The sequence below is a fragment of the Variovorax sp. 05L425 genome (assembly GCF_056397705.1).
In genome coordinates, this window is the sequence record NZ_JBFTNY010000006.1 from 57,020 (window position 1) to 112,509 (window position 55,490).

At 63.2% G+C, this 55,490-nt stretch carries 55 protein-coding genes and 1 other RNA gene (2 of these 56 running past the window's edge); 33 read left to right on the plus strand and 23 right to left on the minus strand.

Annotated features, from left to right (window positions below; translation table 11 throughout):
- Nucleotides 1-335, plus strand: the final stretch of a protein-coding gene (locus AC1DN9_RS09010; protein WP_478099263.1) for a thymidylate synthase. It extends 496 nt beyond the left edge of the window; 335 of the gene's 831 nt are visible here — the last part of the coding sequence; its start codon lies off the left edge, out of view; its stop codon occupies nt 333-335.
- On the plus strand, nt 336-836 hold the full coding sequence (locus AC1DN9_RS09015; RefSeq protein WP_478099581.1) for a dihydrofolate reductase: 501 nt from the start codon (nt 336-338) through the stop codon (nt 834-836).
- A 74-nt stretch (nt 837-910) separates the two neighbouring features.
- On the opposite strand, the gene AC1DN9_RS09020 is transcribed toward AC1DN9_RS09015, so the two are convergent.
- The 4 genes from AC1DN9_RS09020 to AC1DN9_RS09035 form a co-directional block, all read right to left on the minus strand.
- A complete protein-coding gene (locus AC1DN9_RS09020; protein WP_478099265.1) occupies nt 911-3,142 on the minus strand; it encodes a hypothetical protein in 2,232 nt (743 codons plus the stop codon).
- 248 nt (nt 3,143-3,390) lie between these two features.
- Nucleotides 3,391-4,104, minus strand: coding sequence for a MotA/TolQ/ExbB proton channel family protein (locus AC1DN9_RS09025; RefSeq protein ID WP_478099267.1), 714 nt, complete (start codon nt 4,102-4,104; stop codon nt 3,391-3,393).
- A 69-nt stretch (nt 4,105-4,173) separates the two neighbouring features.
- A complete protein-coding gene (locus AC1DN9_RS09030; protein WP_478099269.1) occupies nt 4,174-6,369 on the minus strand; it encodes a TonB-dependent receptor in 2,196 nt (731 codons plus the stop codon).
- A 78-nt stretch (nt 6,370-6,447) separates the two neighbouring features.
- Entirely contained in the window at nt 6,448-6,852 is a 405-nt protein-coding gene (locus tag AC1DN9_RS09035) for a hypothetical protein (protein ID WP_478099270.1), read from the minus strand.
- A gap of 80 nt (nt 6,853-6,932) precedes the next feature.
- Here AC1DN9_RS09035 and AC1DN9_RS09040 point away from each other — a divergent pair, with 80 nt between their 5' ends.
- The 4 genes from AC1DN9_RS09040 to AC1DN9_RS09055 all read left to right on the plus strand — a co-directional run bounded on the left by AC1DN9_RS09040 (nt 6,933) and on the right by AC1DN9_RS09055 (nt 8,211).
- On the plus strand, nt 6,933-7,343 hold the full coding sequence (locus AC1DN9_RS09040; protein WP_478099271.1) for a hypothetical protein: 411 nt from the start codon (nt 6,933-6,935) through the stop codon (nt 7,341-7,343).
- Complete coding sequence (locus AC1DN9_RS09045; protein ID WP_478099273.1) at nt 7,343-7,705, plus strand: hypothetical protein; 363 nt, start codon at nt 7,343-7,345, stop codon at nt 7,703-7,705. Before AC1DN9_RS09040 ends, AC1DN9_RS09045 begins: the two co-directional genes overlap by 1 nt.
- Before the next feature lie 57 nt (nt 7,706-7,762).
- A complete protein-coding gene (locus AC1DN9_RS09050) occupies nt 7,763-7,900 on the plus strand; it encodes a hypothetical protein (RefSeq protein WP_478099274.1) in 138 nt (45 codons plus the stop codon).
- Between the two features lie 131 nt (nt 7,901-8,031).
- Nucleotides 8,032-8,211, plus strand: a complete 180-nt coding sequence (locus tag AC1DN9_RS09055) for a hypothetical protein (protein WP_478099276.1) — start codon at nt 8,032-8,034, stop codon at nt 8,209-8,211.
- Between the two features lie 131 nt (nt 8,212-8,342).
- Here AC1DN9_RS09055 and AC1DN9_RS09060 read toward each other — a convergent pair whose 3' ends face one another.
- Nucleotides 8,343-9,887, minus strand: a complete 1,545-nt coding sequence (locus tag AC1DN9_RS09060; RefSeq protein WP_478099278.1) for an ATP-dependent nuclease — start codon at nt 9,885-9,887, stop codon at nt 8,343-8,345.
- 382 nt (nt 9,888-10,269) lie between these two features.
- Between AC1DN9_RS09060 and xth the strand changes: the two genes are divergently transcribed.
- Together xth and AC1DN9_RS09070 are read left to right on the plus strand one after the other, a co-directional pair.
- Nucleotides 10,270-11,049: an exodeoxyribonuclease III gene (gene xth / locus AC1DN9_RS09065; protein ID WP_478099280.1), complete on the plus strand. Its 780-nt coding sequence runs from the start codon at nt 10,270-10,272 to the stop codon at nt 11,047-11,049.
- Nucleotides 11,046-11,549: a hypothetical protein gene (locus AC1DN9_RS09070; protein WP_478099281.1), complete on the plus strand. Its 504-nt coding sequence runs from the start codon at nt 11,046-11,048 to the stop codon at nt 11,547-11,549. Before xth ends, AC1DN9_RS09070 begins: the two co-directional genes overlap by 4 nt.
- A gap of 18 nt (nt 11,550-11,567) precedes the next feature.
- Here AC1DN9_RS09070 and ntrC read toward each other — a convergent pair whose 3' ends face one another.
- The 15 genes from ntrC to ompA all read right to left on the minus strand — a co-directional run bounded on the left by ntrC (nt 11,568) and on the right by ompA (nt 26,178).
- Entirely contained in the window at nt 11,568-13,091 is a 1,524-nt protein-coding gene (gene ntrC, locus AC1DN9_RS09075; RefSeq protein ID WP_478099282.1) for a nitrogen regulation protein NR(I), read from the minus strand.
- Nucleotides 13,092-13,113: 22 nt separating this feature from the next.
- Nucleotides 13,114-14,190 carry a nitrogen regulation protein NR(II) gene (gene glnL, locus AC1DN9_RS09080; RefSeq protein WP_478099284.1) on the minus strand — a complete coding sequence of 359 codons (1,077 nt, stop codon included), beginning with the start codon at nt 14,188-14,190 and terminating at the stop codon, nt 13,114-13,116.
- 114 nt (nt 14,191-14,304) lie between these two features.
- A complete protein-coding gene (locus AC1DN9_RS09085) occupies nt 14,305-14,796 on the minus strand; it encodes a hypothetical protein (protein ID WP_478099285.1) in 492 nt (163 codons plus the stop codon).
- A gap of 133 nt (nt 14,797-14,929) precedes the next feature.
- The gene (gene glnA, locus AC1DN9_RS09090) at nt 14,930-16,345 is read right to left on the minus strand and encodes a type I glutamate--ammonia ligase (RefSeq protein ID WP_478099286.1); all 1,416 of its coding nucleotides are present in this window, start codon (nt 16,343-16,345) and stop codon (nt 14,930-14,932) included.
- A gap of 147 nt (nt 16,346-16,492) precedes the next feature.
- Nucleotides 16,493-17,293, minus strand: coding sequence for a competence/damage-inducible protein A (locus tag AC1DN9_RS09095; RefSeq protein WP_478099288.1), 801 nt, complete (start codon nt 17,291-17,293; stop codon nt 16,493-16,495).
- The gene (locus AC1DN9_RS09100) at nt 17,290-18,165 is read right to left on the minus strand and encodes an EI24 domain-containing protein (RefSeq protein ID WP_478099290.1); all 876 of its coding nucleotides are present in this window, start codon (nt 18,163-18,165) and stop codon (nt 17,290-17,292) included. The genes AC1DN9_RS09095 and AC1DN9_RS09100 overlap by 4 nt, the downstream gene beginning before the upstream one ends.
- A 60-nt stretch (nt 18,166-18,225) precedes the next feature.
- Complete coding sequence (locus AC1DN9_RS09105; protein WP_478099292.1) at nt 18,226-19,197, minus strand: sterol desaturase family protein; 972 nt, start codon at nt 19,195-19,197, stop codon at nt 18,226-18,228.
- A 31-nt stretch (nt 19,198-19,228) separates the two neighbouring features.
- Nucleotides 19,229-20,026 (minus strand): polysaccharide deacetylase family protein, encoded by a 798-nt coding sequence (locus AC1DN9_RS09110; RefSeq protein ID WP_478099294.1) that lies wholly within the window; start codon nt 20,024-20,026, stop codon nt 19,229-19,231.
- A complete protein-coding gene (locus AC1DN9_RS09115; protein ID WP_478099582.1) occupies nt 20,013-20,981 on the minus strand; it encodes a YVTN family beta-propeller repeat protein in 969 nt (322 codons plus the stop codon). The genes AC1DN9_RS09110 and AC1DN9_RS09115 overlap by 14 nt, the downstream gene beginning before the upstream one ends.
- A 78-nt stretch (nt 20,982-21,059) precedes the next feature.
- Nucleotides 21,060-21,785: a 16S rRNA pseudouridine(516) synthase gene (locus tag AC1DN9_RS09120; protein WP_478099296.1), complete on the minus strand. Its 726-nt coding sequence runs from the start codon at nt 21,783-21,785 to the stop codon at nt 21,060-21,062.
- Nucleotides 21,785-23,473, minus strand: coding sequence for a gamma-glutamyltransferase (ggt, locus tag AC1DN9_RS09125; RefSeq protein WP_478099583.1), 1,689 nt, complete (start codon nt 23,471-23,473; stop codon nt 21,785-21,787). The genes AC1DN9_RS09120 and ggt overlap by 1 nt, the downstream gene beginning before the upstream one ends.
- A gap of 130 nt (nt 23,474-23,603) precedes the next feature.
- Nucleotides 23,604-23,990, minus strand: a transfer-messenger RNA (tmRNA) gene (gene ssrA, locus AC1DN9_RS09130).
- A 12-nt stretch (nt 23,991-24,002) separates the two neighbouring features.
- Nucleotides 24,003-24,674 carry a phosphoglycolate phosphatase gene (gene gph / locus AC1DN9_RS09135; RefSeq protein ID WP_478099298.1) on the minus strand — a complete coding sequence of 224 codons (672 nt, stop codon included), beginning with the start codon at nt 24,672-24,674 and terminating at the stop codon, nt 24,003-24,005.
- Nucleotides 24,671-25,390, minus strand: coding sequence for a bifunctional 2-polyprenyl-6-hydroxyphenol methylase/3-demethylubiquinol 3-O-methyltransferase UbiG (gene ubiG, locus AC1DN9_RS09140; RefSeq protein ID WP_478099300.1), 720 nt, complete (start codon nt 25,388-25,390; stop codon nt 24,671-24,673). Before ubiG ends, gph begins: the two co-directional genes overlap by 4 nt.
- Before the next feature lie 143 nt (nt 25,391-25,533).
- Nucleotides 25,534-26,178 (minus strand): outer membrane protein OmpA, encoded by a 645-nt coding sequence (gene ompA / locus AC1DN9_RS09145; protein ID WP_478099302.1) that lies wholly within the window; start codon nt 26,176-26,178, stop codon nt 25,534-25,536.
- 224 nt (nt 26,179-26,402) lie between these two features.
- On the opposite strand from ompA, the gene gyrA reads away from it, so the two are divergent.
- The 18 genes from gyrA (at nt 26,403) to AC1DN9_RS09235 (ending at nt 45,813) form a co-directional block, all read left to right on the plus strand.
- The gene (gene gyrA / locus AC1DN9_RS09150; RefSeq protein ID WP_478099304.1) at nt 26,403-29,051 is read left to right on the plus strand and encodes a DNA gyrase subunit A; all 2,649 of its coding nucleotides are present in this window, start codon (nt 26,403-26,405) and stop codon (nt 29,049-29,051) included.
- Entirely contained in the window at nt 29,048-29,644 is a 597-nt protein-coding gene (locus AC1DN9_RS09155; RefSeq protein WP_478099305.1) for a DUF2059 domain-containing protein, read from the plus strand. Before gyrA ends, AC1DN9_RS09155 begins: the two co-directional genes overlap by 4 nt.
- Nucleotides 29,641-30,762, plus strand: a complete 1,122-nt coding sequence (gene serC, locus AC1DN9_RS09160; protein ID WP_478099307.1) for a 3-phosphoserine/phosphohydroxythreonine transaminase — start codon at nt 29,641-29,643, stop codon at nt 30,760-30,762. Before AC1DN9_RS09155 ends, serC begins: the two co-directional genes overlap by 4 nt.
- Nucleotides 30,763-30,781: 19 nt before the next feature.
- Nucleotides 30,782-31,900 (plus strand): prephenate dehydratase, encoded by a 1,119-nt coding sequence (gene pheA / locus AC1DN9_RS09165; protein ID WP_478099309.1) that lies wholly within the window; start codon nt 30,782-30,784, stop codon nt 31,898-31,900.
- Nucleotides 31,901-31,910: 10 nt separating this feature from the next.
- Nucleotides 31,911-32,774, plus strand: a complete 864-nt coding sequence (locus tag AC1DN9_RS09170) for a prephenate dehydrogenase (RefSeq protein WP_478099311.1) — start codon at nt 31,911-31,913, stop codon at nt 32,772-32,774.
- A 66-nt stretch (nt 32,775-32,840) separates the two neighbouring features.
- Nucleotides 32,841-34,835: a bifunctional 3-phosphoshikimate 1-carboxyvinyltransferase/cytidylate kinase gene (locus AC1DN9_RS09175; protein ID WP_478099312.1), complete on the plus strand. Its 1,995-nt coding sequence runs from the start codon at nt 32,841-32,843 to the stop codon at nt 34,833-34,835.
- A 167-nt stretch (nt 34,836-35,002) separates the two neighbouring features.
- Nucleotides 35,003-36,691, plus strand: a complete 1,689-nt coding sequence (rpsA, locus tag AC1DN9_RS09180) for a 30S ribosomal protein S1 (RefSeq protein ID WP_478099314.1) — start codon at nt 35,003-35,005, stop codon at nt 36,689-36,691.
- 68 nt (nt 36,692-36,759) lie between these two features.
- On the plus strand, nt 36,760-37,077 hold the full coding sequence (locus tag AC1DN9_RS09185; RefSeq protein ID WP_478099316.1) for an integration host factor subunit beta: 318 nt from the start codon (nt 36,760-36,762) through the stop codon (nt 37,075-37,077).
- A gap of 32 nt (nt 37,078-37,109) precedes the next feature.
- Entirely contained in the window at nt 37,110-37,430 is a 321-nt protein-coding gene (locus tag AC1DN9_RS09190; protein ID WP_478099318.1) for a LapA family protein, read from the plus strand.
- Nucleotides 37,420-38,604, plus strand: a complete 1,185-nt coding sequence (gene lapB, locus AC1DN9_RS09195; RefSeq protein ID WP_478099320.1) for a lipopolysaccharide assembly protein LapB — start codon at nt 37,420-37,422, stop codon at nt 38,602-38,604. Before AC1DN9_RS09190 ends, lapB begins: the two co-directional genes overlap by 11 nt.
- A 106-nt stretch (nt 38,605-38,710) precedes the next feature.
- Nucleotides 38,711-39,052, plus strand: coding sequence for a ComEA family DNA-binding protein (locus tag AC1DN9_RS09200; protein WP_478099322.1), 342 nt, complete (start codon nt 38,711-38,713; stop codon nt 39,050-39,052).
- Between the two features lie 157 nt (nt 39,053-39,209).
- Nucleotides 39,210-42,155, plus strand: coding sequence for a monovalent cation/H+ antiporter subunit A (locus tag AC1DN9_RS09205; protein ID WP_478099324.1), 2,946 nt, complete (start codon nt 39,210-39,212; stop codon nt 42,153-42,155).
- Entirely contained in the window at nt 42,155-42,508 is a 354-nt protein-coding gene (locus tag AC1DN9_RS09210; RefSeq protein WP_478099326.1) for a Na+/H+ antiporter subunit C, read from the plus strand. Before AC1DN9_RS09205 ends, AC1DN9_RS09210 begins: the two co-directional genes overlap by 1 nt.
- Nucleotides 42,505-44,205 carry a monovalent cation/H+ antiporter subunit D gene (locus AC1DN9_RS09215; RefSeq protein WP_478099328.1) on the plus strand — a complete coding sequence of 567 codons (1,701 nt, stop codon included), beginning with the start codon at nt 42,505-42,507 and terminating at the stop codon, nt 44,203-44,205. The genes AC1DN9_RS09210 and AC1DN9_RS09215 overlap by 4 nt, the downstream gene beginning before the upstream one ends.
- Complete coding sequence (locus tag AC1DN9_RS09220; RefSeq protein ID WP_478099584.1) at nt 44,205-44,696, plus strand: Na+/H+ antiporter subunit E; 492 nt, start codon at nt 44,205-44,207, stop codon at nt 44,694-44,696. The genes AC1DN9_RS09215 and AC1DN9_RS09220 overlap by 1 nt, the downstream gene beginning before the upstream one ends.
- A complete protein-coding gene (locus tag AC1DN9_RS09225; RefSeq protein WP_478099330.1) occupies nt 44,693-44,971 on the plus strand; it encodes a K+/H+ antiporter subunit F in 279 nt (92 codons plus the stop codon). Before AC1DN9_RS09220 ends, AC1DN9_RS09225 begins: the two co-directional genes overlap by 4 nt.
- A gap of 16 nt (nt 44,972-44,987) precedes the next feature.
- On the plus strand, nt 44,988-45,347 hold the full coding sequence (gene mnhG, locus AC1DN9_RS09230) for a monovalent cation/H(+) antiporter subunit G (RefSeq protein WP_478099332.1): 360 nt from the start codon (nt 44,988-44,990) through the stop codon (nt 45,345-45,347).
- A gap of 61 nt (nt 45,348-45,408) precedes the next feature.
- Nucleotides 45,409-45,813, plus strand: coding sequence for a hypothetical protein (locus AC1DN9_RS09235; RefSeq protein ID WP_478099334.1), 405 nt, complete (start codon nt 45,409-45,411; stop codon nt 45,811-45,813).
- On the opposite strand, the gene AC1DN9_RS09240 is transcribed toward AC1DN9_RS09235, so the two are convergent.
- Both AC1DN9_RS09240 and AC1DN9_RS09245 read right to left on the minus strand, forming a co-directional pair.
- On the minus strand, nt 45,807-46,127 hold the full coding sequence (locus AC1DN9_RS09240) for a hypothetical protein (protein WP_478099336.1): 321 nt from the start codon (nt 46,125-46,127) through the stop codon (nt 45,807-45,809). The two genes, AC1DN9_RS09235 and AC1DN9_RS09240, sit on opposite strands and share 7 nt — an antisense overlap.
- Nucleotides 46,128-46,367: 240 nt before the next feature.
- Nucleotides 46,368-47,420, minus strand: coding sequence for an FUSC family protein (locus AC1DN9_RS09245; protein WP_478099338.1), 1,053 nt, complete (start codon nt 47,418-47,420; stop codon nt 46,368-46,370).
- Nucleotides 47,421-47,532: 112 nt separating this feature from the next.
- Here AC1DN9_RS09245 and AC1DN9_RS09250 point away from each other — a divergent pair, with 112 nt between their 5' ends.
- The gene (locus AC1DN9_RS09250; RefSeq protein WP_478099340.1) at nt 47,533-48,087 is read left to right on the plus strand and encodes a DedA family protein; all 555 of its coding nucleotides are present in this window, start codon (nt 47,533-47,535) and stop codon (nt 48,085-48,087) included.
- On the opposite strand, the gene AC1DN9_RS09255 is transcribed toward AC1DN9_RS09250, so the two are convergent.
- The gene (locus AC1DN9_RS09255; RefSeq protein ID WP_478099342.1) at nt 48,088-49,422 is read right to left on the minus strand and encodes an MFS transporter; all 1,335 of its coding nucleotides are present in this window, start codon (nt 49,420-49,422) and stop codon (nt 48,088-48,090) included.
- A gap of 146 nt (nt 49,423-49,568) precedes the next feature.
- On the opposite strand from AC1DN9_RS09255, the gene cyoA reads away from it, so the two are divergent.
- The 6 genes in view from cyoA to AC1DN9_RS09285 are tightly spaced (at most 2 nt apart) and all read left to right on the plus strand, a layout consistent with a single transcriptional unit that may run on beyond the window.
- Nucleotides 49,569-50,633, plus strand: a complete 1,065-nt coding sequence (gene cyoA / locus AC1DN9_RS09260; protein WP_478099344.1) for a ubiquinol oxidase subunit II — start codon at nt 49,569-49,571, stop codon at nt 50,631-50,633.
- Between the two features lie 2 nt (nt 50,634-50,635).
- On the plus strand, nt 50,636-52,639 hold the full coding sequence (cyoB, locus tag AC1DN9_RS09265) for a cytochrome o ubiquinol oxidase subunit I (RefSeq protein WP_478099346.1): 2,004 nt from the start codon (nt 50,636-50,638) through the stop codon (nt 52,637-52,639).
- Nucleotides 52,632-53,273 carry a cytochrome o ubiquinol oxidase subunit III gene (cyoC, locus tag AC1DN9_RS09270; protein ID WP_478099348.1) on the plus strand — a complete coding sequence of 214 codons (642 nt, stop codon included), beginning with the start codon at nt 52,632-52,634 and terminating at the stop codon, nt 53,271-53,273. Before cyoB ends, cyoC begins: the two co-directional genes overlap by 8 nt.
- Nucleotides 53,270-53,656 carry a cytochrome o ubiquinol oxidase subunit IV gene (gene cyoD / locus AC1DN9_RS09275; RefSeq protein WP_478099349.1) on the plus strand — a complete coding sequence of 129 codons (387 nt, stop codon included), beginning with the start codon at nt 53,270-53,272 and terminating at the stop codon, nt 53,654-53,656. Before cyoC ends, cyoD begins: the two co-directional genes overlap by 4 nt.
- Complete coding sequence (locus AC1DN9_RS09280; RefSeq protein ID WP_478099351.1) at nt 53,653-54,426, plus strand: SURF1 family protein; 774 nt, start codon at nt 53,653-53,655, stop codon at nt 54,424-54,426. The genes cyoD and AC1DN9_RS09280 overlap by 4 nt, the downstream gene beginning before the upstream one ends.
- Nucleotides 54,410-55,490, plus strand: partial view of an ATP-binding protein gene (locus AC1DN9_RS09285; RefSeq protein ID WP_478099353.1) — the 5' portion only. It continues 287 nt past the right edge of the window; the window shows 1,081 of its 1,368 coding nt (coding positions 1-1,081); the start codon lies at nt 54,410-54,412; its stop codon lies beyond the right edge, outside the window. The genes AC1DN9_RS09280 and AC1DN9_RS09285 overlap by 17 nt, the downstream gene beginning before the upstream one ends.

Consider the following 55,490-nt stretch of genomic DNA (forward strand, 5'->3'; position numbering starts at 1 on the left):
GCGAACGCGGCAAGCTCAGCTGCCAGCTCTATCAGCGCAGCGCCGACATCTTCCTGGGCGTGCCTTTCAACATTGCGAGCTATGCGCTGCTCACGCACATGATCGCGCAGCAGTGCGATCTCGACGTCGGGGATTTCATCTGGACCGGCGGCGACTGCCATATCTACAGCAACCATGCGGAGCAGGTCGCGCTGCAACTCAGCCGCGCGCCCTACCCCTATCCCACGCTGGTCATCAAGCGCAAGCCGCCGTCGATCTTCGACTACGAATACGAAGACTTCGAGGTCGTCGACTACCAGCATCACCCCGCCATCAAGGCGCCGGTCGCGGTCTGAATCGTGGGCACTCGTATCAACTTGATCCTCGCGCGCGCCGCCAATGGCGTGATCGGTCTCAACGGCGACATGCCCTGGCATCTGCCGGAGGACTTGGCGCATTTCAAGAAGGTGACCTCGGGGGCGCCCGTGATCATGGGGCGCAAGACCTGGGACTCCCTGCCGCCGCGCTTTCGGCCGCTGCCGGGACGACGCAACATCGTCGTCACGCGCCAGCCGGACTGGCAAAGCGCCGGTGCCGAACGCGTGTCGAGCCTGTATGAAGCCTTGGCGCTTTGCGAGCGTGACGGGTCGCCCGAAGCCTGGGTGATCGGCGGCGCACAAATCTACGCCGAAGCCGAGCCGCTCGCACGGCGAGCCGTCATCACCGAGATCGCGCGCGACTACGAAGGCGACGCGTGGGCGCCCACCTTCGGCGCCGGTTGGCATGAGACCGCGCGCGAATCGCATGTGGCGGCGAACGGGCTGCCCTTCAGCTTCGTCACGCTGGAACGGCGCTGAGCGCACCGGCAAGAAAAAAAGCCGCTCACCCGTTTCGAGTGAGCGGCAGAGGCTGGCAATCTCTATCTAGCTGATCAGTTCAAGCCCGCGTACTTCAGCGTCCACGTGAAGGAACGGTTGGTGCTCGAGGTCAACGCAAACGGATTCGTCGTGCAGGCGAACTTCGAATGCAGCTGGCCGATCGGCGTGGTCGACAGCGGATTGGTGACCCCGGCCGCCATGTCGAAATTCGACAAGGCGCAGGTGTCGAAGCCCGCCGTGCCGTAGCCCGTCGCATCGCTGTTCGCGTAGGTCACCGAGACACCATCGGCGTTGGCCGTCGTGTTCTGGTAGTCGGCGAAGGACGTGAAGTCCGTCTCGACCGCCATGCTTCCGGTCAAGGTTGCCGAGCTCAGCGTATCGGTGCGCGTCACCGTGCCCTGCCCGAACGTCAGCACCGTGTGCGCCTGCAGATCGATATCGGTCGTGTAGAGCGCATTCTTCGCCGCCTGCCTGAACTTGGTCGTGTCGAACGAGACGACGACCTGGCCGTTGGTCTCCTGCACATTCAGGTTCTTGTAATACGTGACCGGGAGGTAGGTCTTGCCGCCGTAGGTGACTTGGGGCACCAGCAGCGCATAGGCCAGGTCGGTCGTGCCGTAGATCAGCTTGTCGGCAAAAGGCACCGGGTAGTAGGGCGTGAACGAGTTGTAGTCGGGGGCCTGGCTCAGGTTCAGGTTGATTACGCGTTTGCCGTCGCGCACCGTGATCAATGCGGCGCTGTAGGGATGCGCGGCATCGGTGGGCTGGTTGTACCAGGTGAGCGTGTAGTGCGGCTTCGTCGTGTCGAGCCAGGACTGGAAGGCCGCATCGTCCGTCGGCGCCTTGCCGCCGAAGCCGAGCTTGTTCCACCAGTTGTTCACGTACATGAACTGATGCAGCAGGCTGAAGTTCTCGCCCATGACACGCGGCTTGCCGCGATAGCCGTCCGTTCCGCGGCCCTTGATCCACATGTTCACCGACGGCGTGGGCAATGTCGGGTCATACCAGAAGGTCTCGTAGCGATAGGCTGCCTTGTAGATGAACGAGTAGGCGATCTTCATTTCCTCGTCGGTCAGGACGCCCGCATTGGCCGCGGCCGTCAGGATCTCCATGAATGCCGTGTCGCCATATGGGCCGATGGAACGGCCGTAGTTGAAGCCTTGGCCGCTGGTGTTGAGTTGCGGCAGGATCAGGTCGACGGACTTCCGCAGGTAGCCCTTGAGTTCGTCCGTCAGGTTGGCCTCGTTCCCCATCTCGAAGGTGCGCTCGGTCACTTCGGCTATCAACAAGGTGCTGTAGCGGTCAAAGCGCGCCTGGTCGTAGTAGGTGGTGTGGGTGTTCGAGGCTTCGTCGGAGAACCCGCCCGACGAGTCATTCCGGATGTGGTTGGCGAGCGTGTACAGAAGCGCATCGCGCGCGCCCATGGTCGCCACGGTCGGATCGGTGGTTGACGAGAAACTGGGGTTGCTCCAACCGAGCTTTTGCCGCAGCCCGGCGATGCCGTACGAAACGGCGTAGTAGTTCTGCGCGGTGTTGAGCGTCGCGACATCGATCGGCGTTCCGGCGGCCGGGCAGGTGTCCGTCTTGCCGCTGGCATCCGCCCCGAACATGTCGCAGAAGGTGAGGCGCTTCTGCAGCGTCGCGAGCACTGCATCGCTGAACACCTCGTTGAGCATGCCCCGCGCCTTCAGGTTGTTGAGCGCGACGAGGTAGTAGTACTCGCCCCACGACGTGTTCGCGTAGAGGTAGTTGGCGCCGCTCATCTGCGTGATCATCGCCGTCGTGATGCTCTGGTAGGTCGCCAGATAGTCCGCATACTGCGGATCGCTCTTCGCCTTCATGTCCATCAGGATGTACGACAGGCCGAGCGCGAGCTTGCCGGGCAGGAATTTGTCGCCGGTGTTCGTGTCCAGCACGTGCACCGGGCTCCCATCGCCGAGGTCCATCGCCACCTGCGTGAAATCGGGCGCCTTCTTGATGAGATCGAAGAGGGCTCGCATCTGGCCCATCATGGTGATGGGAATGCCGGCGCCGTCAGGGACGGTCGTGTCCGGTGCGCCGTAGACGATGGCCTGCAGGGACTTCGCGTTCATCGTGGGCGTGATCGGGTCCGTCGGTGAGGTCGTCGGAGGCGTGGTCGTCCCGCCGCCGCCTGTAGCGCTACTGCCGCCACCACTGGTTGGCGGAATCCACCCGCCAGAGTTGCCGCCGCCTCCGCAGGCAGCCAGAAGCAGGGTGAGTGTGCTGAGTGCGGTCGCAATGGGTCGCTTGCTTGGCGAAAACATTTTTGTCTCCTGATCGGGATTTGTTTGAAGGAATCGCCTTAACACTTACGTTATCAGTCATCGTATAAGTTGGCGACCCATTATGTTCAGGCGAAATTGCAAGCGTCAACGCAGGGAAGGTCCCTAATTCAAAAGCACTCGGGAGGGGCGCCTCTGTGACCCTTCAAGGTGCTGATGGGTAGACGTTCGACCTCATAAGATGTCGTACTTCTAGAAACACCTCAAGGTCTCGCCGAATGCGGCGAAGCTCAGCCTTTTCTGAGCGGAAGGACGTTGCCTTCGACGGCGCCTTGCACGCGGGCCCCGGTCACGAAGTACGCGTGCAGGTCATGCGCAAAGCTGTTGAGCTTGGTCAGCACGAACTTGTTGCCGCGCACCAGCGCGTTGTAGCCCAGCACTGCCGGAATGGCCACCGCGAGACCCAGCGCCGTCATGATCAGCGCCTCGCCGATCGGGCCGGCCACCTTGTCGATCGTCGCCTGGCCGGCCAGGCCTATGCTCATCAACGCGTGATAGATGCCCCACACGGTGCCGAACAGTCCAATGAAGGGAGCGGTCGAACCGACCGAAGCCAGAACGGCGAGCCCGGTCTGCAGGCGCGCCGTGAACTCGTCGATGCCATTGCGCAGTGCGCGCGTCATCCAGTCGCTCAGGTCGAGCGCGTCGTGCAGATGAGCCTTGGCGTCGCGATGATGCGCCGCCGCCTCGCGGCCCTCCAGGGCCAGCGCGCGGAACGGATTGCCATCGCCCTTGCCGAGCTTGTCGAGCGCGGTGGCGAAGTCCTCGCTGTGCCAGAAGTCATTCGAACGCTTCGCCATGCGCTGGTACCTGATGACATCGAGTGCCTTGATCAGGATCACCATCCACGACGCGAGCGACATTCCGATCAACAACAAGGCGACGCCCCTGGTGACGAAATCGCCTTGGTGCCATATGTTCATCAGGCCGAGTTGGGAATCCATACGAAGCTGCTCCAGGGTGTTGGCTGCACGGCGCTTCAGGTGCCTGCGGGATATTCTAGAAATGCGTCGTCATCCCCACAAAGAGCGTTCGCCGAGTTCCATACTGGGGCGCGCCGACGCCGATGCCGGTCCGTCGCGCAGCAGGTAGACCTTGTCGAACAGATTCAGGATCGCGACCCGGCCCTCGATGTCGCTGGTCGAGGACGCTTTCCACGTGTGACTCAGCGAGAGATTGACCACCGTGTAGCTCGGCAGCGCGGCACCATTGGGCGGACCGCCGTCCGGTGTGCGACGCACCCCGCTGCCGAAGATGAGGTCGCCGCTCAGCTTGCTCGCGCCAAAGCTGTAGCTGGCGCCTGCGGAGGCTGTGTAAGTCTGGTCATGGTCCAGATAGACATAGTTGTTCGCGATGTAGGCCAACTCGTCCGCGCCGAAGAGCGACTGCCCCGAGACGATGTTCTTGCCCTGCGCCTTCTGGTAGGCGAAGTTCGCGTAACCCGACCAGTTGTCCTGGTTGTAGCGGGCTGAAAGCTCGATGCCGCGCGCGTAGCCCTTCTCATAGTTGAAGGGCGAAAGAATCAGCGCCTGGCCGAACTGGCCTTCGTCGAGGAGGTTCTTGATCGACTTGTAGTAGACGTCTGCCGACAGGCTCAGGGCTGAATTCACCTTGTGCGACGCGCCGATGTCGTAGTAGGTGGTCCGCTCGGCCTTGACCGGGTCTGAAATCGGTACTTCGGGCTGGTTGGTCGTGCCCGTGTACAGGTTGATGCTCTGCTGCGACGCCAATTCCTGCGGCGGCGGCGTGAAGTAGCGCGCGACGCCGGCGTGGAACGCGGTCGCCTCCGTCGCCGCGTAGGCCAGATTGAGGCGCGGACTCCATTGATGCTCGTCGGTGAAGGCGTCGACACTGTCGTAGCGCAGGCCGTAGTTGAGCGTGAGCTTCGGATCGATGCGCCACTCGTCCTGGGCGTACAGACTGCCCAGGTGTCCGACCTTGTCCGAGTTGTCGGTGATGAGCACCGGATAGTTGCTGGTCTGCGCACCCGACTCGTCCACGGTGAATGCCCCGACGCCATTGATGCTCTGCGTGTACTGACGCGTATAGGCGCCCCCGAAGCGCAGCGTGTGCGAGTCGCTGGCCTTGTAGGAAGCGTCCAGCTGCAGCCCGTTCGCCGAGTTCGTGCGGCGCGTATTCGATGCCACGCCGTTGTAGATCAGGTCCCCGGCGTTGTCGGGCTCGAAGTGCACGCTCGAGTACTGGCGCAGCAGCGAAACCTGGAAGTCCAGCGCGCCCAGCGTCTTTTGGTAGGACAGTGCGACGAATCGGGTTCGCTCCGTCTGGTTCTCGTCGAGGAGGGAAGACGGCAACGCGTTGAAGCCGGTGGCCAGGTCGCTGAAGCCTGCCAGCGAGAAGGCCGGAACCTGGCCCGGATTGTTCGGGATCTGGAACTTGCCGTCGTAGGTTCCGAACATCAGGCCGACGCGTGTGTCGTCGTCGAGGTAGTAGGACAGGTTGCCGAAGCTGCTGCCCTGGGTCGTCTTGTCGTGCAGCGCGTTCGTGGTGGGCTGCGGATTCTCGATGCCCTGGTCGCTCGTCAGCGCACTGCCCGACAGGTAGTAGCTCAGGTTGCCCTTGGTGCCGTACACCGCGCCGTTGAGCTGCAGCATGTTGTGGCTCCCGATGCCGATCCCGAGCGAGCCCCCGGGTTGCCCGAAGCCTGACTTGGTCTGGATGTCGATGACGCCGGCCGTCCGAAGGCCGAACTGCGCCGGCAGCGCGCCGGTCAGGAAATCGAGCGACTGGATGTAGCGCGTGTCCAGCGCCTGTCCGAAGCCCGCGATGGCCTCAGGCAACTGGACGCCGTTGATGCGGTACTGCACATTCGCGTGGTCGTCGCGAATGTGCAGAGATCCGGAGGCCTTCGAGTCCTTGGAGACGCCTGGCAGCGTCAGCAGGACTTCGTCGAAGGAGGTCGCATCGCCTTTGGCGAGCGAGTCGATGAAGGTGCTGTCGATGTGATAGACGGTCGTTCCGACCTGCGGCGAAAGCACCATGCGCGCGCTGGTCGCTCGTTGCTCCCTGACTTCCACAGTCGACAGCGTTCCTTCGGCGGCAGGAACTGAATCTGCTGGCGGCGCGGGCGTCGCATTGTCGGCAGGAGTGGTTGCGAGTGTTGCTGGAAGCGCAGATTGCGCGGAAGCCGCAACCGACAGCAAAGCGAGAACCGCAACGCCGATGGCGTTGCGCTTGAAAAAGGGTGACATGTGATGATGAACTCATTGAATCAAAGGGAAGCAGGCCGACGCGCTGTAGCGCGCTTCGGCCGGCAACGAAATGACGATTCAATGGTTCGACGGGGGGCCGCGCGCCTCGAACAGCGCGGGCGGCCAGGCAGGCGCCTGGCCCATGAAATAAGGAAGGGTTGCCGTCGGCAATGCAATTGCCACTGCGACCATCGGCACGCCGAGCGGCGCACAGCCACCGCTCAGTTGGTCGTAGAGCCGGCACTGCTGGCCTTCCTGGTGGTCGAAGAGCTTCAGCAGCCAGCCATGCGACGGACCGGTTGGGTCGGCAGATGCCGCGGAACCGTCAGCAGGGGCGGCCCCGCCGCTGGAATGTTGCTCCAGCGCCGTCTCGAAGTGCTGCAAGCCCGGCGCATGCAGGCTGCCATGCATCATCCCCAACGTCGACGCGAGCAGCAATGCCAGCGTCAGGACGAAGTTGATGGGGCGTCGGAATCGGTGCATGCGCACGGGCATGATTGTTACAGAAGCTGCCTATCTCACGAGCTGTTCGAGGCGACCCTTGCTCGATGCGCTGTTCCAGCATGGAGTCGGCACAATGCATCGTGGCGCGCGCGCTCGCTCTTGGCGTTGCCAGGGTCTGCGATGCCACTCTGCTTTCAGCCATCGTGGCGAACACCCCCGCACCTTTCAGTCTCGCAGCTGCTGCGGCACGCGGCCTTCGCTTCGGTGAACTGAGCGCAATGTCCGGCACCACCGCGCACGGCGCTGCAATCGGCGCCGATGGCGTTCTTCGTGTGGCTGGCGTGAACGCTGAAATGACGGATGTTGTCGCCCCCAGCGTCATCGGCGCGTTTGGCCGTGCCGCAGTCGCCGTGCGTGATGACATTCGCGTGGTCATCAAGCGCATGTCCACGCAAGGCGACTTGGAAATCTCGTTGTTCGTGACCATCGAGCCGCTGATTCCGACGCCCGATTTTTGGGTGGCCGCGTGATGCTCAAGATGCGCAAGTGCGCATACGGCAGGACGCCCGAAGCGGACAAAGCACCGACCCCGGCACCAGCTGAGGATGCCGCCGAATTGCCGCCGTGGCTCATGTCGGACCTTGACGCGGCGGTCGTGCACGAGCGGGCCGCCGATCCGAAGCAGCCTCCGCGCGTGATAGTCCAACTGCCCGAAAGCCAGGGATGGTTCGATGGTCCCGACGAGACGCCAAAAGCCATCGCGGCGCGCTACCCGGAACTGTCGCCCAGCCAGGTCGATGTCGCAACTCGCTGGCTTCGGCGCGTGGTGCGCGAGCGCGTGCGCCAACGGCAACGGCAGGCGCGAGGCAAGGGCTGGGTCCATTCTTGGTGAGAGGAAATCGTGAACACAACTCCCCATCGAACGCCCTGCGATCAAAAGGTGTCCGTCATGCTTGATCGCCCTACTGCCGAAGCCCTGAAGCAGCACCAGCGCACTGTCGAACAGCGCACTGGCGCGCGGCTGACCCTTAGCAGCACCGCCGCCGCGCTGCTCAGGCTGGTGATCCAGCAGCAATCGACCAGTTGAAATGATTTCAGCGGTGCCGGCGCTTCATCCGGTGGGACATCAGTGTGTGGTTAGACCGATCCCTGGCACGGCAGGGTTACGCGAAAGTCCCTCGCGACCGTGCATCCCCTGCCGCAACCTCGAAAATAGAAATGCAAACTGAAAGAATCAAGCTGACCGCGACGGTCGCGATTGACGGCATCGTCCGCTTCGCCGGGACCATTGTCGAAGTCGATCCGGATGTAACCGACAACCTCTATCTGCGCGACAAGGCCGTGCCGGCCTCCAAGGCGGTGGCTGACGCTTACGACAAGGCGGCGAACGCAGCGTAGTGACGCTAAGTCCCAGACCAACTCACATCGAGCTCACGATGCCGGCGCGACATCCAGCGAGACATGGTTAGTAGGGTTTGACCCTGGCAGGCTGGGCAGCGCGGAAGTCCCCCGCGCCCATGCACGACGTCCTAGTTGCCCTCCGCCGGTGACAACTGCGCTTCAGCCTGCACAAGTATTGCCGGCTCAGCGACCAGCGCAGCCGTGTCGCTGGTACTCAGCAAGCTTGAAATCGTTTCAGGCAGCAGGTTATTAAGTCGATCCATTTTGGACGCCGCCTCGATGTACTTTGGCAAGAAATCTTCCATCGAGCCTGCACCCAGTTTCTTCAATAGCTCGGGCACCACAACCGAACCATCTAGGCTTGTGAGCCTATCGAACGTGAGGTGTTCGCCGACCAGGCTATCAACCAAGAATGCGAAGAATTTATTCTGCTTAAAAAGCAAGCTTCTTTTCGCCTTAATGACTTCAAGCAGCGAGTTTTGAACCACCTCCGGCGTCATACTCAAGGCCGAAGCAAGAACCTCGATATCCAAGAGAAAATTCTCGATGCAATAGTAGGGCAAATGAATGAACTGACCACTATTAGGGAAAGGGTTACCTTGATTGTCACCGTCGATGATAAAGTACGAATTCGGCCAAGAATTTTGTCCTAATTGAAATTTAAAAAGAGAAATAACATTGTTGGAATTTCCGCACGGAGAGACCGTGATTGACTTCTGAAAATGCTGCGCCAGTTTTTCAAGCACCAGAGCGTGGCTTGAATCTTCGACGAAGAATGTGAGCTTTGAGAAATCACCCAACGCAATAATTTCAACCGCATCACCAGCCAACCTACGCCTCTTCTCGGCGCTAAGGCTCTTACTCCACTCAACTTTGCCGGCTTGGCCCCAGCTAAGAAACTGCGCTTTTTCGAAGAATCTTGGCTTAAAAATCGTCCGACTATGCGTGACCACAATAGCCTGTTTGGCGTGGTTTTCGCACAAATCGTCCAAAAAACTAAAAAGCCTTTCCTCCAGATGCCAGTTGAGATGAACCTCTGGTTCGTCGATCAGATAAACGTCGAACGCACTCATGCCAGTACTAATGTTGAGAATGAGCGAGAGGACTTCTTGCTCCCCCATCGAAAGCGCCTCTACCGGGAACTCGACATTTCCCGCCTTTTGCATTTTTATGCGAGGTGATCCCAGCACCGAATCCCACTGAACCAGCAAGCGGTAATTTGGAAAAACTGCGCCGATAACCTCGTTAAACTCCTGAGCAACGGCCGTCATATGCGCATGCCGATCCAAACCATCCTTAGCTCGGTACTCAAAGAGAAGATAATAGAGATCGGCCAACGAATTATAGGTATCGAAACCTGTGGTATTTATTTGCGCATTGATGCGCTCATTGATACTGGTATCCCAGGTTCGGTTGTTCTGCCGGAAGAATTGAACAATATTATCGACGGCTCGCCGCTCTGAATTTCGCTTCGGACTGAACACCTGCATCCGGAGTGCTTGACTCGGGTCCGACGCGACAGCCTGACCACCGCCTCTGAGCGCCTGAAGCATTTGAGTTTTCAATGTGCCGTTCTCGCCGCTTACGATATTTAGCCCAGGCCCAAACTCCATCCGCCCCTCTAGCACGCCTCCGAAGATATTGAAGTTTGCGAACGCAATGTGATTTGCCATGGTTCCTCTTTGTTGCTTGTTCAGTCGCGGCCCGCATGGTCTCACGACCTAGCAGTATCGGGAGAACAAACTGAAACGCCCTGCGCCGGGCTCGCTCGCGGTTGGACGGAACGTCCTCCATAACCGCAACGCGTCGCCTGACGAAGGAGCCACGCTGTTCGCGTCCAGCCTGTTGATGCGCGCGGGATGTGAAAGCGTCAATTGTCGGTCGCCTTGCTTACGAGCGAGGGCATGGTTCAAGCCCTCGGCTACCATGCCGTATGGGTGCAGGCCGATGAGGCCCGCCCGGCCCGATGCACCAACCAGATTTTTGGGTATTGGATTGGGTATGCATTGGGAACAGAAGAGAAATATTGTTTAAAATCAATAGCTTACGATATTTATGCGCATAGCCACCTGGAACGTCAACTCCCTCACCGCGCGTCTTCAACACGTGCTCGACTGGCTCATCGCCAACCCGGTGGACGTGCTCTGCCTGCAAGAGCTCAAGATGAGCGACGACAAGTTTCCCCTGGAGGTCCTGAAGTCGGCCGGCTATGAGGCCGCGGTCTTCGGACAGAAGACCTACAACGGCGTGGCCGTGCTGAGCCTCGCTCCGGTCCGGGACGTGCTGAAGAACATCGGCGGCTTCACCGATGAACACTCGCGCGTGATCAGCGCCAGCATCGACACACCGTCCGGCGAACTCCGCATCGTCAACGGCTACTTCGTCAACGGCCAGGCGCCGGGCACCGACAAGTTCGCCTACAAGATGAAATGGCTGGAGGCACTGCGTGACTGGCTGCGCGCGGAACTCGTCGCGCATCCGAACCTGGTGCTCCTCGGCGACTTCAACATCACGCCGGAAGACCGAGACAGCTTCGACCCCGTGGGCCTCGCCGAAACGATCCATCACACGACCGAGGAGCGCAACCACTTCAAGGACCTGCTGAAGCTGGGCCTGACGGACAGCTTCCGCCTCTTCGAGCAACCCGAGAAGAGCTATTCGTGGTGGGACTACCGCATGCTGGGCTACCAGAAGAACCGCGGCTTGCGCATCGATCACATCCTGGTGAGCGATCCGCTGCTTCCACGCGTCAAGGGTTGCGTGATCGACCGGGTGCCGCGCAAATGGGAAAAGCCCAGCGACCACGCGCCTGTGATCCTCGACCTCGAACCATGAGAATCGCGCTTGCCCTGACTGCCCTTGTCGCCGCACTCGGCCTTGCGGGTTGCTCGGCGCTGAATCCTGAAAAGAAGAGCGAAGGCGCTTCGCCAACCGCGCCAGGGGCTCAGGAAGGGCCGTCGGACCAAGTGGCCAACGTGCGGCTGATTACGCCGCAGACGCCGGCCGTGCGTGCCTATCGCAAGATCGGCGCGTCCTACATCTACAAGACCTATCCGAAGCGCATTTTCAAAGGCAAGATCCCGCCGCTGGTGTATGCGGTCGTTGTCACCGAAACCGAAGTCGACGCCACAGGGCGCGTGACGGCGGTGAATTTCAGCCGCACGCCAAGCCATGCGCCCGAGGTGCCTCCGAAGATCGCCGAGCTGATCAAGGGTGCGTCGCCCCTGCCGAACCCCGGCAAACTGGGCGCACACACCTATGTCGAGACTTGGCTCTGGGACCGGAGCGGGCAGTTCCAGCTCGACACGCTGACACTCGGCCAGCGCAGCCGCTGATTTCCGCCCTCCCCTGGCTTACTCCAGGCCCAACTCCTGAATCTTGCGCGTGATGGTGTTGCGGCCGATGCCGAGCTTTTGCGCGGCCTCGATGCGGCGGCCGCGCGTGCTGGCCAGGGCCGTGAGGATCAGGCGCGATTCGAAACGGCGCGACAGGGCATCCCACACGTCGGTGCGACCGGCAGCCAGCATGCTCTGCGCTTCCATTTCGAGCCCGCTTTCCCATGTGGCTGCGGCTGCGCCGGCGAGCGGCGCGGGCGCGGCGGCGACCGGCAACGGCAGCGCAATCGCCGCCGGCTCGTGCTCCGCCACTGCTGCCGGTACCGCCACAGGTGGCGCTGCAACAACCGCAGGAGGCGCCTCGCCGGCTGCAATCGCCATCACTTCAGGCGGCAGATCCTTGGCCTCGATCAGCTGCGCGGGTGCCATCACGGTCAGCCAATGGCAGATGTTTTCGAGTTGACGAACGTTGCCCGGGAAATTGAAAGCCGCCAGGCGGGCAAGTGCCGCATCGGAAATGCGCTTGGGCTCGACGCCCAGTTGCTTCGCACTTTGCTGCAGGAAGTGACGCGTGAGCGCCGGCACATCCTCGCCACGTTCACGCAACGCGGGCAGCCGCAGGCGGATCACGTTGAGTCGATGGAACAAGTCTTCGCGGAAGCCGCCCAGCTTGACGCGCTGCTCCAGATCCTGATGGGTCGCGGCAATCACACGCACGTTGGCCTTGACCGAGTTGTGGCCACCGACACGATAGAAATGCCCGTCGCTCAGCACACGCAGCAAGCGCGTCTGCAAATCGAAGGGCATGTCGCCGATCTCGTCGAGGAACAGGGTTCCGCCCTCGGCTTGCTCGAAGCGGCCGCGGCGCATGGTCTGCGCGCCGGTGAACGCACCGCGCTCATGGCCGAAGAGTTCGCTCTCGAGCAGATCCTTCGGAATCGCCGCCGTGTTGATCGCGACAAAGGGACCGTTCGCACGCGGCGAATGCTTGTGCAGCGCACGCGCGACGAGTTCCTTGCCGGAACCCGACTCGCCGGTGATCAACACCGTGACGTTGCTCTGCGACAGCCTTCCGATCGCCCGGAAGACATCCTGCATCGCCGGTGCCTGGCCGAGCATCTCGGGCGTGGCCGCCATGCGCTCCTCGGCCACTTCCTCGCGCTGGCTTTCGTCCACCGCGCGACGAATCAGCTCGACCGCGCGCGGCAGATCGAAAGGCTTCGGCAGGTATTCGAAGGCACCGCCTTGAAAGGCCGAAACGGCGCTGTCGAGGTCGGAGAAGGCGGTCATGATGATGACCGGAAGGCCGGGGTGCTTGGCCTTGATCTTGTCGAGAAGATCGAGGCCCGAACCTCCGGGCATGCGAATGTCGCTCACCAGGACCTGAGGGCCCTGCAGTTCGTCGTCGGCTGCCGCTTCGAGCGCCGCGAGTACCTCGCGCGTGTTGGTGAAGCTACGGGTCGGCAGGTCTTCGCGCAGCAGCGCTTTTTCAAGCACGAAGCGGATTGATTGATCATCATCCACTATCCAGATCGGCTTCATGCAGCTCCTTGTTGCGTGGCTGCTAGGGCAGCGGTATCAGTATCTTGAAATCGGTCCGGCCCGGGACACTGTCGCACTCGATCACGCCGTGATGCTGCTGCACAAAGGTTTGCGCAAGCGTCAATCCCAAGCCTGTCCCGCCTTCCCGGCCCGACACCAGCGGGTAGAAGATGCGGTCCTTGATCGCGTCCGGCACGCCCGGTCCATTGTCAATGACATGCAATTCCAGTGCCAGTCGATACCACTGCTTATTGAAGATAACCTGACGTGCGATGCGGGTCTTGAAGGTGATCTGCGCATCGCCTGCGGCGCGCCTTTCGGCAAGCGCTTGCGCGGCGTTGTGAACGATGTTGAGCGTCGCCTGGATCAGCTGCTCGCGATCGCCGCGAAACTCCGGGATCGACACGTCGAAATCGCGCTCGATGTGCAGGTCGCGAGGAAACTCCGCGAGGATCACCGAACGAACGCGCTCGCACACCTCGTGAATATTGACGTCGCCCACCACGTGCGGCCGGCGGTGAGGTGCCAGCAGCCGATCGACCAGCGTCTGCAAGCGATCGGCTTCGTGGATGATGACCTGCGTGTATTCGATGAGGTCGCGCGATTCGACTTCCATCTGCAGCAGTTGCGCCGCGCCCCGTATGCCGCCAAGCGGATTCTTGATCTCGTGCGCGAGATTGCGGATCAGCTCCTTGTTGGCTTGCGCCTGATCGAGCAGGCGCTCTTCGCGATCCTGCCGCACCTGCTGTTCGAGCGGTGACATCTCGACGATCAACTCGCCCGCCTTTTCGCTCTGCGCGAGCGTCACCTGCACCGGCATCAACTCATGATTGACGCGACGCAGCAGCGCCTCATAGCGCAGCGTGGCGAAGTCATTGCTGCGCGCGCCTTCAATGGCCGTGCGCAACACCTGGGGCTCCTGAAAACAAGCGCCGAACTGCGAACCTTCAAGCGTGCGGCGCGAAGTGCCCAGCGCATCCTCGAGACCGGCGTTGGCAAACAACACCGACCCGTCGATGCGAACCACGGCAATCAGCGTCGAAAGAAGATCAAAGGCCTGAAAGCGCTTGCCAGGCCCCGCCGGTTTACCAAAAGCCACGTGAGGAAGTCTCTTCCTGAAACGCCACGGAACCGGCTCCGCCGGGCCGTCGGCGTTGCCCCCGGCAGGGGGTTGGCGAAGCGACACGAAGTGCGCGCAGCCTGGGGGGGAGTGTCATTTGATTCGCTCGATCTCGCGTTGGATGCCGGCGATATCGCTCTCGTTGCGCGCAATCTCGGCCTTCATATCCGCCACGCGGTCCAGGTACTTCTGGTAGTTGCGCGATTCGCTGCCCTGCTTCTCGGGCTCGCCGTTGTTGTAGTCCTTGAGGAGCTGTGCCTGCCGCTCCTGTGCCTTCTTGAGTTCGGACTCCAGCACCGAGCGCGCCTCGCCGTCGCGCGCGCGCTGGTCCGCGCCGTCGACGCGCGGACTGCCCGCCGGCGACCGGGCGGCGGCGCTGGACGGTGCCGCGGAAGCGATCGGGCGATTGCCCTGCACCACCGTGACGTTGCCGCCCTCCATCACCTTGCAACCGCGCTGCTGGGCCACGGTAGCATTGTTGGTGTATTCGTTCCCGCAGCGCCAGACGCGCTCCTGCGCCTGGGCGTGCATGTTCAGACCGGCCACGGCAAAAGCAGCCAGCAGGAAAGCGGAAGGAGTCTTCATGGTCATGGATGTAGTGCGCATCAAACGGGCATTTTCGTGCAATTCGACAGGTGCGCCGTGCTGGTGTTCCTACCCAGGCCAAAAGAAAAAGGACGGCAGAAGCCGTCCTTTTTAACGCTGGCCGGGGCTCGGCTCAGAGTGAGTAGTACATGTCGAATTCGACGGGGTGCGTCGCCATGCGGAAGCGCGTCACTTCCTGCATCTTGAGGTCGATGTACGCATCGATGTACGTATCGGTGAACACGCCGCCCTTGGTCAAGAATGCGCGGTCCTTGTCGAGGTAGTCCAGGGCCTGGTCGAGGCTGTGGCACACGGTCGGGATCAGCGCGTCTTCTTCCGGCGGCAGGTGGTAGAGATCCTTGCTGGCGGCTTCGCCCGGATGGATCTTGTTTTCCACGCCGTCGAGACCGGCCATCAGCAGCGCCGCAAAGCCGAGGTACGGGTTCATCAGCGGATCGGGGAAGCGCGCTTCGACGCGACGGCCCTTCGGGTTGGCCACGAACGGAATGCGGATCGATGCCGAGCGGTTCTTGGCCGAGTAGGCCAGCTTCACCGGTGCTTCGAAGCCGGGGACCAGGCGCTTGTAGCTGTTGGTGCCAGGGTTCGTGATGGCGTTCAGCGCGCGAGCATGCTTGATGATGCCGCCGATGTAGTGCAGCGCGAAGTCGCTGAGGCCGGCGTAGCCGTCGCCTGCGAACAGGTTCTTGCCGTCCTTCCAGACCGACTGGTGCACATGCATGCCGGAGCCGTTGTCGCCGACGATCGGCTTGGGCATGAAGGTCGCCGTCTTGCCGTAGGCATGTGCGACGTTGTGGATGACATACTTCTGAAGCTGGACCCAGTCGGCGCGCTGGATCAACGTGCTGAACTTGGTGCCGAGTTCCATCTGGCCGGCATTGGCCACTTCATGGTGATGCACTTCGACCGGGATGCCGAGCGACTCGAGCACCAGGCACATTTCGGAGCGCATGTCCTGGAAGCTGTCGACCGGCGGGACCGGGAAATAGCCGCCCTTGACCGCGGGACGATGGCCGGTGTTGCCGTGCTCGAATTCCTTGCCGGTGTTCCAGGCCGCTTCTTCGGAGTCGATCTTCACCATGCAGCCGGACATGTCGTTCTGCCAGCGCACGCCGTCGAACACGAAGAACTCGGGTTCCGGTCCGAAGTAGGCAGTGTCGCCCAGGCCCGATGCCTTCATGTAGGCCTCGGCGCGCTTGGCGAGCGAACGCGGATCGCGCTCGTAGGGCTTGCCGTCGGAAGGATCGACCACGTCGCAGGTCAGGATGAGCGTGGTTTCTTCGAAGAAGGGGTCGATGTTGGCCGTGTTCGGGTCGGGCATGAGTTGCATGTCCGAAGCTTCGATGCCCTTCCAACCGGCAATCGACGAACCATCGAACGCATGGCCCGATGTGAACTTGTCTTCGTCGAACGCGGAAACCGGCACGGTCACGTGCTGTTCCTTGCCGCGGGTGTCGGTGAAGCGAAAGTCGACGAACTTGACCTCGTTTTCCTTGACGAGTTTGAGTACATCGGCGACGGTCTTTGCCATCAGGTTCTCCTGGTTTGGATAGTGGTTGGAAGTATGGGTAAACCGGAATGCAGTTTTTGTGCCATTGTCACTGGCACCGAGGGGGCTCCGGCACTGCAGTGGCCCCCCAAAAACAGGCAAGTTGTAACCAAATTGGTGCGCGCTTGTTCATCGCACCAATTCAGGGCCAAGGCGTGCACCAAGGGCGTTCAGCCCCCCCAGCAACTGCGCGTAGGCGGCGTCGATCTTGTCCGAATTGCCTTTCACGCCGAGTTCGATGTGTCGGCCATGCTCGGCATGGTCGACGCTCGGCAGGCTGAACACCCTGATGCCCGGATGCTCGCGCTCGATCGACTGCATCAAAGGGGTCAGCGTCGCCTCCATGGAGCCGTAGACGATCACGGATTTCTCGACCGCACGCCCTCGGGCGAACAGATGCGCATAGCGCTCGTCGAGCACCGACTCGATCATCGGCCACGCCATCACCGGGAAGCCCGGCACGAAGTGCACATCGCCCACGCTGAAGCCGGGGATCTTGTTGTACGGGTTGCGGATGATCTTCGAGCCCAACGGAAACACGCCCATGTTGAGGCGGTGCACGTTGTCAGGGCGGTCAGGCTCGTAGGCGGTGCCCTGTTCTCGCGCCGTGTCCTGCATGCGTTCGCGGATCAGGACCTCGGCCTCCGGATGCAGCGCCAACGGAACGCCAAGCGCTGCGCCCGCACACTGCCGGGTGTGATCGTCGGGTGTGGCGCCGATGCCGCCGGTGGAAAACACCACGTCACCCGAGTCGAAGGCGCGCGCCAGTGCGGCAGTGATGCGTACCGGCACGTCGCCGACGTACTCCGCCCACGTCAGCGACAACCCGCGGGCGCCGAGGAATTCGACGACCTTGGGCATGTGCTTGTCGATGCGCTTGCCGGAGAGGATTTCGTCGCCGATGACGATCAGACCGAATGATCGGCTCATGGTGCACTCCATTGATTTGCGGCGGCATTGTTGGCATCCGCCATTTCGAGCCCGGGTGGCGAGATTGCCGCTGCCGCTTGTTGCGTGCGCAACCGTGCCAGCGCATCGAGGCAATAGTGCGCGAACCACAGGGCGGAGAATGCAAACACCAGCGTGTAGATCCAGATCGCCAGCGGCGCGAGTACGAAGAAGGCCGCGGCGAACAGCAGACCCGACGCCCACACGATGCTGGGTGCGGCACCGAGGTAGCCGCAAAGCACGCCGATGCCGAGCAAGGGCATTCGATGCGCGCGCAACAGCGCATTCCGCTCCTCGGGCGTCGCGTGTTCGGACAGGGCGTCGAAGCTCATCACGCGGTAGGTCAGCCAGCCCCAGATGAGCGGCGGAAGGATCAGCACCAGCGGCGGAATCAGCCAGAGCGGCATCGAGACCACGAGGGCGAGCATCGCCAGCAGGGTGAGCCCGAGTGATCGCGCAACGCTTCCGATGAAGGAGGCACCCTTCTTCCGTTCAAGCGCCGGAAACCGGCGCTCTGCCACCAGGTGTGTGAGGGCGGGCGCCATGAGGCTGGCCACGACCAGCAGCGAGACCACCACGATCAGCGGCGTGACGGCCAGAACGACAACCAGTGGCGCCAGGATCGCCGTCACGTTGCTGGAAAACAGCTGGCCGATCCAGTTCCACAAGCTGGACAGCAAAGGCCATGCGTCCAGCGCTCCGCGCGTCCAGGCGACGGCGGCATCCCAATAAAAATAGCCCAGGATGGTCGCCAGGACAACCATGAGCGCCAGGGGCAGGAACGACAGAACGATCACCCGCGGGTGCATGCAATAGGCGACCGAACGCCAGAACGAATCGAGGAGGAGACGCATTGGTGCCGAGGATAACGCGGGCGTGTGAAGTAACCGCGCGCCGGAGGAGCGTCGGGGCTCTCAACTCCGTCCGGCCAGCCGCTTGAGGCCGAGCCACTGCTGCGCCCAGAAGCCGCGGCCGTAGTCCCTGACGCAACCCTCGGCGTCGGGCTCGACCTGATCGCGAATGCCGGTCGGGTCGTAGCGCTCCTCGAAGTTCGCGGTGCGGAACAACACATCCCACCACGGCAACAACACGCCGAAGTTGTGTCCGCCGAGCGTCCGCGGGCCGTGCGATTCATGTCCGATTCCGATGCTGTGGTGCACGCGGTGGAAACGCGGGCTGATCCAGAGCCGCTCGCCGAGCTTGCCGAAACCCAGCCGCAAGTTGGCGTGCTGCAGGCTCTGGCTGAGCTGCGTGAACGCCACGATCGCGATGAACTGCCCTGGCGCGACGCCGATCAACTGCGCGACGACGACAATGATCGCGTCATGGATGACGTCGTCGAGCAGATGGTTGCGGTTGTCGCTCCACATCGTCATCTGGCGCTGCGAATGGTGGAGCGAATGGAGGGCCCACCACCACTTGAAGCGATGCTGCCCCCGGTGAATGAGATATTCGACAAGATCGATCACGACCAGGTAGATCGCGAATGCGACCCAGGGAATGTCGGTTACGCCAGGCCACAGCTCGTCGAGGTGCATGGTCCCCCAGCCGGCGGCGCGCGCAGTGCCCAACAGGTCATCGAACAACGGCTCCACCGCGAAGAACATCGCCAGCCGGAACAGGCCCAATCGATGGATCAGCGTGTAGAGGATGTCAGTGCGAATGGCACGGCGGTCGACCACCGGTTCAGCGGGCCGCCAGCGCTGCAATGGCCCGATCAGCGCGACCAGCACCGCGATCTGGATGAGTCCGACCAGCAGCCAGCCCGTGGCGTCGAAAGCGTCCTCGACCCATCCGCCAAGGCCTATGGCGTAGACCGCCGGCTGCACGGCCGTCTCGAACAGCCATTGCTGCATGGTCGCGAAAAGATCGGTGAGCCGGTCCATTGGCATGCGATCCGATTCGAAGCCCGAAGGTTCAGGAGTGCGCCGCGATCCAGTCGCGGTACGCAGGATGCTGACGCAGCGTCTCGAAGCAGAAGCCCTTGGCCTTGAGACCGACGATCAGCGGTTCGAGATCCGCAGGCGCCCACGGATCCTTGCGCGACCAGATCCCCAGGTGCGCCAGCAGAATGTCGCCGGGCTGAATCCTGTCGAGCGCCTGTTGCAGCAGCTTCTCGTTGCTGAAAGTCTCGCTGGGCAATTCGTCGCCAAGGAAGCCCGCCGGCGCCCAACCGACATGTGCGTACCCACAAGCCTTGGCGACCTCGAGCAGCTTGGGCGAGGTCTTGCCACTCGGGGCACGGAAGAGCGGCAACGGCTTCTTGCCGGTGATGTCCTGCAGCCGCTCGTTGGACTTGGCGATGTCGGCGCAATACTGCTTGGCATCCCAGGTGAACTCCCGGCCCGCGAACGCGCCGGCCGTCGGCTTGATTCGGAAGCGCGGCTCGACGCCCTTCAGGTCGCCCCGCCAAACCGCATGGTCGTAGGTGTGCGATGCGAATTCATGACCCTCGGCCGCTCTCGCCTTCCACCACGGCGCCCAGTGGCTGTCCAGGCTGTCGCCATCGGTCTGGGTCCGCTCCGCTGCGGCAAAGAAGGTGACGCGCACGTCCTGCCGCTTGAGAACCTCGGCAACGAGCGGTGCGACGCCCATGTGGCCGGTGTCGAAGGTCAGGTACACCGGCTTGTTGCAGGTGCCCTGAGCGACGGCGCTGGTGCAAAGGAAGGCCGTCGTTACGAGCAACGACGAAGCTGTGAATTTAGGGCTTGGCATGGTCGAGCGTCCAGACACCGTGCGGCGATCGGCCGACATTGACCTGCCGCGCCACCGTGTGGCCGGCAAGGTCGACCACGCTGAGCTTCTTGGCCCAACGCGAGGTCACGAAGAGGGTCCTGCCATCGGCTGAAACATCCATGCAGTCCGGACCGCCCGGCACGGGATAGGTGTCGGTGACCTTGAGGCTCTGGATATCGATGCGGCTGATCGTGTTGGCCACGCGGTTGCTCACGAAAACGCTGCGGCCGTCGCCGGCCGAACGGAAGGCGTGCGCGCCCTTGCCGGTCGGGAGCTTGCCGACGAGCTTGGGCTCTGCCCCGGCCACGTCGAACACCTGCACGCCGTCGCCGCCGGTCAGTCCGACCAGCAGGGTCTTGCCGTCATGAATGCCGAAGATGTCGGCCGGCATCGGCCCGGTCGGCGTGCGCCAGCGGATGGTCTGCGTCGCAAGGTCGACGGCAATCAGCTCGTCGCTGTCCTGCATGGTGACGTAGGCCGTCGTGCTCTTCGGGTCGATCCAGATGTGGCTGGGCGTCTTGCCGGTCGGGATTCGCTTCACCAGCTTGGGCTCCTTGCCGTCCCAGCGGTAGAGATCGACGTGGTTCAGGCGATTGCCCGCTGTCACGAACCATTTCATGTCCGGCGAAAAGCGAAGCTGATAAGGATCGATGATCCCGTAGACCACGCGCTGCACTTCGGCCGTCCGAGGATTCAGGAACGTCAGCGAATCACCCGCCGAGTTCGCGACGATGAGGGAACTCTCGTCCGGCGTCAGGTAGAGGTGATGCGGTTCCTTGCCCGTGGGGATGCGGACCTTTTCCGTCCAATTGCCCGGATCGATCACGCTGACCGTTGCGTCGAGCGAATTCAGCACGAAGATGGGAGGCGGTTCGGCGGCGTGTGACGGAAGCGCTGCACAAACAAACAAAAAGGCCGCGAGGCGGCCTGTCAGGGAGAGGATGTAGCGCAAGGGAGAGGGTCCGAAAGAGGTTGTGCGATTTTAACGATCGACACCCTCCCCCGGCTGACCTCATCGCGTATTTCGCAACGCTTCGACTTGCGCTGAATCAAGCCATCGCCAGCACCCGGGCGCAAGGTCCTCAGGGAGCGCGACAGTACCGATTCGTGAACGATGCAATGCCTCGACGCGGTTTCCCACGGCGGCGACCATGCGCTTGACCTGGTGGTACTTGCCCTCGGTCAAGGTCAGCCGGAGGTGCAACGGACCGGGAGCCTCGCAGGCCGCGGCACGCACCGGCTTCGGATCGTCGTCCAGGACGACGCCCTCAAGCAGGCGAGACACCTGCTTCTCGTCGATCGGATGCTTGGTCGTGACCTCGTAGACCTTCGGCACGTGGTGCTTGGGCGATCCCATCCGGTGAATGAATTGGCCGTCGTCGGTCAGCAGCAACAGGCCCGTGGTGTCCTGGTCCAGCCGCCCTATCGCCTGCACGCCCTGGACGGCGCTCTTGTTCGGCCGCAGGCGCAGCGGCGACGGAAGCAAGGTATAGATGCTGGGGTAGGTCGACGGCTTTTGGGAGCACTCGGTGCCGGCCGGCTTGTTGAGCATCAGGTAGGCCTTCTCGTGGTATTCCCACTCGGCGCCCTGCACAGTGAAACGCAGATCCTCGATGGCGAGATCCTCCCCCGGCGGCACCCCCGCGCCACGCACGGTCACGAAACCCTGTTGCACCAGCCCTGCGCAGACACGTCGGGTCCCGAAACCTTGCGTATAGAGAATCTCCTCGATCTGCATCAGTACCCGAGCGCCAGTCCCGTATTGCGGCGTGGGTCGTTGGCCCCGTAGAAGCGGTTGTTGCCTACCGGCTTGCCGCCCAGCGAAGGGGCGCCGACGATGATCGCGGCCACGTGGTTCGCCGGCTGAGGCACGCCGAGGTTATGGCCCATGTCGATGAGGATCTTGCGCGTATCTGGCGACAACGCGAAGGTCTCGACATTGGTCACGTCGGGTAGCCATTGCTGATGGAAGCGCGGAGCGTCCACGGCTTCCTGAACGTCCATGCCGTAGTCGACCACGTTGAGGATGGTGTGCAACACCGCCGTGATGATGCGGCTTCCCCCCGGAGTGCCGACGACGAACACGGGCTTGCCGTCCTTGGTCATGATGGTCGGGCTCATCGAACTCAGCGGGCGCTTGCCCGGAGCGATGGCATTGGCTTCACCCTGCACGAGGCCATACAGGTTGGGCACACCGACCTTCGAGGTGAAATCGTCCATCTCGTTGTTGAGGAGTACACCCGTGCCTGCCGCCGTGACCTTGGCGCCGAACCAGTCGTTAAGCGTGTAAGTGACGGAGACCGCATTGCCCCACTTGTCGACGATCGAGTAGTGGGTGGTGTTGCTGCCCTCATGCGGTGGAACGCCCGGTTTGATGTCCTTCGAGATGCCGGCTTTGTTGGGATCGATCACTGCCCGGACCTTCTCGGCGTAGCCCTTGTCGAGCAGTCTGTCGAGCGGGTTCTTCACAAAATCGGGATCGCCCAGATAACTGTTGCGATCGACGTAGGCATGGCGCATCGCCTCGATCTGATAGTGCACGGCCTGGGCAGACCGAAAGCCCAGATCCTTGAGCGGATAGCCCTCGAGGATGTTCAGCATTTCGCAGATCACCACGCCCCCCGAACTCGGCGGAGGCGCCGAGATCACGTGGTAGCCGCGGTAGTCGCATTCGACCGGCGGCAATTCGCGCGTCTTGTACTGGTCCAGATCCGCTTGGGTGATGAGTCCCTTGCCGGCCTGGCTCGATGCCACGATCGCATTGCCCACCGAGCCCTTGTAGAAACCATCGACGCCGTGGTTGCTGATGGCTTTCAAGGTTCTTGCCAGATCCTTCTGCACCAGCTTCTGGCCGACCACGAAAGGCTCGCCCCTGTTCAGGAAAATCGCCCCGGAAACCGGGTCCTTCTTGAAGTCTGCAGTGGCAGTCGTCAACATGTCGATATCGCCCTGCTCGAGCGCGAAGCCGCGCTCTGCCAAGGCAATTGACGGCCTGATCAGTGCGGCGCGTTTCATCGTGCCGTACTTCTCACGCGCGAATTCGAGGCCGGACACCGTGCCGGGCACACCCACGGCCAAATGCCCGTTCGTGCTCAACCCCTTGATGACATTCCCGTCTTTGTCGAGGTACATGTCGGCCGTAGCAGCAAGAGGCGCTTTTTCGCGAAAGTCGAGGAAAGTCTTGCGGCCGTCGGCCAGTTGCACGGTCATGAACCCGCCGCCGCCGAGATTGCCTGCCGCCGGATAGACCACGGCCAGCGCGTAGCCAACAGCAACCGCCGAATCGATCGCATTGCCACCGCGCTTGAGCACATCGACGCCGACTTGCGTCGCCAGGTGCTGCGCGCTCACCACCATCCCGTTTTCCGCAGCGACGGGTGCCTGCGAGGCCGCGTGAAGTTGGGCCGATCCGGCCAGCGAAAGCATCGCCGCGACGGTGATGCGGAGAGCCAAAGTCCACTCAAGTTGTCTCATTGTTTTGCCCGAGTATTGGAAGGTTCTTTCAGCGACGCTTCGGGTGCCATGTTTTTCGCGCCATGGCGCCCGTGGTCTTGTATGGTGGAGCTGGGGGGATTTGAACCCCCGTCCGTCAGCCTTCTTCGCGCAGATCTACATGTTTAGCGATCTGATTTAGGTCTCGCCACCGGTGTCGCGCAGTCGCACGCTACATCGGCCGCCAGCACCCTATTTTCTCGCCCCGACCCAAGGTACCCGGATTGGAGCCAGCCCATGTAGATTATCTTTGCAGCCGGGAGGCGTCAGATTGCTCTGTGCCCCCTTGCCCAGCCCATCGGCCTGCTGTTGCAAAGCTCACCGGCAATTAAGCGGCGAGTGCGAAACGTTCGTCGTTTGCAGTTAGTTTGTTTGAATCTGTTTTACGAGCGCATTCAGCTCGACATGCCCCGCTGCGATTCCGAACCCACGTCGAAACCAGTGCAGCCCCAAGCGAATCATTTTAGGCCTGTTTAAGCAGTTGCAAGAGTTCCATCGGCGAAGAGATGGCTGCATCGGCATCCCAGCGCGCAACCTCCGCCTGTTCGCCCATGTAGCCGTACGTGGCCGCGACCGTTCGCATCCCGGCGGCGCGGCCCGCCATGATGTCGCGCTCGTCGTCACCCACATAGACACAGGATTCCGGCGCAACGCCAATACGGCGCGCTGCCTCGAGCAACGGCTCGGGATGGGGCTTCGCGAACGGGGTCGTATCGCCGCTGATAATCGCCCGGGCCGTTTCGAACAGGGGGATCGCCCGCGTCAGCGGCTCCGTGAATCGAACCGACTTGTTCGTCACCACACCCCACTGCAATCCACGCGCGCAGAGCGCCTCGACGAGCTCGGCCACGCCGGCAAAGACCTGGGTGTTCCGCAGCATCCGGGCTTCGTAGTTCAGAAAGAACTCCTCGCGCAAGGGTACGAATTCGGGCGCATCCGGCGTGATGCCGAAAGCCACACCCAGCATGCCCCTTGCACCGGCACCGGCCATCGGCCGGTAGCGGTCCAGCGGCAGCGAAGCCATTCCCCTGTCCGTGCGCATCTGGTCGGCCGCTGCACCGAGATCCGGGGCGCTGTCGATCAACGTGCCGTCAAGGTCGAACAGGACCGCTAGCGTGCCTCGCGCCCCCATCATTGAACCCTTGCCGGCTTCTGGGTGGCGAACATGTAGTTCACGCTGGTGTCATTGCTGAGCCAGTAGCGTCGAGTCACGGGGTTGTGCTCCAGGCCACACGTTCGGCGCAGATCGAGATTGGCGGCCCGGCAATAGGCAGCCAGTTCGCTTGGTCGGATCAGCTTCTGATACTCATGCGTGCCACGCGGCAGCATGCCCAGGACGTATTCCGCACCGACGATCGCGAGCAGGAACGACTTCAGGTTCCGGTGAATGGTGGAGAAGAACACCCACCCGCCCGGCTTGACGAGATCGGCGCACGCCTTGACGACCGAGGCAGGCTGAGGCACGTGCTCGAGCATTTCCATGCAGGTAACGACGTCGAAGCTCTCGGACTGCTCAGCAGCCAGCGCCTCGACGCTGACCGACCGGTACTTCACACCTCGAGTGGCAGCCTCCAGCGCGTGCAACTGCGCCACTTTGAGGGCTTTGTCGGCCAGATCGATGCCGAGGACCTCCGCACCCTTGCGCGCCATCGAATCGGCCAGAATCCCGCCACCGCATCCGACATCGAGCACTCGGCGCCCCGCGATCGGCGCTATACCGTCAATCCATTCAAGTCGCAATGGGTTAATTTCGTGCAGAGGTCGAAATTCGCTTTCGACGTCCCACCAGCGATGCGCGAGTTCAGAGAATTTGGCAAGTTCAGCCGGATCGGCATTCACGGTATCGGTCATGTGTCGATTATGAATCGGCTCGAATTCGCCGCCCGACTGCATCAGGATTCGAACTGAGTGAAGCGCAATACTGCAATGACTGCATCGCGCGCAGCCATAAAAAAACCCCGCCGAGGCGGGGTTTCATTAGCGATTCTTGCGAATCACTTGTTGGGGCGGGTACCAACCACTTCGATTTCCACGCGACGATTCTTGGCGCGGCCTTCGGCAGTGCGGTTGTCAGCGATCGGCTGGCTCTTGCCCTTGCCTTCGGTGTAGACGCGGTTCTTTTCGATGCCCTTCGAGACCAGGTAGGCCTTGACGGCTTCAGCGCGGCGGACCGACAGCTTCTGGTTGTAGGCAACAGTACCGATCCAGTCGGTGTGACCGACTGCGATGATCACTTCGAGGTTCACGTCCTTGATCTTCGAGACCAGGTCGTCCAGCTTGGCGCGGCCTTCAGGCTTGAGGACGTACTTGTCGAAGTCGAAGAAGGCGTCAGCAGCGAAAGTAACCTTCGATGCAGCGACTGCAGGAGGAACCGGTGCCGGAGCAGGAGCCGGAGCTGCAGCAGGAGCGGCCGGAACCAGAGCACCGTCGCAACCAGCGGCGGCCGTTGCGGGCGTCCAGTTGGCATCGCGCCAGCACAGTTCATTGGTGCCGTTCTTCCAAACGAGTTCGCCAGTGCCGTTTTGCCAGTTGTCGATCGCCGGGCCGCCATCTGCGGCGGTGACACGGGTCTGCGCGCCGGCGGCAGTGGCGAGCGCAGCGACTGCAAACATCATCGCCACTTTATTCAGTTTCTTCATGGTTCTCCTCTTGGGGAAAAAGCCGCAGCCGCGCTGCGAATCAAGGACGCTTTAAGTGACCACCACCCAAAACGTTGAGGCGATTGTGCCATAGGGTCTTTCGCAAACAGGCCGCCAGACGCCCCTGAAGCGTAGGACGGAGGCGGAATACCGGCCTTGTGTTGCGGCGGTGCGACACCGTCCACAGCGTAAAATTTCGCCTCCTTGCCGTCAGCCCGCCGCCCATGACCTCGTTCGCCAAAGAAACACTCCCCATCAGCCTCGAAGAGGAAATGCGCCGTAGCTATCTGGATTACGCCATGAGCGTGATCGTGGGGCGCGCCCTCCCCGACGCCCGGGATGGCCTCAAACCGGTGCATCGGCGCGTGTTGTATGCGATGCACGAGCTGAACAACGACTGGAACCGCCCCTACAAGAAGTCCGCCCGTATCGTGGGCGACGTCATCGGCAAGTACCACCCGCACGGCGACCAGTCGGTCTACGACACCATCGTGCGGATGGCGCAGAACTTTTCCATGCGCCACATGCTGGTCGACGGCCAGGGGAATTTCGGCTCGGTCGATGGCGATATGGCGGCCGCGATGCGATATACCGAGATCCGGCTCGCCAAAATTGCCCACGAAATGCTGGCCGATATCGACAAGGAAACCGTCGATTTCGGACCGAATTACGACGGCTCCGAAAAAGAGCCTTTGGTATTACCGAGCAAACTGCCCAATCTGCTGGTCAATGGCGCCGGCGGTATCGCGGTCGGGATGGCGACCAATATTCCGCCGCACAACCTGAACGAGGTCGTCGACGCTTGCCTTCACCTGCTGCGTCATCCGGACGCCAGCATCGACGACCTGATGGAGATCGTTCCTGCCCCGGATTTCCCGACCGCCGGGATCATCTACGGCATCAACGGCATCAAGGATGGCTACCGGACCGGCCGCGGCAAGGTCGTGATGCGGGCCAAGTGCCACTTCGAGGACATCGACCGAGGCCAGCGCCAGGCGATCATCGTCGACGAGTTGCCCTACCAGGTCAACAAGAAGACGTTGCAGGAGCGCATGGCCGAGCTTGTGCACGAGAAGAAGATCGAGGGCATCAGTCATATCCAGGACGAGTCCGACAAGTCGGGCATGCGCCTGGTGATCGAGCTCAAGCGCGGCGAAGTACCCGAGGTCGTCCTGAACAACCTCTACAAGCAGACGCAACTGCAAGACACCTTCGGCATCAACATGGTGGCGCTCGTGGACGGCCAGCCGAAGCTCTGCAACCTCAAGGACCTGATCGAGGTCTTCCTGCAGCATCGGCGCGAAGTCGTGACGCGTCGGACGGTCTTCACGCTCCGCAAGGCGCGGGAGCGCGGACACGTGCTCGAAGGCCTGGCGGTCGCCCTCGCCAACATCGACGAGTTCATTGCGATCATCCGCAACGCGCCGACGCCGCCGGTCGCCAAGGCCGAACTCATGAGCCGCGCCTGGGACAGCAAGCTGGTGCGCGAAATGCTCACCCGAACCCGCGCTGATGGCGGCGTGATCAACGCCGACGACTATCGGCCGGACGGGCTGGACCGCGAATTCGGCATGGGCAACGACGGCCTCTACAAGCTTTCCGACACGCAGGCCCAGGAAATCCTCCAGATGCGCCTCCAGCGCCTGACGGGCCTGGAGCAGGACAAGATCGTCGCCGAGTACAAGGACGTGATGGCGGAGATTGACGACCTGCTTGACATCCTCGCCAAGCCCGAACGCGTCTCGATGATCATTGGCGACGAACTCACGACGATCAAGCAGGAGTTCGGTCAAAGCAAGCTCGGCGCGCGCCGCAGCCAGGTCGAGCACAGCGCCTTCGACCTGTCGACGGAAGACCTGATCACGCCGACGGACATGGTCGTGACGCTCTCGCACAGCGGCTACATCAAGAGCCAGCCGCTGAGCGAATACCGCGCCCAGAGACGTGGCGGTCGCGGCAAACAAGCCACCGCAACCAAAGAGGACGACTGGATCGACCAGCTCTTCATCGCGAACACGCACGACTACATCCTGTGCTTCTCGAACCGTGGCCGGCTGTACTGGCTCAAGGTATGGGAAGTGCCCGCCGGTTCGCGCGGCTCGCGCGGCCGCCCCATCGTCAACATGTTCCCGCTGCAGGAAGGCGAAAAAATCAACGTCGTGCTGCCGCTGACCGGCGAGAAGCGCACCTTCCCGGCCAATCAATACGTGTTCATGGCGACCTCCATGGGCACCGTCAAGAAAACGGCGCTCGACGAATTCAGCAACCCGCGCAAGGCCGGCATCATCGCTGTGGATCTTGATCCGGGCGACTACCTGATCGGCGCCGCGCTGACCGACGGTGCGCACGATGTGATGCTCTTCTCGGACGGCGGCAAGGCCGTGCGCTTCGACGAGAACGACGTTCGTCCCATGGGCCGCAATGCCCGCGGCGTTCGCGGCATGACCATGGAAGACGGCCAGGGCGTGATTGCGATGCTGGTGGCGGAAGACGAGGAACAGAGCGTCCTCACTGCCACGGAAAACGGTTACGGAAAACGCACAAGCATTACCGAGTACACGCGTCATGGCCGCGGAACCAAAGGCATGATCGCAATTCAACAGAGTGAACGTAACGGCAAGGTGGTGGCGGCGACTCTCGTGCATGCCGACGACGAGATCATGCTCATCACCGACAAGGGTGTGCTCGTTCGCACCCGCGTTTCCGAAATTCGCGAACTCGGGCGTGCGACGCAAGGCGTCACGCTGATCGGCCTCGACGAAGGTGCAAAGCTCAGCGGGCTGCAGCGCATCGTCGAGAATGACGCGAATGTCGAGAGCGATTCCGGCGCCGACGACGCTTCCCCATCATCTTCAACGGAGAATCCTCAGTGAAAAAAATCAAACTCGCGCTCCTGACGGTCGCGCTCGCCGGCAGTTCGCTGGCCATGGCCCAGGACAAGGCGGCGCTGGTCAAGCAGTTCATCGACCTGCAACGACCTGGCATCGAGTCGCTTGCGCGCGGATTGGTCGAGCAGTCGAGCGCGCCTATTGCACAGGCCGGCTCGCAGTACCTGCAGACGCAGGTCCCTGCCGAAAAGCGGGAAGCGGCAGCCAAGGCTGCTGACGCGGAACTCAAGAAGTACTTCGACGACGCCTATCCCATCGTGCGCGACAAGGCGCTCCAACTCGCGCCTGGAGCACTGGGCCCGCTCATGGAGCAGAACTTCAGCGAAGACGAACTGAAGCAGTTGCTTGCCTGGATCAGCTCGCCGCTGAGCAAGAAATACCAGGAACTCAATCCGAAGCTGCAGACCGCCCTCACGGAAAAGCTGGTGGCAGAGACCCGTTCAACCATCGAGCCGAAGATGGTTGCGCTCGACAGCAGCGTCGCCAAGGCGCTGGGCGCACCGACGAGCGGCGCTGCTGGAGGAGCCCCGGCTCCTGGCGCCAAGTCAGCGCCGGCCAAGGCGCCCGCCAAGAAGTGACGCAGCCGGCAGGGCCGCGCCCGTACAACTTCTCAGCAGGGCCGGCCGCGATGCCGGAGGCGGTGCTTCAACGCGCGGCTTCCGAAATGCTCGATTGGCAGGGTAGCGGCATGAGCGTGATGGAAATGAGCCATCGCGGCAAGGAGTTCGGTGCCATCTGCGCGCAGGCTGAAGCGGACCTGCGCTTTTTGCTGGCGGTGCCGGAACATTTCCATGTTCTCTTCATGCAAGGCGGCGGTCTCGGCGAGAACGCCATCGTGCCGCTGAATCTTTCGCGCGGTACCAGTGCCGATTTCGTGGTCACCGGCAGTTGGAGCGCCAAATCCCAAAGGGAAGCGTTGCGCTATTGCAAGGCGAACATCGCCGCCACGAACGCCGCCGATCAGCACACCCGGATTCCCGATCCGGCAAGCTGGCGGCTCTCGAACGACGCTTCGTACGTCCACGTCTGCAGCAACGAGACGATCAACGGCATCGAATTCCACGAATTGCCCGATCTCGCGGCGCTCGGCAGCAAGGCGCCGCTGGTCATCGACTTTTCGTCGCACGTGGCTTCGCGGCCGGTGGACTGGTCCCGTGTCGGACTCTCCTTCGGTGGCGCCCAGAAGAATCTGGGACCGGCGGGCCTGACGATCGTGATCGTCCGGGACGATCTCCTCGGGCATGCGCTCGAGATCTGCCCCAGCGCATTCAACTACAAGACGGTCGCCGACAACCGCTCGATGTACAACACCCCGCCAACATGGGGCATCTATATCGCTGGGTTGACCTTCCAATGGCTGCGGCAGCAGACCGAGGGCGACCTCGCAGGCGTGGCAGCGATGCAAGCACGCAATATGGAAAAGGCGCGCCTCCTCTACGACTTCATCGACACCTCGTCTTTCTATGACAACAAGGTCGATGCCGCTTGCCGCTCTCGCATGAACGTGCCCTTCTTCCTACGCGAGGAAAGCCGCAATGAGTCCTTCCTTGCCGGCGCACGCGATGCAGGGCTGCTTCAGCTCAAGGGCCACAAGTCGGTCGGCGGCATGCGAGCAAGCATTTACAACGCCCTGCCGTTGGCAGGCGTGCAGGCTCTCGTAAGCTACATGCGAGAATTCGAGCGGTCGCATGCGTAGACGCACGCGCACCTGACCGATGACTGCACTTGCTCCCCAATCCTCGACACCGGATACCTCCTCCAGCCTTGCCGATCTGCGCGTGCAGATCGACTCGCTCGATCAGCAACTTCTCGACCTCCTGAACCGGCGCGCCCACGTCGCGGAACAGGTTGGCGAGGTCAAGAAGCGCGAGGGCACGCCTTATTTCCGCCCCGATCGCGTCGCGCAAGTGATCGAGAAGATGCAGAAGAGCAACGGCGGCCCGCTCAAGGCGCTGCATGTCGCTGCCATCTGGCGCGAAATCATGTCGGCTTGCCTGGCGCTGGAATCACCGCAGCGCGTCGCAGTGCTCGGCCCCGAAGGCACATTCTGCGAACAGGCAGCCGTCGAGTACTTCGGCGGCGCGGCCGACTTGATCTATTGCGCCAGCTTCGACGAAGTCTTTCACGCCACCGCCGCCGGGAGCGCGCAGTACGGCGTCGTCGGCGTCGAGAACTCCACCGAAGGCGTCGTTACCCGCTCGCTCGACCTGTTCCTGCATTCCCCCACCCATGTGGTTGGGGAGGTCAGCCTGCTGGTGCGCCACCACCTCCTGCGCTCCAGCAATTCGCTCGACGGCATTGAAGCGGTGCTCGCTCATCCGCAAGCCCTCGCCCAATGCCAGACCTGGCTTTCCAAGCATCTGCCCAATGCGGAACGGCGGGCAGTCTCCAGCAATGCCGAAGGCGCAAGGCTCGCTGCCACCAATCCGGCCTGGGCGGGATTGGCGAGCGAACGTGCCGCAACGCGGTTCGGGCTGCACATCGTGGCGCATGCGATCCAGGACGACTCCTACAACCGAACGCGTTTCGCCGTCATCTGCCTGCCGCAAACCCTGGCGATGCCGCCCCAGTCGGGTCGGGATTGCACCAGCCTGGTCGTCTCGGTGCCCAACCGCCCCGGCGCGGTCCACGATCTGCTGGTGCCACTCAAGGCCAACAACGTCTCGATGACCCGCTTCGAATCGCGTCCGGCGCGCACCGGTCAGTGGGAGTACTACTTCTACATCGACCTGGATGGGCACCCGACCCAGCCGAACGTCGCCGCCGCACTCACCGAACTGCGCAAACTCTGCGCGTTCTACAAAGTCATCGGCGCCTATCCAGTCACCGCCTGAGGCCCAGACGATGTTCGAGCAATTGGGTCTGATCGGCTGCGGATTGATGGGGGGGTCCTTCGCGCTCGCCCTGAAGCGGGCACGGCTCGTCAAGCGCGTCGTCGGCTACAGCAAGTCGCCATCCACGACCGAGCGGGCACGGCAGATGGGTGTGATCGACGTGGCCGCGCCGTCCGCCCTGCTGGCGGTATCGGGCGCCGATCTGGTCTTGATCGCGGTGCCGGTCGGGGCGTCCGAGCAGACCTTCAAGGCGATCCGCCACGGCATCACCGATCAGATGCTCGTGATGGATGTGGGGTCGACCAAGGGCGACGTGATCGAAGCAGCCCGACGGGGCCTCCAGGACCAACTCGGCGCGTTCGTGCCTGCGCACCCGATCGCCGGCAAGGAGGTCGCGGGCGTCGAGCATGCCGATGCCGGCCTGTACAAAGGGCGCAAGGTGGTGCTCACGCCGATCAAGGCCACGCTGCGATCGAATGTCCAGCGGGCCACCCAGGCTTGGACCGGAGTCGGTGCCAAAGTCGAGACGATGACGCCGGAAGCGCACGACACCGCCTTCGCCGCCGTCAGCCACTTGCCGCACCTGATCGCCTTCGCATTCACGACGGCCCTCGCGGCACACTCCCATGGCGAGCGCCACTTGGAGCTTGCCGGTCCCGGATTTCGCGACTTCACGCGCATCGCAGCCAGCGATCCAGCCGTCTGGCGCGATGTCTTGCTCGCGAATCGCGAGCAGGTCCTGCTCCAATCGCAAGCTTTCCGCGACGCCCTGCGGCAGTTCGAAGCTCTGGTGGCGTCGGGCGATTCGCAGGCGCTTGAAGACGCCATCACCTCGGCAAGCCGCATACGCGCGCAGTGGCAGCCTGGAGAATGACGCCCACCTCCGGACGCGTCCTGTCCATGCGTCCCGAACCGCGCATTCGCGCGTTGGAAGACTGACATGTTCTCGACCCCATTCCTCGACATCCCGGCGCTCGCGACCGCGTCCGGCACCGTCAGCCTGCCGGGCTCCAAGAGCATCTCGAACCGTGTTCTGCTATTGGCCGCGCTCGCCAGCGGCACGACCACTGTCCACGACCTTCTCGACTCCGACGACACCCGTGTGATGCTGGACGCCCTGGCGGCGCTCGGCTGCGACATCGAGCGAGCCGGAAACACCCTGCGAATCGAAGGGCTCGGCGGGACGTTGCGCACGGCAGAAGCCTCACTGTTCCTCGGCAATGCGGGAACAGCCATGCGCCCGCTGACCGCTGCGCTTGCACTGCTCGGCGGCGAGTTCGAACTGAAGGGCGTCCCGCGCATGCACGAGCGGCCGATCGGCGATCTGGTCGATGCCCTGAGCCAGCTCGGCTGCCGAATCGACTACCTCGGCAATCCGGGCTATCCGCCGCTTGCCATCCATCCGGTCGCGGTCGACGCACTTCAGGTCGACGCGCCCATACGCGTACGCGGCGACGTCTCCAGCCAATTCCTCACCGCATTGCTGTTGGCCCTCCCGCTGGCGGCACGACGCGACATCGTGATCGAAGTGGTCGGTGAGCTGATCTCCAAGCCTTACATCGAGATCACGCTCAACCTGCTCTCCCGCTTCGGCATCGAAGTGCAGCGCGAGGGTTGGCAACGGTTCACCATTCTGGCCGGCAGCCGATACCGATCGCCCGGCGACATCCACGTCGAAGCCGACGCTTCGTCGGCCAGCTACTTCATCGCGCTCGGCGCGATCGCGAAGGGTTCGGGCATCCGCGTAGAAGGCGTCGGCGCCGACTCGATCCAGGGCGACATCCGCTTTGTCGAAGCCGCCCGGCAGATGGGCGCACGCATCGAAAGCGGCCCCAACTGGCTCGCTGTCTCGCGCGACCCGTGGCCGCTCAAGGCGATCGACATCGACGCCAATCACATCCCTGACGCGGCGATGACGCTGGCCGTGATGGCGCTTTATGGCGACGGTCCAAGCACCCTGCGCAACATCGCCAGTTGGCGAGTGAAGGAAACCGATCGGATCGACGCGATGGCGAACGAACTCCGAAAGCTGGGTGCCACAGTCGAAGACGGGCCCGACTTCATCCGCGTTCATCCGCTGGCCGCGCCTGATTGGCGCGCGGCGAACATCCGCACGTACGACGATCACCGGGTGGCCATGTGTTTCTCCCTTGCCGCATTCAATCCGGCAGGCGTGCCTGTTCGAATTCTCGAACCGCATTGCGTCGCGAAAACCTTTCCCGATTACTTCGAGACGCTGTTCTCGGTCGCCAAAGCGATTGAGGTTCCGGTGATTTGCATCGACGGCCCGACCGCCTCCGGGAAAGGGACGCTCACCATCGAAGTGGCGCGCGGCCTCGGCTACCACTATCTGGACTCCGGCTCGCTCTACCGGGTGACCGGGCTCGCGGCGCGCCGCGGCGGCCTGGAAGCAGACGCCTCAAACGAGTCCCGGATCGCCGGGCTCGCCGCATCCCTGCCGCTCGTCTTCAGCGAGGGCAAGGTCCTGCTCGCCGGCGAGGATGTCAGCGATGCCATCCGAACTGAAACTGCAGGCATGGACGCTTCCCGCGTGTCGGCCCTGCCGGCCGTGCGCGCGGCCCTCTTGGGGCTGCAAAGAAGCTTTCGCCGGCTGCCCGGACTGGTTGCCGACGGCCGGGACATGGGCACGGTGATCTTTCCCGATGCGAAGCTCAAGGTCTACCTCACCGCCAGCGCCGCTCACCGGGCCGAGCGGCGGTATAAGCAATTGATTTCAAAGGGTATTTCGACTACACTTGACAGTCTTCGCGCCGACTTGGAAGCGCGTGATCTCCGGGATTCATCCCGCAGCGTCGCGCCACTGAAGCCGGCGCCTGACGCCCGCCTCCTGGACAACTCGCATCAAACGGTCGAGCAATCGGTCGAACAGGTGCTGCACTGGTGGCAGGAAGCACAGCCGTTCGGGTCATCCTGAACGGCATTTCGGTCCAGCAGGTCCCCGCCGCGCGACAGCGCACCGGCTTGCTGGTTGTTTAACCCCAACCGGGCTATCAGCCCCAACAACCGCCGTCTCCAGACAAGTCAGTCGCAAGCAATATTGCATGAGCGCCTGCAAACCCTGCGTGACGGAAGGAAAACACAATGTCTGAATCTTTTGCCGACCTATTCGAAGAATCCCTGAAGCGTTCCGAAATGCGCACCGGCGAGGTCATCACCGCCGAAGTCGTGCGTGTCGAGCACAACCACGTCGTGGTCAATGCGGGCCTCAAGTCCGAAGCGTATGTGCCGATCGAGGAGTTCAAGAACGACAAGGGCGAACTCGAAGTCCAGGCCGGCGATTTCGTTTCCGTTGCCATCGGCAGCGTTGAAAACGGCTACGGCGACACCATCCTCTCGCGCGATACCGCCAAGCGTCTGGCTTCGTGGCTTGCGCTCGAGAAGGCGCTCGAATCCGGCGACTTCGTCACCGGCACGACGAGCGGCAAGGTCAAGGGCGGCCTCACGGTCCTGGTCAACGGCATCCGCGCGTTCCTGCCGGGTTCGCTGATCGACACGCGTCCGATCAAGGACCTGACCCCCTACGAGAACAAGACCCTCGAATTCAAGGTCATCAAGCTCGACCGCAAGCGCAACAACGTGGTGCTCTCGCGCCGCGCCGTTGTCGAGGCCAGCATGGGCGAAGAACGCGCCAAGCTGATGGAAACCCTGAAGGAAGGCGCAGTCGTGCGCGGTGTCGTCAAGAACATCACCGAATACGGTGCGTTCGTCGACCTCGGCGGCATCGACGGTCTGCTGCACATCACCGACATGGCATGGCGCCGCGTTCGCCATCCGAGCGAAGTGGTCCAGGCCGGCCAGGAAATCACCGCCAAGATCCTCAAGTTCGACACCGAAAAGAACCGTGTGTCGCTGGGTCTCAAGCAAATGGGCGACGACCCGTGGATGGGCGTTTCGCGCCGCTACCCGCAGGGCACCCGCCTGTTCGGCAAGGTCACAAACATCGCCGACTACGGCGCGTTCGTTGAACTCGAACCCGGCATCGAAGGCCTGGTGCACGTCTCCGAAATGGATTGGACCAACAAGAACATCGCTCCGAACAAGATCGTCTCGCTGGGCGACGAAGTCGAAGTCATGGTCCTCGAAATCGACGAAGACAAGCGCCGCATCAGCCTGGGCATGAAGCAGTGCAAGGCCAACCCGTGGCAAGAGTTCGCGCAGAACACCAAGCGCGGCGACCGCGTCAAGGGCCCGATCAAGTCGATCACCGACTTCGGCGTGTTCGTGGGTCTGGCTGCCGGCATCGATGGCCTGGTTCACCTGTCCGACCTCTCGTGGAATGAAGCTGGCGAAACCGCCGTTCGCAACTACAAGAAGGGCCAGGAAGTCGAAGCGATCGTGCTGGCTGTCGACGTCGACCGCGAGCGCATCAGCCTCGGCATCAAGCAGCTCGACAGCGATCCGTTCACGACGTTCACGACCGTGAACGACAAGGGCCAGATCGTCACCGGCAAGGTCAAGACCGTGGACGCCCGCGGCGCTGAAATCGACCTCGGCGAAGACATCATCGGCTACCTGCGCGCCAGCGAAATCTCCCGCGACCGCGTGGAAGATGCACGCAACGTGCTCAAGGAAGGCGACGAAGTCACGGCCGTGGTGGTCAATGTGGATCGCAAGACCCGCAACATCCAGCTGTCGATCAAGCAGAAGGACATGGCTGACGAGCAAGGCGCCATGGCCAGCCTGAGCCAGCAGTCGGCCCGCGAAAACGCCGGCACGACCAGCCTGGGCGCTCTGCTGCGTGCCAAGCTGGACAACAACAGCGACAAGTAAGCCGCACCGGAAGACAGAGCCGGCCCTCGGGTCGCTCTGTCTTTTTTTTGTCTCCTCATTTCCTTGCCATGACCCGTTCCGACCTTGTCGAAGAACTCGCAGCGCGCTTTGCGCAGCTGACGCACCGCGATGCCGAATACGCCGTCAAGACCATTCTTGACGCGATGAGCGACGCACTGGTGCGCGGGCATCGCATTGAGATTCGCGGCTTTGGCAGCTTCACTGTGAATCGGCGCCCTCCGCGCATCGGGCGCAATCCGCGTTCGGGCGAGAGTGTTCAGATTCCCGAAAAGCGCGTACCGCATTTCAAGCCTGGCAAGGCACTGCGGGAGGCGGTCGATGCCCGCACCGCGGAACTCGACGCCGAGAAACGCAAGCGCGTCTGAAGCATAGAATTCCCCCGCCAACGGGGACGCGAATGAAATATCTCCTGTGGCTGCTCAAGGCAGCCATTTTTTTTACCCTCTTTGCCTTCGCGCTGAACAACCAGCACGACGCAACCGTCTATTTCTTCTTCGGCGCGTCATGGCGCGCTCCACTCGTACTGGTGGTGCTCGCCGCCTTTGCCGGCGGCCTCGTGGTCGGTGCCCTCGGCATGCTGCCGGGCTGGTGGAAGCATCGCAGCGCGGCGGCTCAGTTACCCGCCGCCCCGGCTGTTCCCGCACCGGCATCCGCCGCGCCCGCCCCTGCTGCCGTCGCAGCCACAGACCTACCCGCCGTACGCCAACATGGACTTTGACCTCAGCTGGTTGCTGCTCGGCCTCCCCATCGCATTTGTTCTCGGTTGGCTTGCTTCGCGCTTCGACCTGAGGCAACTCAAGATCGAGAACCGACAGGCGCCCAAGGCCTACTTTCGCGGGCTCAACTTTCTGTTGAACGAGCAGCAGGACCAAGCCATCGATGCATTCATCGAGGCGGTCCAGAACGATCCCGACACCCAGGAGTTGCACTTCGCGCTCGGCAACCTGTTCCGCCGGCGCGGTGAATACCAGCGCGCCGTGCGCGTGCACGAGCACCTGCTCGGCCGTGGCGACCTGAGCCGAGCAGACCGCGACCGCGCGCAACATGCGCTGGCACAGGACTTCCTTCGCGCCGGATTGCTTGATCGCGCGGAAGCGGCACTCCAGAAGCTCGAAGGCACACGCTACGAGAACGAGGCGCGGTTGTCGCTGCTCGCCATCTACGAGCGCTCGCGCGAATGGGCCCAAGCTGCGGCCGTGGCGCAGAAGCTCGACGAATCCGATCAAGCCAGCTACAGCACGCGGCGCGCCCATCACCTGTGCGAACAGGCCGCCGAGCGCGTCGCGGCCGGCGATCTCGACGGGGCGTCGCAACTGCTGCGCCAGGCGGTGGCGCTGGCCCCCCAAGCCCCTCGCCCCGCCATCGACACCGCAACCCTGCAACTGCGCAATGGCGACTCCGCCGCGGCCTTCGACACGCTCAAGGCGCTCAGCGAAAGCGCTCCGTTGGCGCTGCCCCTCTATGCCGCGATGCTCCAACAAGCAGCGGTTGCATCCCAGCGCTCCGGCGAGGCGCTGGCCTTGCTTCAGCGCCGCTATGTCGCCTCACCGTCGATCGACGTACTCGAAGCGATCATCGCCCTGGGCGGCGCGCCCGCCTTGCCTGACGATGCGCGATCCAACGACGTCGCGACGCCGGAGCCACGCGACGGCTATATCGCCCACCTGGCGCACCACCCATCCCTGGTGGCCGCATCGCGCTGGCTCGCCGGCGAGCGCTTCGAACACGAGCAGTTCCATCCGCAGGTGCAGCGCTCCCTCGACCAGGCCACGCGACCGCTCATGCGCTACAGATGCGCGGCATGCGGCTTTGAGGCGCACCAGTACTTCTGGCACTGCCCGGGCTGCCAGGCGTGGGACAGCTACCCGCCTCGCCGCGTCGAAGAGCTCTGAAGTTCAGATCGGCGCAGACTGCCGCTATCATCGCTGCGCCGCACGCATTCGGCATGCGGCGGGGCGCCAAAGGCGTTTCTCATAAAACAATGTCAGGGAGTTTTAAATGTTGAAGAAAATCTTGGCCGCCACGGCCATGCTGTTCGCGGTCGCCTCTTGGGCTGCAGTCGATGCCAACAAGGCAACGGAAGCGGACCTCGATGGATTGAAGGGCGTGGGCCCTGCCCTTTCCAAGCGCATCCTCGACGAGCGCAAGCAGGGCGAGTTCAAGGACTGGCCCGACTTCATGAGCCGGGTCAAGGGCGTGAAGGAAAAGTCGGCTGCCAAGCTGTCGGGCGAAGGCCTCACGATCAACGGTCAAGCCTTCCCCCATGCTGCCGAACACGCGGTGAAGGACGAGCCGAAGAAGACCGATACCGCAGCCGCGAAAGAACCGGCCAAGAAGTAAGCGCGTAGAGCGTCATTGACGCATCGCAGCACGGGCCGCCCTCAGGCGGCCCTTTTTCATTTGTCATCGCTGTAAAGCCGGGCGATGGGTCGGTCCGTGCTCACCTCGGTCGCCATGCAAGCGATCGCTCAGGGGTCGATCGATAGAATTGATCGCAATGCCCCTTGTCTTTCTCGTCGCTCTCCCTTTTGTCGCCAGCGTCGTCGCGGCCCTGCTGCCGTCGAATGCGCGCAACCGGGAATCGACGCTGGCCGGCCTCGTTGCGCTGGGATGTGCGATCCAGGCAGCCTGGTTCTTCCCGACGGTCGCCAGCGGCCATGTGATCCGGGAGCAGATCGAGTGGCTACCGGCACTCGGCCTGGACCTCGTGTTCCGGTTGGACGGCTTCGCATGGCTGTTCTGCATGCTCGTGCTGGGCATCGGCACGCTGGTGGTGCTCTATGCGCGCTACTACATGTCGTCGTCCGATCCGGTGCCGCGCTTCTTCTCGTTCTTCCTCGCGTTCATGGGATCGATGATGGGCGTGGTCCTTTCGGGCAACCTCATCCAGATGGTGTTGTTCTGGGAACTCACCAGCCTCTTCTCGTTCCTGCTGATCGGCTACTGGCACCATCGGCGCGATGCGCGGCGCGGCGCGAGCATGGCGCTCACCGTCACCGGTGCAGGCGGACTTTGCCTGTTGGGCGGCGTGCTGCTGTTGGGGCGGATCGTCGGCAGCTATGAACTCGACGCAGTGCTGGCCGCGGGTGACCAGATCCGCGCGGACCGGCTCTATCCCATCGCACTCGTGCTGGTGCTGCTTGGCGCCTTCACCAAGAGCGCGCAGTTTCCCTTTCATTTCTGGCTGCCGCGCGCGATGGCGGCACCCACGCCCGTTTCGGCATATCTGCATTCGGCCACGATGGTGAAGCTCGGCGTGTTCCTCATGGCACGCCTGTGGCCCGCGCTTTCCGGCACGGAGCAATGGTTCTGGATGGTGAGCGGCGCCGGCGCGATCACGCTGCTGCTCGGCGGCTATGTGGCGATGTTCCAGCGCGACCTCAAGGCGCTCCTGGCGTATTCGACCATTTCCCACCTCGGGCTCATCACCTTGCTGCTGGGCCTCAACAGCCCGCTGGCGGCGGTCGCGGCAGTGTTCCATATCATGAACCACGCGACCTTCAAGGCGTCGCTCTTCATGGCGGCCGGCATCATCGACCACGAGAGCGGCACGCGCGACATTCGCAAGCTCAGCGGGCTGCTCAAGCTGATGCCGATCACCGGCACGCTGGCGATCATCTCGAGCGCAGCCATGGCTGGGGTCCCGCTGCTCAACGGCTTCCTGTCGAAGGAAATGTTCTTCGCCGAGGTCGCCTTCGTCGACGCAACGCCATGGGTCAGCATGAGCTTGCCCGTCCTGGCGACGCTCGCCGGCATGTTCAGCGTCGCGTATTCGTTGCGCTTCGTGTTCGACGTGTTCTTCGGCCCGCCTTGCGCTCCCCCCGACGTGCCCAAGCAACCGCACGAGCCCCCGCACTGGATGCGCGTGCCGGTCGAGTTGCTGGTGCTGATCTGCCTGGTGGTCGGCGTGGCGCCGGCGTGGGCAGTCGGCGCCTTTCTCGCCGCGGCCGCCACACCGGTCGTCGGCGGCCAACTGCCCGAATACAGCCTGGCGGTGTGGCACGGGTTCAATCAACCGCTGGCGATGAGCCTCATCGCTTCATTCGGCGGCGTGGTGATCTACCTGCTGCAACGCCGCGGGCGCGCACGCGGCGCGTTCGAGACCACGCCGCTGCTGCATCGCTTCGACGGGCAGCGCATCTTCGAGAACCTGCTCGCGCGTCTCAGCGAAGCTGGCCGTCGCGGGCGGCGTTTGCTGGGCACCCGGCGCCTGCAGATGCAATTGCTCCTGCTCGTCGGAGTCGCGATCGCCGGTGCGGGCGCGGCACTTCATTTCACGCCGGCCGGGAGCGGGTCGCGCGAACTGCTCCCCTTCTCGCCCATGTTCGCGATGACCTGGCTCATCGGCTGCACCTGTGCCGTCGCGGCCGCATGGCAAGCCAAGTTCCATCGGCTCGCTTCGCTGATGCTGGCGTCGGGTGCAGGACTGGTGTGCTGCATCACCTACATCTGGTTCTCGGCGCCCGATCTCGCGCTCACGCAACTGGTGGTCGAGGTCGTGACGACGGTGTTGATCCTGCTGGGCTTGCGGTGGCTTCCGATGCGCACCGCCATGCCCGAACCGGCGCGCGGCCGGCTGCGCCATTGGGGACGGCGAGGACGCGACATGTTCATTGCGATCGCTGCAGGCGCCGGCCTGGGCTCGATCGCCTGGATGATGATGACGCGCCCCTTCCCGCAGAGCATCTCAACCTTCTTTCTGGAGCGCGCGCTGACCCGCGGGGGAGGCACGAACGTGGTCAACGTGATGCTGGTCGACTTCCGCGGCTTCGATACGTTCGGAGAGATCACGGTGCTGGGCGTGGTCGCCCTGACGGTCTATGCGCTGCTGCGCCGGTTCCGTCCGGCGCCCGAATCGATGGCGCTGCCGTTGCAACAGCGCCTCCTGGCCGACGACTTGAACACCGATCTGCTCAATCCACGACGCGCCAAGGACACCGCCGTCGGCTACCTGATGGTTCCTGCCGTGCTGGTGCGCCTGCTGCTGCCGCTGTCGGTACTGGTCTCCGTCTATTTCTTCATGCGCGGCCACAACCAGCCCGGCGGCGGCTTCGTGGCCGGGTTGGTGATGTCCGTCGCGTTGCTGCTTCAGTTCATCGTCTCCGGCACCGAGTGGGTGGAAGAGCATCTGCGCATCTACCCGAGGCGCTGGATCGCCGTCGGCCTGCTGCTCGCGCTGGCGACGGGTGGCGGCGCCATCGTGCTCGGCTATCCGTTCCTCACCACGCATACGGCGCACGTGCATCTGCCGATCCTCGGCGAGGTGCATGTCCCCAGCGCGCTGTTCTTCGACATGGGCGTGTTCGCGCTGGTGCTCGGCGCCACGATGCTGATCCTCACTGCACTCGCCCACCAATCGATTCGCAGCCACCGCTGGTCCGACGAACAGGCCGAAAAGGAAGCCGCCCGTGCCACGGCCGATGCAGAGGGGGCTGCAGCCTGATGGAAGTCGTCCTCGCCATTGCCATTGCCATCCTCACAGGCTCGGGGGTGTATCTGCTGCTGCGCCCGCGGACCTTCCAGGTGATCATGGGGCTCACGCTGATCTCCTACGCGGTCAATCTCTTCATCTTCAGCATGGGCCGGCTCAAGGTCGACAGCGAACCGGTGCTCGAACCCGGCATCGCCGCCACGCTCGCCAACACCGCGGACCCCATGCCGCAGGCGCTCGTGCTCACGGCGATCGTGATCGGCTTCGCGATGACGGCACTGTTCCTCGTCGTCCTGCTGGCCTCGCGCGGGCTGACCGGAACCGACCACGTGGATGGTGAAGAACGCCGGGAGACGCAGGAATGACCGGCTTTTTCAATCTGGTCGACCGGCTGCTCGAATTCAGCATGCCGCACCTGATCGCAGTACCGATCCTGGTGCCCATGCTGACGGCAGCCCTGATGCTGCTGCTCGGCGAACAGCGCCGGCGCACAAAGTCAGCCCTGAGCGTCGTGTCCGGCCTGATCGGCCTCCTGGCGGCGCTCGCCCTGCTGCGCTGGGTCAACGCACCCGCGACCGGCGGCGGGCCGGGATCGATCGGCGTCTATCTGCCGGGCAACTGGCATGCGCCCTTCGGCATCGTGCTCGTCGCGGACCGTCTCTCGACGATGATGGTCGCGCTCACCGGCGTGGTCGCCTTCGCGGCCTCCATCTATTCGACTTCGCGGTGGGACCGCGCAGGCGTGCATTTCCACCCGTTGCTCCAGTTGCAACTCATGGGCCTCAACGGCGCCTTTCTCACGGGCGACCTCTTCAATCTCTTCGTCTTCTTCGAAGTGATGCTCGCCGCCTCCTATGGCCTGCTCTTGCATGGCTCCGGCCGGCTGCGCGTGCACGCGGGCCTTCATTACATTGCGATCAATCTCGCCGCTTCGTCGCTGTTCCTGATCGGCGCCGCTTTGCTCTATGGCGTGACCGGCACATTGAACATGGCCGACCTGGGCGTGCGCATCGCCCAGATCGCTCCGGCCGATCGGGGGCTGGTGCACGCAGCGGCGGCCATCCTCGCGACGGCGTTCTTTGCAAAGGCCGGGGCTTGGCCGCTCAACTTCTGGCTGGTGCCGGCCTACAGTTCCGCCGTTTCGCCGGTGGGCGCGGTGTTCGCCCTGCTCACCAAGCTGGGCATCTACACCTTGCTGCGCCTGTGGACGGTGATGTTCGCGCCCGACACCGGCGCTTCCGCCGGATTCGGGCAAGGTGTGCTGGTCACGATCGGTCTTGCGACATTGTTCGTGGGCGCTCTCGGCATCGTCGGTACGCAGCGGCTGTCGAATCTCGCGGGCTTCAGCGTGCTGGTTTCGGCGGGGACGCTGCTGGCGGCCATCGGCTTCGGTCGGCCGGCCATGTGGGCCGGGGCGCTGTACTACATGCTGAGCTCGACGCTCGCGGTGAGCGCCTTCTTCCTGCTGATCGACATGATCGAGCGATGGCGCAATGCGGGCATGAGCATCGCGCCGCACGAAGTGTCCGGCGATGCGCCTTTTCTGTCCGAGGACCTGCGAAGGCTGGACGATGTGAACCTCGACGACAACGCGCAGGCCCTCTATGGCCGGGCCATCCCCGCGGGCGTTGTCTTTCTCGGGCTCGGTTTCGTCGGCTGCACGATCCTGCTGGCGGGGCTGCCGCCGCTCTCCGGATTCGTCGGCAAGTTCGCGATGCTGTCGGGCCTCTTCGGTGCCGCGCAGATCACTCCCGCGGCCTGGACCTTCATGGCGCTGCTGCTCGTTTCGGGTTTCTTCACGCTGATCGCGCTGAGCCGCACGGGCATCCGGCATTTCTGGACCCAGGCACATGCAACCCTGCCCGCACTGCCCGCGCTCGAGGTACTGCCGGTTGCAGCGCTGCTCGCGGCCTGCTTCGCGCTGACCTTCTGGGCAGGGCCGGTGATGCATCACGCAGCCTCCACCGCCGAAGGGCTGCGCACCCCCACTGCATACCGCGCCGCCGTGCTCGGCGCACGCGAGGTTCCAAGTCCGCCCGCCCCACCCGGAGCCGCGAAATGATGAAACGCTGGATGCCATCGCCGCCGCTGTCGCTGGGACTCTTCGTCGTATGGGTGCTGCTCAACCAGTCGCTGGATCCCGCGACGCTGCTGCTCGCCGCGATCCTTGCTTTCGCGGTGCCATTGCTGACCCAGTCCCTCAGGCCCTCGACCGTCAAGATGCACCGGCCGGGCCTTGCGCTGCGGTTGAGCGGCCTGGTGCTCTACGACATGGTCGTTTCCGCCCTGACGGTGGCACGTCTGCTGCTGACGCGGCGCAACGCCGACATGAAGCCGTGCTTCGTGCGCGTGCCGCTCGATGTGCGTGATCCGAACGCGCTGGCAATGCTCGCGATGATCATCTGCCTTACCCCTGGCACGGCATGGGGCGAGGTTTCGTTCGACCGCTCGAGCCTCCTGATCCACTTGTTCCATGAACCCGACGAACAGGCCTTCATCGCCATGGTCAAGGCCCGCTACGAACGTCCGCTGATGGAGATCTTCAAATCATGACGCCGATCCTGTTCTGGGCGCTCAAGCTCGCGCTGTTCTTGCTCGCAGTGGCCATGGCCTGCGCCGTCGCCCGCCTGCTTGTTGGTCCGACCGCGCAAGACCGCGTGATGGCGCTCGACTGCCTCTATATCAACGGGATGCTCATGATGCTGGTGCTGGGCATCGTCTATACAAGCAACGTCTACTTCGAGGCCGCAATGCTGATCGCGCTGTTCGGCTTCGTGAGCTCGACGGCGCTGGCGAAATTCCTGCTCCGGGGCGAGGTGATCGAATGATGAAGGGAGCTTCAGCATGAACGGATTCATCGAAGGCCCCCTGCCGCTCTGGGCCGAAATCCTGACCGCGGTGTTCGCCGTGACCGGCGCCGCTTTTGCGGCCATCGGCTCTTTCGGGCTGGTGCGGCTGCCCACCTTCTTCCGCCGAATCCATGCACCGACGCTGGGCGCAACCTTGGGCGTGTGGAGCATCACGCTGGCAACGATCGTCTATTTTTCGGTGCAGGGATTCAGCCTGTTCCTGCACGCGTCGTTGATCGCATTGTTCGTGGCACTCACGGCGCCGGTCACGACCATCTTCCTGATGCGCGCGGCGCTGTTCCGCGAAAGACTGAAGGGCGGCGACGTTCCAAAGGCCGACCCGAAGGAGCCCTGAGGCTGGAAACGCCTTTCACATCAACTCGCCGCATACTCTCAACCATCTGGTGGAGATTGAAATGAAGATTCTTGCCTTGATGGCGGCATCGGCCGCCGGCCTGTTGCTGACATTGAGCGCCCATGCGCAGATATTCGGGACCGACAACAGCGCGGCCGCACGCGCCGCGCGGACCCGGCAAGGCACCGAGGCCGCAAGGGGGCCCCAACCGGGTGAAGGCAATCCGATCCCCGAGCCGGAGTCGAGGTTCTCGTCCGAGCAACGGGCAGCCGCGCGCGCCGAGCGCCGCACTGTCGGCTCCGAGGCGGCAAGGGGGCCTCAGATGGGTGAAGGCGACCCCATTCCCCAAGCCCGGCCGCGCGTGCAGAGCCCCGATCGCTCGGCAGCGCGCAGGGCCCGCGAAGGCGAAGCTGCGCGAGCAAACAAGGCCGGAGAGATCAAGTCGAAGGGCGAGACGACCTATTGACCCGCACGCGGGCGCGCTCGCTCAGGCGAAAGACGCGTGAAAGGACGCATCGGCCGGAGGCAGCCCAGGCGAGCCAGGCTGGTCGCGGTCCGAAGCTCCCAGGACAAGGTGCCCTGGCGTCTGCCGACGTCCAGCGAGCGCAGGAAGAGCGCCTCGACCTCGCCGTCAGCGGCGCCAGCTGCTCTGAGATTCTCGCCAACCTTGCCGCTTTCGACACGTTCGACGCTTCGGGCATCGACTTGCGTCATCACGAGCGTGCCCATCATGTCGCGTTGCTTGGGGTCCGACGCCGCCACGCTCGGTGCCCGGTTCATCAGCACGTTTTCGTAGCGAGCGCACCAGCCTGAAGGGACCGAAGCTCAGCGCACCTTCGATGATCGCGATCGACGCGTCAGTCATGGCGCGGCAAGCGGAGTTCAGGCCGAGAGGGCGTCCGCGGCGTCGAACTCATCGGAGAACTGGGCATGGGAATCCTTGAAGCAAGTCCCGCGCCGTGCAGTGGCGGGATACCGGGCCTGGACCGGGAGGATATCGCGGCGAGCGTGTCCGGACGATTACATGCCGCGAGGCACTGTCTTCCTGATCCCGACGGATACGAGAAGCACCAACGAAAGCGCGGCGATCCCCACGAAGACGCCTCCCAGCCGGAGCAGCGCGGCTGCGCCATCGACCGTCCAGCCGCGATCCTGCACGAACACCATGAGAAACGCCACGCTGAACTGGATCGCCATGTATCTCACGCCGGGCGGTCCGCCCTGCAGATACGCCCCTGCCCATGCGCCGAGTCCCAGGACGAACTGGCATGACAACGGCCGTTGTTCAATGAACGGCAGCAAGGCGAACGCCACCACCCCGGCGGCCAGGCATCCGGCGAAACGCTGAACCATGCGCTGCATCACGGAAACGTGCACGTCGCTTGTGCGCCCACCTAGAGGAACGATCAGCACGGCGATCGACGTCACCATCGCCTGGKGAAACGACTGCAGATCGCGCGCGACGACCATTGCTGCCAGAAGCGTCACGGCCAAGGCACCGTGCAAGGCATGCAGCGCCGCGTCGCCCCGGACTGGCAAAGAAGGAACGGAATGGATGGGCGGCGCCGACGGGGAAGGAGCGGCATCGCGCCGCAACCACCCAACCACGACCCGCCACTCCGCCAGGGCTGCCACGAAGACGCAGGCCAACGTCCCGACCACGATGTTGGCGACCCGCTCCTCCGCAAAGGCCATCAGGTTCGCACGCGCGCTGAAGGCCTCGCACATGACCATGACGAAGGTCACCAGGGCCAGCACCCACGCATAGCTGTGCCTCGAAAGAAGCGATGCAAACAGCCCGCCCCATGCGGCACAGGACAGCACCAGCACGAAAGCGACGGGATGGTCGCCCATCGGCGGCCCCAGCACAAGCCCGGCGGCCGCGCCGAACAAAGTGCCAAGGATCCGAAGTGCACCGCGATAGAGCGATGCAGCGAAGGCGTCCTGCATGACCACGAACGCGCTGATCGCCGCCCACCAGGTGTCACGCAACCCCAGCGCATGCGCCGCCATGACCGCAATGACGACCGAGAGCACCGGCCGCATCGCCTGAATCGCGCGCGAGCTGGACATGGAGGCTTTCAGGATGCGTTTGCCTGGCGGTTGATGGAAATCCGCGCCATTGTCGGCGAGCCCGGGCCTGCAGGAACGGCCATTGCCGGCAATGGCCGGGCATGATTCGCCCATGCATCTGTCCGAATTGCTCCAGAACTACGGCTATCTTGCGGTCTTCTTTGCCGGCCTCTTCGAAGGCGAGACGATCCTGATGCTCGGCGCCTTTGCCGTGCACCAGGGCTATCTGTCGCTCGTTCCGTTGATCGCCTGCGGCGCGGCGGCCGCCTTTCTGACCGATCAGTTCTATTTCCACCTGGGCCGACGCAAGGGCGCGGAACTGCTCGCAACGCGGCCGAAGTTGCGCGCTCACATCGAACGGGTCAACGGATTCGTCACCCGCCATCCCATTGCGACGATTTTCCTGATGCGATTTGCGTGGGGCCTGAGGATCGCAATGCCGGCCACGCTCGGCATGGGCCGCATGTCAGCCGTGCCCTATGCGGGCCTCTGCGCCGTCGCGGCGATCGTCTGGGCGACGGTTGTGGCCTTGTTCGGCGTGAAGCTCACGGGCTGGATCCACGCGTGGGTCGGCCATCTGCGACCCTACGAACACGACCTCATCCTGGCGGCGCTCGTGATCACGCTGGCGGTCGCGCTCTTCAAGCAGTTGCGCGCCCGCCGCTGATCATTCGCGGACTTCGAGCGCCCGGTTGATGCGCAGCGCTACCAGCGTGCAGACGGCACCCGAAAGAAGGTACACGCTGACATAGCCGAGCCCGAAGTGCGACGAAAGGCCCAGCGCCACCAGCGGCGCGAAGGCGGCACCGATCAGCCAAGCCAGGTCGGAGGTCAGCGCGGCGCCGGTGTAGCGGTATTTCGCTTCGAAATTGGCCGTGACAGCACCGGCGGCCTGGCCGTACGACAGGCCGAGGATCACGAAGCCCACCAAGATGAAGACGTCCTGCCCAAGCCGGCCACCATCCAGCAGCGTCGGCGCGAAACCGCTGAACACCGCAATCAGCACCGCGAGGCTGCCGAGCGTGTTGCGCCGGCCCATGCGGTCGGCGATCAGGCCCGAAACGACGATGCCGATGGCCCCGAGCACGGCGCCCACCATCTGGACCACGAGAAATTCGGTGATGGACTGCGTCGAGTAGAGCGTGATCCACGAGAGCGGAAACACTGTGATCAGGTGGAACAGCGCATAACTGGCCAGTGCCGCGAAGGCGCCGATGACAATGTTGTAGCCCTGCGACCGCATCATCTCGACGACATCGGTCGGCTGGAGTTCGCGCGCTTCGAGCAGGCGGTCGTACTCATTGGTCGACACCAATCTGAGGCGTGCAAACAACGCGACCACATTGATCGCAAAAGCAACGTAAAAGGTGTAACGCCATCCCCAATCGAGGAAATCCTCGAGCGAGAGGCTCGAATAGAGGTAGGCGAACAGAGCGCTGGCCAGGAAAAACCCAACGGGCGCGCCAAGTTGGCCCAGCATCGCATACCAGCCGCGCCGGTTCGGCGGTGCATTGAGCGCCAGCAGTGAAGGCAGGCCATCCCAGGAACCTCCGAGCGCAAGCCCCTGGCCGACCCGCAAGATCGACAGCAATACGATCGACGCGAAGCCCATGCTCGCGTAGCCAGGCAGGAAAGCGATGCCTGCCGTGGAAATACCCAGCAGGAACAGCGCGATGGTCAGCTTGGCCTCACGCCCGAAGCGCCGCTGGACCGTCATGGAAATGACGGTGCCAAAGGGCCGGGCGATGAACGCGAACGAAAAAATCGTGAAGGCGAACAGGATGCCTTCCAGGCGGTTCTCGAAGGGGAAGAACACCGCCGGGAAGACCAGGACCGAGGCAATCCCGTAGACGAAGAAATCGAAATATTCCGATGCGCGGCCGATCACCACGCCAACGGCGATCTCCGAAGGTGTGACGTGTGAGTGGTCCGAGTCGCCCCCGTGGAGGGTCGAGCTCAGTTCTTGTTCGGTACTGGAGGGACTGATGCCTGACATCGTCATTTCTGCTTTGGTTCGTGTGTCAACTGGACTTTGCGAGCGTCTCACCGAATCGGGATTGCCGCCATAGGACAAAACGTCCAATATCCGGCGCAGGCCAAACCAAGTAGATTCTGGACTCTTTGCCAAGCAAAAGCTCATTCTCCGGCATGCCTCCCCTCAAGAACTTTCGCGGACTGCTCTTGCTCCCGCTCGCCATGTTGGCGGGGTGCAACATGGTGGTTCTGAATCCGTCCGGCGACATCGCCCGACAGCAAGGCCAGCTCATCGTCGTCTCCACGGTGCTGATGCTGCTCATCATCGTGCCGGTCATTGCATTGACCATCTTCTTCGCCTGGAAATATCGCCAGTCGAACAAGGAAGCGAGGTATTCGCCGGAGTGGGACCACTCCACCGAGCTCGAACTGGCGATCTGGGCGGCCCCGCTGCTCATCATCATCGCGCTGGGCGCCATCACCTGGATCAGCACCCACACGCTGGACCCGTACCGCCCGCTGCGGCGGATCGAATCCGGCCGCCCCGTTCCCGACAACGTCAAGCCGCTGACCGTCGAAGTCGTCGCACTCGACTGGAAGTGGCTCTTCATCTACCCCGAGCAAGGCATCGCCACCGTGAACGAACTGGCGGCGCCGGTCGACCGGCCGATCGTCTTCAAGATCACGGCCTCCTCGGTCATGAACTCGTTCTACATCCCGGCACTGGCAGGCCAGATCTACGCGATGCCGTCCATGGAGACCAAGCTCAACGCGGTCATCAACCAGCCGGGCGAGTTCGAAGGTTTCTCCGCCAACTACAGCGGTGCCGGCTTTTCGGGCATGCGCTTCAAGTTTCACGGTCTGAACGAAGCGGACTTCGACCAATGGCTTCAGAAGGCGAAGTCCAGCACCGGCGCGCTGACCCGTGCGGCGTATGTTGAACTGGAGCGCCCCAGCGAGCGCGATCCGGTTCGCCATTTCGGCACGGTGGACAGCGACCTCTACCAGGCGATCCTCAACCGCTGCGTGGACCGCAACAAGATGTGCATGAGCCAAATGATGGCGATCGACGCAAGCGGCGGCGTGGGCGGCGTGACGGGTACGTACAACGTCACCTCACGTCCCTGGCAGCCCGACGAGAAGAATTCCCCGATCCGCACCTACGTCACGGCGATGTGCACCCCCGCCGATCCGGCCGGCATGTCGGTCCCGCGTACCAACTTTCGCGTCCAAGAGTAACGATGCCTGAACATCTAGATTTGACGAGGCTCATTTTCGGCCGCCTCACCTGGGAAGCGATCCCCTATCACGAGCCGATTCTCCTGGCGACCTTCATCGCCGTTGCGCTCGGCGGACTGGTGGTCCTCGGCGCAATCACCTACTTCCGTCTCTGGGGCACGCTGTGGCGCGACTGGATCACCAGCATCGACCACAAGAAGATCGGCGTCATGTACATCATCCTCGGACTGGTGATGCTGCTGCGCGGCTTTGCCGATGCGATCATGATGCGCGCCCAGCAGGCGTTCGCTTTCGGCAACGAGGCCGGTTTCCTGCCGCCGCATCACTACGACCAGATCTTCACGGCGCACGGCGTGATCATGATCTTCTTCGTGGCGATGCCGCTGGTCACGGGCATGATGAACTACATCGTGCCGCTGCAGATCGGCGCGCGCGACGTGGCCTTCCCGTTCCTGAACAACTTCAGTTTCTGGATGACCACCTTCGGTGCCGGGCTGGTGATGGCCTCGCTCTTCGTAGGCGAGTTCGCGCGCACCGGCTGGCTGGCCTATCCGCCGCTGTCCGGGCTGCAGTTCAGTCCGGACGTGGGGGTCGACTACTACATATGGTCCTTGCAGATTGCGGGGGTCGGCACCTTGCTGTCCGGGGTCAACCTGATCGCGACCATCGTGAAGATGCGCGCGCCGGGCATGACGCTCATGAAGATGCCGGTGTTCACCTGGACCGCGCTGTGCACCAACATCCTGATCGTCGCTGCCTTCCCGGTGCTGACGGCCGTGCTCGCCCTGCTCTCGCTGGACCGCTACGTCGGCACGAACTTCTTCACCAACGATCTCGGCGGCAACGCCATGATGTACGTGAACCTGATCTGGATCTGGGGCCACCCCGAGGTTTACATCCTGATCCTTCCGGCCTTCGGCATCTTCTCCGAGATCGTTTCCACCTTCTGCGGCAAGCGCCTCTTCGGCTATGCGTCGATGGTCTATGCGACGCTGGTGATCACGATCCTGTCGTACCTCGTCTGGCTGCACCACTTCTTCACGATGGGGTCAGGCGCCAGCGTCAATTCGTTCTTCGGCATCACGACGATGATCATCTCGATCCCGACGGGCGCGAAGATCTTCAACTGGCTGTTCACGATGTACAAGGGTCGCATCCGCTTCGAGCTGCCCATGATGTGGACCATCGCCTTCATGATCACCTTCGTCATCGGTGGCATGACGGGCGTGTTGCTCGCGGTGCCGCCGGCGGACTTCGTGCTGCACAACAGCCTGTTTCTGATCGCGCACTTCCACAACGTGATCATCGGCGGCGTGGTCTTCGGCATGTTTGCCGGCATTACCTACTGGTTCCCGAAGGCTTTCGGCTACAAGCTCGATCCGTTCTGGGGCAAGTGCTCGTTCTGGTTCTGGGTCACCGGTTTCTATTTCGCCTTCATGCCGCTCTATGTGCTGGGGCTGATGGGCGTCACCCGCCGCCTGAACCACTTCGAGGATCCGTCGCTGCAGATCTGGTTTCAGATCGCGGCCTTCGGCGCCGTGTTGATCGCGCTGGGCATCCTGTCGATGCTCATCCAGTTCGTGGTGAGCTACCTCCGCCGCGATCAATTGCGCGACGTCACGGGCGACCCGTGGGATGGCCGCACGCTCGAATGGTCGACCTCGTCGCCGCCGCCTGCCTACAACTTCGCGTTCACGCCGCACGTTCATGACAACGACGCCTGGGCCGACATGAAGAAGCACGGCTTCACTCGGCCGCTCGGAGGATTCATCCCCATCCACATGCCGAAGAACACCGGCGCCGGCTTCATCATCGCCGCCCTCGCTGCGGTCTGCGGCTTCGCCCTGATCTGGCAGATGTGGCTGCTGGCCGGCATCGGCTTCTTCTCGATGCTCGCTGCCGTGATCATCCATACCTTCAACTACAAGCGCGACTATCACGTCCCGGTGGACGATGTCGTCCGCACCGAAGGCGATCGCACCCGCCTCCTGGCTGCCCATGTCTGACGTTACTGCCCTCTCCCCTGGCGGCGCCGCGAGCGCCAGTCCGAGTTCGCGCTTCTACGTGCCCACCGAGCATCATCCCGAAAACGGGACGATGCTCGGCTTCTGGCTCTACCTGATGAGCGACTGCCTGGTGTTCGCGTGTCTGTTCGCGATCTACGGCGTCCTTGGCCGCAGCTTTGCGGCGGGCCCATCGGGCGCGGACCTGTTCGATTTGCCGCTGATCGCACTCAATACCTCCTTGCTGCTGGTATCGTCGATCACCTATGGCTTCGCGATGATCGAAATGCAGCGCAGCCGCGTGAAGGCCACCATGATCTGGCTGGTCGTGACCGGCCTGCTCGGCGCGGGCTTCATCGGCATCGAGCTCTTCGAGTTCGCGCACCTGATCCACGAAGGCAACGGTCCGCAGCGCAGCGCCTTCCTTTCGTCGTTCTTCGCACTGGTGGGCACGCACGGGCTGCACGTAACCTTCGGCATTGTCTGGCTCATCACGTTGATGGCGCAGGTGGGCAAGCACGGCTTCATCGCGGCGAACCGTCGCCGCCTGATGTGCCTGTCGATGTTCTGGCACTTTCTGGACGTCGTCTGGATCGGCGTCTTCACCTTCGTGTACCTGATGGGAGTGCTGCCATGAGCGCGCATGACGAAACCTCCGCCCATGACGATCATCACGGCCACGACGACGGCGCGCCGCACGCGACCTTCAAGGGCTACATGACGGGCTTCGTGCTGTCGGTGATCCTGACCGCGATTCCGTTCTGGCTGGTCATGGGCAATGTGTTCGAGAAGTCCAGCGTGACGGCCATGGTGATTCTCGGGTTCGCCGCGGTGCAGATGGTGGTGCACATGGTGTACTTCCTGCACATGAATGCGAAGTCCGAAAATGGGTGGACGATGCTGGCGTTGATCTTCACTGTCGTGCTGGTCGTGATCACGCTGAGCGGCTCGTTGTGGGTGATGTACCACCTCAACCACAACATGATGCCCGGCATGATGGACATGCACACGATGCCTTGACCGAGCGCGGTCGGCGTTCCGCGCCCGTCTTGATTGCGCTCGCGCTCTGCGCGGCGCTGATGTTCGCGGGTTTTGCCGCGCTCGGCATCTGGCAGGTCGAGCGAAGGGCGTGGAAGCTCGATCTCATCGAGCGGGTCGACCAGCGTGTCCATGCAACGCCTTCCGCCGCACCCGGGCCCGATCAATGGCCGCAGGTGAATGCGGCCGCCGACGAGTACCGGCGCGTCAGCGCCTCCGGCACGTTTCTCCACGGTCACGAAACGCTGGTGCAGGCGACGACGGCACTCGGGAGCGGCTATTGGGTGCTGACGCCGCTGCGCATGGCGGATGGCAGCGCGCTGCTGGTCAATCGCGGCTTCATTCCGCCGGAGCGCCGCGACCGCGCCACCCGCAGCGCGGACGAACCGACCGGCGAGACCACCGTCACCGGCCTCATGCGCATGACCGAGCCCGGCGGCAGCTTCATGCGCCGCAACGACCCTGCCGCGAACCGCTGGTATTCGCGCGATGTCCAGGCGATCGCAACGGCCCGCGGCCTGGACCGCGTGGCGCCCTACTTCGTGGATGCCGGGGCGGCCCCGTCGCGTTCTGCCCAGCCGGTCGGCGGCCTGACGGTGATCGCGTTCCAGAACAACCATCTGACCTATGCGATCACCTGGTTCGCCCTCGCCCTGATGATCGCCGGCGCCGCGTGGTACGTCGGACGTGACGAGCTTCGACTGCGGCGAAAGCGCATCGGCGAAACGAGCGAAGATGCCGGGCATGACTGAAGCCACCGCGGTCGCTCCGCGTCCGCCATCCGACTCGCTTCCCGGCAGGCGCACGGGCGACGCGACCGGACTCAAGAACATGCAGCAGCTGATCCAGCTGCGCTGGATCGCCGTGGTCGGGCAGGTGGCGACGATCATCGTCGTGCATTTCGGATTCGGAATCCACCTGCCGCTCGACCAGATGCTGGCGGTGCTGGCCTGCCTGGCGGCCTTCAACGCTGCCAGCCAACTGCGCTGGCGCATTCACAGGGACGTGACCAATACGGAGCTTTTCGTCGCACTGCTGGTCGACGTGGCCATGTTGACCGCCCAGCTCTATCTCAGCGGGGGCGCGACGAATCCCTTCGTCTTCCTCTATCTGCTGCAGGTCATTCTCGGTGCCGTGCTGCTCGAATCGTGGTCCACCTGGACGATGGTCGGCATCACGACGGCCTGCTTCGGTGGACTGGCGCTGTTCTCCGAGCCACTCGCGCTCCCGCGGGCATACGGCCAGGGCCTGTTCAGTCCGTACGTCCTGGGCGTACTGGTCTGCTTTGCGCTCATTGCGGCGCTGCTGGTGGTGTTCATCACGCGGATCAGTCGCAACCTGCGTGGCCGCGATGCACGTCTGGCGGACCTGCGCCAACGCGCCGCCGAGGAGGAACACATCGTGCGCATGGGCTTGCTGGCTTCCGGCGCTGCGCACGAGCTGGGCACACCGCTCGCCACGCTGGCGGTGATCCTCGGCGATTGGCGACGACTGCCGCATTTCACCTCGGACCCCGAACTGCTCGACGAAGTCAGCGAGATGCAGGCCCAGGTCCAGCGCTGCAAGACGATCCTGACGGGCGTCCTGTTGTCGGCCGGCGAGGCGCGCGGGGAGAACTCGGAGGAAACAACCGTCAGCACCTTCCTCGATGACTTGGTCGAGGAATGGCGGACCACGCGAGCCGCCACATCCTTCGCTTACGAAAACCGGTTCGGCCACGACCTCCCCATGGTTTCGGATTCGGCGCTCAAGCAGATGATCTGCAACGTGCTGGACAATGCCCTCGAGGCATCGCCGCACTGGGTCGGCCTCACCG

Excerpts from the sequence above, each read along its gene's own strand:
- pheA (WP_478099309.1), top strand. The coding sequence starts at position 30,782 with ATGACTGCACTTGCTCCCCAATCCTCGACACCGGATACCTCCTCCAGC.
- mnhG (WP_478099332.1), top strand. The coding sequence starts at position 44,988 with ATGAACGGATTCATCGAAGGCCCCCTGCCGCTCTGGGCCGAAATCCTG.
- AC1DN9_RS09035 (WP_478099270.1), bottom strand. The coding sequence starts at position 6,852 with ATGCACCGATTCCGACGCCCCATCAACTTCGTCCTGACGCTGGCATTG.
- AC1DN9_RS09190 (WP_478099318.1), top strand. The coding sequence starts at position 37,110 with ATGAAATATCTCCTGTGGCTGCTCAAGGCAGCCATTTTTTTTACCCTC.
- ggt (WP_478099583.1), bottom strand. The coding sequence starts at position 23,473 with ATGCTTTCGCTGGCCGGATCGGCCCAACTTCACGCGGCCTCGCAGGCA.
- AC1DN9_RS09060 (WP_478099278.1), bottom strand. The coding sequence starts at position 9,887 with ATGGCAAATCACATTGCGTTCGCAAACTTCAATATCTTCGGAGGCGTG.
- AC1DN9_RS09105 (WP_478099292.1), bottom strand. The coding sequence starts at position 19,197 with ATGGACCGGCTCACCGATCTTTTCGCGACCATGCAGCAATGGCTGTTC.
- AC1DN9_RS09250 (WP_478099340.1), top strand. The coding sequence starts at position 47,533 with ATGCATCTGTCCGAATTGCTCCAGAACTACGGCTATCTTGCGGTCTTC.
- gph (WP_478099298.1), bottom strand. The coding sequence starts at position 24,674 with ATGATGGGGGCGCGAGGCACGCTAGCGGTCCTGTTCGACCTTGACGGC.
- AC1DN9_RS09225 (WP_478099330.1), top strand. The coding sequence starts at position 44,693 with ATGACGCCGATCCTGTTCTGGGCGCTCAAGCTCGCGCTGTTCTTGCTC.
- AC1DN9_RS09100 (WP_478099290.1), bottom strand. The coding sequence starts at position 18,165 with ATGCGTCTCCTCCTCGATTCGTTCTGGCGTTCGGTCGCCTATTGCATG.
- rpsA (WP_478099314.1), top strand. The coding sequence starts at position 35,003 with ATGTCTGAATCTTTTGCCGACCTATTCGAAGAATCCCTGAAGCGTTCC.
- AC1DN9_RS09175 (WP_478099312.1), top strand. The coding sequence starts at position 32,841 with ATGTTCTCGACCCCATTCCTCGACATCCCGGCGCTCGCGACCGCGTCC.
- glnA (WP_478099286.1), bottom strand. The coding sequence starts at position 16,345 with ATGGCAAAGACCGTCGCCGATGTACTCAAACTCGTCAAGGAAAACGAG.
- ompA (WP_478099302.1), bottom strand. The coding sequence starts at position 26,178 with ATGAAGAAACTGAATAAAGTGGCGATGATGTTTGCAGTCGCTGCGCTC.
- AC1DN9_RS09205 (WP_478099324.1), top strand. The coding sequence starts at position 39,210 with ATGCCCCTTGTCTTTCTCGTCGCTCTCCCTTTTGTCGCCAGCGTCGTC.
- AC1DN9_RS09050 (WP_478099274.1), top strand. The coding sequence starts at position 7,763 with ATGCTTGATCGCCCTACTGCCGAAGCCCTGAAGCAGCACCAGCGCACT.
- xth (WP_478099280.1), top strand. The coding sequence starts at position 10,270 with ATGCGCATAGCCACCTGGAACGTCAACTCCCTCACCGCGCGTCTTCAA.
- ubiG (WP_478099300.1), bottom strand. The coding sequence starts at position 25,390 with ATGACCGATACCGTGAATGCCGATCCGGCTGAACTTGCCAAATTCTCT.
- cyoB (WP_478099346.1), top strand. The coding sequence starts at position 50,636 with ATGCCTGAACATCTAGATTTGACGAGGCTCATTTTCGGCCGCCTCACC.
- AC1DN9_RS09025 (WP_478099267.1), bottom strand. The coding sequence starts at position 4,104 with ATGGATTCCCAACTCGGCCTGATGAACATATGGCACCAAGGCGATTTC.
- AC1DN9_RS09030 (WP_478099269.1), bottom strand. The coding sequence starts at position 6,369 with ATGTCACCCTTTTTCAAGCGCAACGCCATCGGCGTTGCGGTTCTCGCT.
- gyrA (WP_478099304.1), top strand. The coding sequence starts at position 26,403 with ATGACCTCGTTCGCCAAAGAAACACTCCCCATCAGCCTCGAAGAGGAA.
- AC1DN9_RS09170 (WP_478099311.1), top strand. The coding sequence starts at position 31,911 with ATGTTCGAGCAATTGGGTCTGATCGGCTGCGGATTGATGGGGGGGTCC.
- AC1DN9_RS09185 (WP_478099316.1), top strand. The coding sequence starts at position 36,760 with ATGACCCGTTCCGACCTTGTCGAAGAACTCGCAGCGCGCTTTGCGCAG.
- cyoC (WP_478099348.1), top strand. The coding sequence starts at position 52,632 with ATGTCTGACGTTACTGCCCTCTCCCCTGGCGGCGCCGCGAGCGCCAGT.
- AC1DN9_RS09240 (WP_478099336.1), bottom strand. The coding sequence starts at position 46,127 with ATGAACCGGGCACCGAGCGTGGCGGCGTCGGACCCCAAGCAACGCGAC.
- ntrC (WP_478099282.1), bottom strand. The coding sequence starts at position 13,091 with ATGAAGCCGATCTGGATAGTGGATGATGATCAATCAATCCGCTTCGTG.
- AC1DN9_RS09070 (WP_478099281.1), top strand. The coding sequence starts at position 11,046 with ATGAGAATCGCGCTTGCCCTGACTGCCCTTGTCGCCGCACTCGGCCTT.
- AC1DN9_RS09020 (WP_478099265.1), bottom strand. The coding sequence starts at position 3,142 with ATGTTTTCGCCAAGCAAGCGACCCATTGCGACCGCACTCAGCACACTC.
- AC1DN9_RS09235 (WP_478099334.1), top strand. The coding sequence starts at position 45,409 with ATGAAGATTCTTGCCTTGATGGCGGCATCGGCCGCCGGCCTGTTGCTG.
- AC1DN9_RS09120 (WP_478099296.1), bottom strand. The coding sequence starts at position 21,785 with ATGCAGATCGAGGAGATTCTCTATACGCAAGGTTTCGGGACCCGACGT.
- AC1DN9_RS09110 (WP_478099294.1), bottom strand. The coding sequence starts at position 20,026 with ATGCCAAGCCCTAAATTCACAGCTTCGTCGTTGCTCGTAACGACGGCC.
- AC1DN9_RS09040 (WP_478099271.1), top strand. The coding sequence starts at position 6,933 with ATGGAGTCGGCACAATGCATCGTGGCGCGCGCGCTCGCTCTTGGCGTT.
- AC1DN9_RS09055 (WP_478099276.1), top strand. The coding sequence starts at position 8,032 with ATGCAAACTGAAAGAATCAAGCTGACCGCGACGGTCGCGATTGACGGC.
- AC1DN9_RS09085 (WP_478099285.1), bottom strand. The coding sequence starts at position 14,796 with ATGAAGACTCCTTCCGCTTTCCTGCTGGCTGCTTTTGCCGTGGCCGGT.
- AC1DN9_RS09215 (WP_478099328.1), top strand. The coding sequence starts at position 42,505 with ATGACCGGCTTTTTCAATCTGGTCGACCGGCTGCTCGAATTCAGCATG.
- AC1DN9_RS09210 (WP_478099326.1), top strand. The coding sequence starts at position 42,155 with ATGGAAGTCGTCCTCGCCATTGCCATTGCCATCCTCACAGGCTCGGGG.
- AC1DN9_RS09255 (WP_478099342.1), bottom strand. The coding sequence starts at position 49,422 with ATGACGATGTCAGGCATCAGTCCCTCCAGTACCGAACAAGAACTGAGC.
- AC1DN9_RS09220 (WP_478099584.1), top strand. The coding sequence starts at position 44,205 with ATGAAACGCTGGATGCCATCGCCGCCGCTGTCGCTGGGACTCTTCGTC.
- AC1DN9_RS09095 (WP_478099288.1), bottom strand. The coding sequence starts at position 17,293 with ATGAGCCGATCATTCGGTCTGATCGTCATCGGCGACGAAATCCTCTCC.
- AC1DN9_RS09200 (WP_478099322.1), top strand. The coding sequence starts at position 38,711 with ATGTTGAAGAAAATCTTGGCCGCCACGGCCATGCTGTTCGCGGTCGCC.
- AC1DN9_RS09045 (WP_478099273.1), top strand. The coding sequence starts at position 7,343 with ATGCTCAAGATGCGCAAGTGCGCATACGGCAGGACGCCCGAAGCGGAC.
- cyoA (WP_478099344.1), top strand. The coding sequence starts at position 49,569 with ATGCCTCCCCTCAAGAACTTTCGCGGACTGCTCTTGCTCCCGCTCGCC.
- lapB (WP_478099320.1), top strand. The coding sequence starts at position 37,420 with ATGGACTTTGACCTCAGCTGGTTGCTGCTCGGCCTCCCCATCGCATTT.
- cyoD (WP_478099349.1), top strand. The coding sequence starts at position 53,270 with ATGAGCGCGCATGACGAAACCTCCGCCCATGACGATCATCACGGCCAC.